The sequence below is a fragment of the Nocardioides sp. genome (assembly GCF_036503465.1).
Taxonomy (GTDB): domain Bacteria; phylum Actinomycetota; class Actinomycetes; order Propionibacteriales; family Nocardioidaceae; genus Nocardioides.
Genome location: NZ_DASXWU010000078.1, coordinates 1 through 55,588, shown reverse-complemented (window position 1 = coordinate 55,588; position 55,588 = coordinate 1). Strand labels below are relative to the sequence as shown.

62 protein-coding genes and 1 pseudogene (1 of these 63 cut by a window edge) are annotated in these 55,588 nt (G+C 70.9%); 37 read left to right on the top strand and 26 right to left on the bottom strand.

The annotated features are described in order from the left end of the window. The 3 genes from pspAB to VGK78_RS14455 form a co-directional block, all read left to right on the top strand. Positions 1-2: a 2-nt sliver of a PspA-associated protein PspAB gene (gene pspAB, locus VGK78_RS14465; RefSeq protein WP_331528372.1), read on the top strand. The gene continues 574 nt to the left of window position 1, outside the view; only 2 of the gene's 576 nt are visible here; its start codon lies off the left edge, out of view; only part of the stop codon is in view: it crosses the left edge, with 2 bases visible at positions 1-2. A 62-nt stretch (positions 3-64) separates the two neighbouring features. Continuing rightward, entirely contained in the window at positions 65-580 is a 516-nt protein-coding gene (locus VGK78_RS14460) for an RNA polymerase sigma factor (RefSeq protein ID WP_331528371.1), read from the top strand. Next, positions 577-1,527, top strand: a complete 951-nt coding sequence (locus VGK78_RS14455; RefSeq protein WP_331528370.1) for a hypothetical protein — start codon at positions 577-579, stop codon at positions 1,525-1,527. The genes VGK78_RS14460 and VGK78_RS14455 overlap by 4 nt, the downstream gene beginning before the upstream one ends. Here the strand turns inward: VGK78_RS14455 and nadA are convergent, their stop codons facing one another. Together nadA and VGK78_RS14445 are read right to left on the bottom strand one after the other, a co-directional pair. Beyond that, a complete protein-coding gene (nadA, locus tag VGK78_RS14450) occupies positions 1,528-2,700 on the bottom strand; it encodes a quinolinate synthase NadA (RefSeq protein WP_331528369.1) in 1,173 nt (390 codons plus the stop codon). 18 nt (positions 2,701-2,718) lie between these two features. Continuing rightward, entirely contained in the window at positions 2,719-3,591 is an 873-nt protein-coding gene (locus tag VGK78_RS14445; RefSeq protein WP_331528368.1) for a GNAT family N-acetyltransferase, read from the bottom strand. A gap of 19 nt (positions 3,592-3,610) precedes the next feature. Here VGK78_RS14445 and VGK78_RS14440 point away from each other — a divergent pair, with 19 nt between their 5' ends. The 3 genes from VGK78_RS14440 (at position 3,611) to erpA (ending at position 6,274) form a co-directional block, all read left to right on the top strand. Beyond that, positions 3,611-4,732, top strand: coding sequence for a carboxylate-amine ligase (locus VGK78_RS14440; protein ID WP_331528367.1), 1,122 nt, complete (start codon positions 3,611-3,613; stop codon positions 4,730-4,732). Positions 4,733-4,736: 4 nt separating this feature from the next. Continuing rightward, the gene (locus VGK78_RS14435) at positions 4,737-5,822 is read left to right on the top strand and encodes a glycerate kinase (RefSeq protein WP_331528366.1); all 1,086 of its coding nucleotides are present in this window, start codon (positions 4,737-4,739) and stop codon (positions 5,820-5,822) included. 98 nt (positions 5,823-5,920) lie between these two features. After that, positions 5,921-6,274 carry an iron-sulfur cluster insertion protein ErpA gene (gene erpA, locus VGK78_RS14430; RefSeq protein WP_331528365.1) on the top strand — a complete coding sequence of 118 codons (354 nt, stop codon included), beginning with the start codon at positions 5,921-5,923 and terminating at the stop codon, positions 6,272-6,274. Positions 6,275-6,338: 64 nt separating this feature from the next. Here the strand turns inward: erpA and VGK78_RS14425 are convergent, their stop codons facing one another. After that, complete coding sequence (locus VGK78_RS14425) at positions 6,339-6,569, bottom strand: hypothetical protein (RefSeq protein WP_331528364.1); 231 nt, start codon at positions 6,567-6,569, stop codon at positions 6,339-6,341. 63 nt (positions 6,570-6,632) lie between these two features. Between VGK78_RS14425 and VGK78_RS14420 the strand changes: the two genes are divergently transcribed. Beyond that, positions 6,633-7,616, top strand: a complete 984-nt coding sequence (locus VGK78_RS14420; RefSeq protein ID WP_331528363.1) for a carbohydrate kinase family protein — start codon at positions 6,633-6,635, stop codon at positions 7,614-7,616. Here VGK78_RS14420 and VGK78_RS14415 read toward each other — a convergent pair. Both VGK78_RS14415 and VGK78_RS14410 read right to left on the bottom strand, forming a co-directional pair. After that, positions 7,609-7,830, bottom strand: a complete 222-nt coding sequence (locus tag VGK78_RS14415) for a sulfurtransferase TusA family protein (protein ID WP_331528387.1) — start codon at positions 7,828-7,830, stop codon at positions 7,609-7,611. The genes VGK78_RS14420 and VGK78_RS14415 overlap by 8 nt on opposite strands. Then, the gene (locus VGK78_RS14410) at positions 7,830-8,927 is read right to left on the bottom strand and encodes a cysteine desulfurase family protein (protein WP_331528362.1); all 1,098 of its coding nucleotides are present in this window, start codon (positions 8,925-8,927) and stop codon (positions 7,830-7,832) included. Before VGK78_RS14410 ends, VGK78_RS14415 begins: the two co-directional genes overlap by 1 nt. Before the next feature lie 130 nt (positions 8,928-9,057). Between VGK78_RS14410 and coxB the strand changes: the two genes are divergently transcribed. The 5 genes from coxB to VGK78_RS14385 all read left to right on the top strand — a co-directional run bounded on the left by coxB (position 9,058) and on the right by VGK78_RS14385 (position 14,627). After that, positions 9,058-9,987, top strand: a complete 930-nt coding sequence (gene coxB, locus VGK78_RS14405) for a cytochrome c oxidase subunit II (protein ID WP_331528361.1) — start codon at positions 9,058-9,060, stop codon at positions 9,985-9,987. Continuing rightward, a complete protein-coding gene (gene ctaD, locus VGK78_RS14400; RefSeq protein ID WP_331528360.1) occupies positions 9,984-11,732 on the top strand; it encodes a cytochrome c oxidase subunit I in 1,749 nt (582 codons plus the stop codon). The genes coxB and ctaD overlap by 4 nt, the downstream gene beginning before the upstream one ends. Beyond that, positions 11,729-12,127 (top strand): cytochrome c oxidase subunit 4, encoded by a 399-nt coding sequence (locus VGK78_RS14395; RefSeq protein WP_331528359.1) that lies wholly within the window; start codon positions 11,729-11,731, stop codon positions 12,125-12,127. The genes ctaD and VGK78_RS14395 overlap by 4 nt, the downstream gene beginning before the upstream one ends. Positions 12,128-12,263: 136 nt before the next feature. Continuing rightward, positions 12,264-13,475, top strand: a complete 1,212-nt coding sequence (locus VGK78_RS14390) for a L,D-transpeptidase (protein ID WP_331528357.1) — start codon at positions 12,264-12,266, stop codon at positions 13,473-13,475. Positions 13,476-13,931: 456 nt separating this feature from the next. Further along, positions 13,932-14,627, top strand: a complete 696-nt coding sequence (locus tag VGK78_RS14385; protein ID WP_331528356.1) for a hypothetical protein — start codon at positions 13,932-13,934, stop codon at positions 14,625-14,627. A 75-nt stretch (positions 14,628-14,702) separates the two neighbouring features. On the opposite strand, the gene VGK78_RS14380 is transcribed toward VGK78_RS14385, so the two are convergent. From VGK78_RS14380 to VGK78_RS14365, 4 genes are read right to left on the bottom strand one after another with little or no spacing between them, the layout of a single operon-like run. Then, positions 14,703-16,454: a cytochrome b gene (locus tag VGK78_RS14380; protein WP_331528355.1), complete on the bottom strand. Its 1,752-nt coding sequence runs from the start codon at positions 16,452-16,454 to the stop codon at positions 14,703-14,705. A gap of 2 nt (positions 16,455-16,456) precedes the next feature. Then, positions 16,457-17,575: a ubiquinol-cytochrome c reductase iron-sulfur subunit gene (locus tag VGK78_RS14375; protein WP_331528354.1), complete on the bottom strand. Its 1,119-nt coding sequence runs from the start codon at positions 17,573-17,575 to the stop codon at positions 16,457-16,459. Continuing rightward, positions 17,572-18,441, bottom strand: coding sequence for a c-type cytochrome (locus VGK78_RS14370; protein WP_414690687.1), 870 nt, complete (start codon positions 18,439-18,441; stop codon positions 17,572-17,574). Before VGK78_RS14370 ends, VGK78_RS14375 begins: the two co-directional genes overlap by 4 nt. A gap of 39 nt (positions 18,442-18,480) precedes the next feature. Next, on the bottom strand, positions 18,481-19,131 hold the full coding sequence (locus VGK78_RS14365; protein WP_331528353.1) for a cytochrome c oxidase subunit 3: 651 nt from the start codon (positions 19,129-19,131) through the stop codon (positions 18,481-18,483). An 89-nt stretch (positions 19,132-19,220) separates the two neighbouring features. Here VGK78_RS14365 and VGK78_RS14360 point away from each other — a divergent pair, with 89 nt between their 5' ends. From VGK78_RS14360 to trpD, 3 genes are read left to right on the top strand one after another with little or no spacing between them, the layout of a single operon-like run. After that, a complete protein-coding gene (locus VGK78_RS14360; protein WP_331528352.1) occupies positions 19,221-20,201 on the top strand; it encodes a cytochrome c oxidase assembly protein in 981 nt (326 codons plus the stop codon). A gap of 10 nt (positions 20,202-20,211) precedes the next feature. Beyond that, the gene (locus tag VGK78_RS14355) at positions 20,212-20,643 is read left to right on the top strand and encodes a hypothetical protein (protein ID WP_331528351.1); all 432 of its coding nucleotides are present in this window, start codon (positions 20,212-20,214) and stop codon (positions 20,641-20,643) included. A 4-nt stretch (positions 20,644-20,647) separates the two neighbouring features. Beyond that, positions 20,648-21,694: an anthranilate phosphoribosyltransferase gene (gene trpD / locus VGK78_RS14350; protein ID WP_331528350.1), complete on the top strand. Its 1,047-nt coding sequence runs from the start codon at positions 20,648-20,650 to the stop codon at positions 21,692-21,694. On the opposite strand, the gene VGK78_RS14345 is transcribed toward trpD, so the two are convergent. From VGK78_RS14345 to VGK78_RS14325, 5 genes are all read right to left on the bottom strand, one after another. Further along, positions 21,686-23,146 (bottom strand): hypothetical protein, encoded by a 1,461-nt coding sequence (locus tag VGK78_RS14345; RefSeq protein WP_331528349.1) that lies wholly within the window; start codon positions 23,144-23,146, stop codon positions 21,686-21,688. The genes trpD and VGK78_RS14345 overlap by 9 nt on opposite strands. A gap of 10 nt (positions 23,147-23,156) precedes the next feature. Then, on the bottom strand, positions 23,157-23,861 hold the full coding sequence (locus VGK78_RS14340) for a glycosyltransferase family 2 protein (protein WP_331528348.1): 705 nt from the start codon (positions 23,859-23,861) through the stop codon (positions 23,157-23,159). A gap of 63 nt (positions 23,862-23,924) precedes the next feature. Next, positions 23,925-24,773 carry a DUF3097 domain-containing protein gene (locus tag VGK78_RS14335; protein WP_331528347.1) on the bottom strand — a complete coding sequence of 283 codons (849 nt, stop codon included), beginning with the start codon at positions 24,771-24,773 and terminating at the stop codon, positions 23,925-23,927. Between the two features lie 49 nt (positions 24,774-24,822). Next, on the bottom strand, positions 24,823-25,029 hold the full coding sequence (locus VGK78_RS14330; RefSeq protein WP_331528346.1) for a hypothetical protein: 207 nt from the start codon (positions 25,027-25,029) through the stop codon (positions 24,823-24,825). A gap of 12 nt (positions 25,030-25,041) precedes the next feature. Continuing rightward, positions 25,042-25,893, bottom strand: a complete 852-nt coding sequence (locus VGK78_RS14325) for an MBL fold metallo-hydrolase (protein WP_331528345.1) — start codon at positions 25,891-25,893, stop codon at positions 25,042-25,044. Positions 25,894-25,961: 68 nt separating this feature from the next. Between VGK78_RS14325 and hrcA the strand changes: the two genes are divergently transcribed. The 3 genes from hrcA to VGK78_RS14310 are packed head-to-tail and all read left to right on the top strand — an operon-like array spanning position 25,962 to position 28,915. After that, positions 25,962-26,978 carry a heat-inducible transcriptional repressor HrcA gene (hrcA, locus tag VGK78_RS14320; protein ID WP_331528384.1) on the top strand — a complete coding sequence of 339 codons (1,017 nt, stop codon included), beginning with the start codon at positions 25,962-25,964 and terminating at the stop codon, positions 26,976-26,978. Positions 26,979-26,993: 15 nt separating this feature from the next. After that, entirely contained in the window at positions 26,994-28,178 is a 1,185-nt protein-coding gene (gene dnaJ / locus VGK78_RS14315; protein WP_331528344.1) for a molecular chaperone DnaJ, read from the top strand. Continuing rightward, a complete protein-coding gene (locus VGK78_RS14310; protein WP_331528342.1) occupies positions 28,175-28,915 on the top strand; it encodes a 16S rRNA (uracil(1498)-N(3))-methyltransferase in 741 nt (246 codons plus the stop codon). Before dnaJ ends, VGK78_RS14310 begins: the two co-directional genes overlap by 4 nt. Before the next feature lie 6 nt (positions 28,916-28,921). Here the strand turns inward: VGK78_RS14310 and VGK78_RS14305 are convergent, their stop codons facing one another. Both VGK78_RS14305 and VGK78_RS14300 read right to left on the bottom strand, forming a co-directional pair. Further along, complete coding sequence (locus VGK78_RS14305; protein ID WP_331528340.1) at positions 28,922-29,980, bottom strand: Gmad2 immunoglobulin-like domain-containing protein; 1,059 nt, start codon at positions 29,978-29,980, stop codon at positions 28,922-28,924. Further along, positions 29,977-30,516 carry a SigE family RNA polymerase sigma factor gene (locus VGK78_RS14300; RefSeq protein ID WP_331528339.1) on the bottom strand — a complete coding sequence of 180 codons (540 nt, stop codon included), beginning with the start codon at positions 30,514-30,516 and terminating at the stop codon, positions 29,977-29,979. Before VGK78_RS14300 ends, VGK78_RS14305 begins: the two co-directional genes overlap by 4 nt. Before the next feature lie 91 nt (positions 30,517-30,607). Between VGK78_RS14300 and VGK78_RS14295 the strand changes: the two genes are divergently transcribed. The 4 genes from VGK78_RS14295 (at position 30,608) to VGK78_RS14280 (ending at position 33,785) form a co-directional block, all read left to right on the top strand. Further along, positions 30,608-30,955 carry a histidine triad nucleotide-binding protein gene (locus VGK78_RS14295; protein WP_414690686.1) on the top strand — a complete coding sequence of 116 codons (348 nt, stop codon included), beginning with the start codon at positions 30,608-30,610 and terminating at the stop codon, positions 30,953-30,955. A 76-nt stretch (positions 30,956-31,031) separates the two neighbouring features. Next, positions 31,032-32,042, top strand: a complete 1,011-nt coding sequence (locus VGK78_RS14290; RefSeq protein WP_331528337.1) for a PhoH family protein — start codon at positions 31,032-31,034, stop codon at positions 32,040-32,042. Next, entirely contained in the window at positions 32,042-32,494 is a 453-nt protein-coding gene (gene ybeY / locus VGK78_RS14285) for an rRNA maturation RNase YbeY (protein ID WP_331528336.1), read from the top strand. The genes VGK78_RS14290 and ybeY overlap by 1 nt, the downstream gene beginning before the upstream one ends. Before the next feature lie 7 nt (positions 32,495-32,501). Continuing rightward, entirely contained in the window at positions 32,502-33,785 is a 1,284-nt protein-coding gene (locus tag VGK78_RS14280; protein ID WP_331528335.1) for a hemolysin family protein, read from the top strand. A gap of 7 nt (positions 33,786-33,792) precedes the next feature. Here VGK78_RS14280 and VGK78_RS14275 read toward each other — a convergent pair whose 3' ends face one another. Then, positions 33,793-34,434, bottom strand: coding sequence for a chemotaxis protein CheB (locus tag VGK78_RS14275; protein WP_331528334.1), 642 nt, complete (start codon positions 34,432-34,434; stop codon positions 33,793-33,795). Between the two features lie 85 nt (positions 34,435-34,519). On the opposite strand from VGK78_RS14275, the gene VGK78_RS14270 reads away from it, so the two are divergent. After that, the gene (locus tag VGK78_RS14270; RefSeq protein WP_331528333.1) at positions 34,520-35,224 is read left to right on the top strand and encodes a Crp/Fnr family transcriptional regulator; all 705 of its coding nucleotides are present in this window, start codon (positions 34,520-34,522) and stop codon (positions 35,222-35,224) included. Between the two features lie 13 nt (positions 35,225-35,237). Here VGK78_RS14270 and VGK78_RS14265 read toward each other — a convergent pair whose 3' ends face one another. Next, positions 35,238-35,678, bottom strand: a complete 441-nt coding sequence (locus VGK78_RS14265) for an aminoglycoside adenylyltransferase domain-containing protein (protein WP_331528332.1) — start codon at positions 35,676-35,678, stop codon at positions 35,238-35,240. After that, a complete protein-coding gene (locus VGK78_RS20385; protein WP_414690685.1) occupies positions 35,572-35,985 on the bottom strand; it encodes a nucleotidyltransferase domain-containing protein in 414 nt (137 codons plus the stop codon). Before VGK78_RS20385 ends, VGK78_RS14265 begins: the two co-directional genes overlap by 107 nt. A 55-nt stretch (positions 35,986-36,040) precedes the next feature. On the opposite strand from VGK78_RS20385, the gene VGK78_RS14260 reads away from it, so the two are divergent. Next, positions 36,041-36,781 carry a class I SAM-dependent methyltransferase gene (locus tag VGK78_RS14260; protein WP_331528331.1) on the top strand — a complete coding sequence of 247 codons (741 nt, stop codon included), beginning with the start codon at positions 36,041-36,043 and terminating at the stop codon, positions 36,779-36,781. A gap of 3 nt (positions 36,782-36,784) precedes the next feature. On the opposite strand, the gene VGK78_RS14255 is transcribed toward VGK78_RS14260, so the two are convergent. Continuing rightward, positions 36,785-37,579 carry a class I SAM-dependent methyltransferase gene (locus tag VGK78_RS14255; protein WP_331528330.1) on the bottom strand — a complete coding sequence of 265 codons (795 nt, stop codon included), beginning with the start codon at positions 37,577-37,579 and terminating at the stop codon, positions 36,785-36,787. Between the two features lie 180 nt (positions 37,580-37,759). Between VGK78_RS14255 and VGK78_RS14250 the strand changes: the two genes are divergently transcribed. From VGK78_RS14250 to VGK78_RS14225, 6 genes are all read left to right on the top strand, one after another. After that, positions 37,760-38,299 (top strand): hypothetical protein, encoded by a 540-nt coding sequence (locus tag VGK78_RS14250; RefSeq protein ID WP_331528329.1) that lies wholly within the window; start codon positions 37,760-37,762, stop codon positions 38,297-38,299. 197 nt (positions 38,300-38,496) lie between these two features. Then, the gene (locus tag VGK78_RS14245) at positions 38,497-38,721 is read left to right on the top strand and encodes a hypothetical protein (RefSeq protein WP_331528328.1); all 225 of its coding nucleotides are present in this window, start codon (positions 38,497-38,499) and stop codon (positions 38,719-38,721) included. 26 nt (positions 38,722-38,747) lie between these two features. Then, on the top strand, positions 38,748-39,044 hold the full coding sequence (locus tag VGK78_RS14240; protein WP_331528327.1) for a cytidine deaminase: 297 nt from the start codon (positions 38,748-38,750) through the stop codon (positions 39,042-39,044). A 21-nt stretch (positions 39,045-39,065) separates the two neighbouring features. Next, positions 39,066-39,965: an aldo/keto reductase gene (locus VGK78_RS14235; RefSeq protein ID WP_331528326.1), complete on the top strand. Its 900-nt coding sequence runs from the start codon at positions 39,066-39,068 to the stop codon at positions 39,963-39,965. A gap of 10 nt (positions 39,966-39,975) precedes the next feature. Next, a complete protein-coding gene (locus tag VGK78_RS14230) occupies positions 39,976-41,331 on the top strand; it encodes an FAD-binding oxidoreductase (RefSeq protein WP_331528325.1) in 1,356 nt (451 codons plus the stop codon). Then, complete coding sequence (locus tag VGK78_RS14225; RefSeq protein ID WP_331528324.1) at positions 41,328-42,620, top strand: cyclopropane-fatty-acyl-phospholipid synthase family protein; 1,293 nt, start codon at positions 41,328-41,330, stop codon at positions 42,618-42,620. Before VGK78_RS14230 ends, VGK78_RS14225 begins: the two co-directional genes overlap by 4 nt. On the opposite strand, the gene VGK78_RS14220 is transcribed toward VGK78_RS14225, so the two are convergent. Then, complete coding sequence (locus VGK78_RS14220; protein WP_331528323.1) at positions 42,605-43,648, bottom strand: phosphatase PAP2 family protein; 1,044 nt, start codon at positions 43,646-43,648, stop codon at positions 42,605-42,607. The genes VGK78_RS14225 and VGK78_RS14220 overlap by 16 nt on opposite strands. 46 nt (positions 43,649-43,694) lie before the next feature. On the opposite strand from VGK78_RS14220, the gene VGK78_RS14215 reads away from it, so the two are divergent. Both VGK78_RS14215 and era read left to right on the top strand, forming a co-directional pair. Then, complete coding sequence (locus VGK78_RS14215; protein ID WP_331528322.1) at positions 43,695-44,456, top strand: siderophore-interacting protein; 762 nt, start codon at positions 43,695-43,697, stop codon at positions 44,454-44,456. Then, a complete protein-coding gene (gene era, locus VGK78_RS14210) occupies positions 44,449-45,369 on the top strand; it encodes a GTPase Era (protein WP_331528321.1) in 921 nt (306 codons plus the stop codon). The genes VGK78_RS14215 and era overlap by 8 nt, the downstream gene beginning before the upstream one ends. On the opposite strand, the gene VGK78_RS14205 is transcribed toward era, so the two are convergent. Both VGK78_RS14205 and VGK78_RS14200 read right to left on the bottom strand, forming a co-directional pair. Further along, positions 45,366-46,190, bottom strand: a complete 825-nt coding sequence (locus tag VGK78_RS14205; RefSeq protein ID WP_331528320.1) for a septum formation family protein — start codon at positions 46,188-46,190, stop codon at positions 45,366-45,368. The genes era and VGK78_RS14205 overlap by 4 nt on opposite strands. After that, positions 46,187-46,978 (bottom strand): septum formation family protein, encoded by a 792-nt coding sequence (locus tag VGK78_RS14200; protein WP_331528319.1) that lies wholly within the window; start codon positions 46,976-46,978, stop codon positions 46,187-46,189. Before VGK78_RS14200 ends, VGK78_RS14205 begins: the two co-directional genes overlap by 4 nt. A gap of 86 nt (positions 46,979-47,064) precedes the next feature. Between VGK78_RS14200 and VGK78_RS14195 the strand changes: the two genes are divergently transcribed. Next, on the top strand, positions 47,065-48,498 hold the full coding sequence (locus tag VGK78_RS14195; RefSeq protein ID WP_331528318.1) for a chlorohydrolase family protein: 1,434 nt from the start codon (positions 47,065-47,067) through the stop codon (positions 48,496-48,498). 1 nt (position 48,499) lies between these two features. Next, on the top strand, positions 48,500-49,066 hold the full coding sequence (locus VGK78_RS14190) for a GNAT family N-acetyltransferase (RefSeq protein WP_331528317.1): 567 nt from the start codon (positions 48,500-48,502) through the stop codon (positions 49,064-49,066). Between the two features lie 9 nt (positions 49,067-49,075). On the opposite strand, the gene VGK78_RS14185 is transcribed toward VGK78_RS14190, so the two are convergent. Beyond that, positions 49,076-50,065 (bottom strand): GlxA family transcriptional regulator, encoded by a 990-nt coding sequence (locus tag VGK78_RS14185; protein WP_331528316.1) that lies wholly within the window; start codon positions 50,063-50,065, stop codon positions 49,076-49,078. A gap of 70 nt (positions 50,066-50,135) precedes the next feature. Here VGK78_RS14185 and VGK78_RS14180 point away from each other — a divergent pair, with 70 nt between their 5' ends. Next, on the top strand, positions 50,136-51,428 hold the full coding sequence (locus VGK78_RS14180) for an MFS transporter (protein ID WP_331528315.1): 1,293 nt from the start codon (positions 50,136-50,138) through the stop codon (positions 51,426-51,428). Here the strand turns inward: VGK78_RS14180 and VGK78_RS14175 are convergent. Beyond that, positions 51,409-52,380: a GNAT family N-acetyltransferase gene (locus tag VGK78_RS14175; RefSeq protein ID WP_331528314.1), complete on the bottom strand. Its 972-nt coding sequence runs from the start codon at positions 52,378-52,380 to the stop codon at positions 51,409-51,411. The genes VGK78_RS14180 and VGK78_RS14175 overlap by 20 nt on opposite strands. Next, positions 52,377-53,135, bottom strand: a complete 759-nt coding sequence (locus tag VGK78_RS14170; protein WP_331528313.1) for an SAM-dependent methyltransferase — start codon at positions 53,133-53,135, stop codon at positions 52,377-52,379. The genes VGK78_RS14175 and VGK78_RS14170 overlap by 4 nt, the downstream gene beginning before the upstream one ends. Positions 53,136-54,026: 891 nt before the next feature. Between VGK78_RS14170 and VGK78_RS14165 the strand changes: the two genes are divergently transcribed. Together VGK78_RS14165 and VGK78_RS14160 are read left to right on the top strand one after the other, a co-directional pair. Continuing rightward, positions 54,027-54,962, top strand: a complete 936-nt coding sequence (locus tag VGK78_RS14165; RefSeq protein WP_331528312.1) for an HNH endonuclease signature motif containing protein — start codon at positions 54,027-54,029, stop codon at positions 54,960-54,962. Between the two features lie 231 nt (positions 54,963-55,193). Then, a pseudogene (locus VGK78_RS14160) lies at positions 55,194-55,588 on the top strand (2-isopropylmalate synthase); the annotation flags it as partial.

The following is a 55,588-nucleotide window of genomic DNA, read 5'->3' as shown; positions in this document are numbered from 1 at the left end:
AGCCGACTGAGGCAACCTGGGACTCCCATCGTTCCGTTCAGGTGGTGACGGAAGGGAGCCCGAGGTGCGGGACGTCGACGACACGGAGTTCGTGCAGTTCGTCGACGGTCACGCCCGCGAGCTGCGGCGCACGGCGTACCTCATGTGCGGGGACTGGCAGCGCGCCGAGGACGCCACCCAGGACGCACTGGTCAAGCTGTACGTCGCGTGGTCCAGGATCGAGCGCCGAGGCGGGTTGCGCGCCTACGCCCACCGGGCCGTGACCACGGCCGTGATCGACCAGGGCCGCAGGCCCTGGCGCCGCGAGGTCGGTGGTGAGGACCTGCCCGACCCGGGCGCCGACCCGATCGAGCACGTCGACCGCAGGCTGGCGGTGGTCCGCGCGCTGCAGTCGTTGCCGCACCGGCGCCGGCAGTGCGTGGTCCTCCGGTACTTCGTCGACCTCTCGGTCGAGGAGACCGCGCAGCACCTCGGGATCACCACCGGGACGGTCAAGAGCCAGACCGCGCGTGGCCTGGAGCAGGTGCGTGACGCCCTCCGGGGACAGGGCCTCGACGTCGAGCTGGAGGAGCAGCTGTGAACGAGCGCATGAGTGACCTGCTCGACCTCGCGTCGGACGACGCCGGGGCACCCCTCGGGTTCGGCGGGGACACGATCGTCCGTCGGGCCCGCGTCCGACGTCGTCGCCGGCACGGCGGGATCGCGGCCGGCCTGGCCGCGGCCGGTGTCGCCGGTGTGCTCGCGCTGAGCCAGGTCGTCGGGTCGGCTCGCACCGGGAGCGGTCCCTCCGTGGGTCCCAGCACCAGCGCGCCGCCGTCGACCGCGTCGTCGTCGGCACCGGTGCTCGACCCGCAGGAGCGCGCCATCGTCGACCGGTGTGCACGGGCCCGTGCCCCGGGTGGGATCTCCGGCGACACCTCGATCAGCCGGATCGGCCCGAACGACCACTCCGGACGGCCACCACGCGCGCCGCGCGCCGGGTTCCTGCACCGGTGGATGCTCGACGCCCACGTGCAGGACGCCCGGGGCGCCACCGCGACGTTCGTCAACCCCGAGCACACGCGCTGGGTGAGCTGTCAGCTCGTGGCGGGCGGCACCGACAACGCCGACGAGGTCACCGGCCGTGGGCCGCTGCCGAGCGGGCCGGTGCCCCGGAGCTGGTACGGACCCGACGGGTTCCGGCACCAGGCGACGAGCCCCGACTGGTCGCAGGTCTGCGCACCGGGTGACGGGAAGGTCTGCCCCCGCGAGCTGTTCGCCGGCGCCTTCGCCCGGTACGCCGGTGTCGCCGCGGTGCGCGTGGACGCTCCCGACGGAACGGTCCTGCACCCGGTCCTCGGCACCTACACCTACGTCTTCCGACACGTCGAGGAGCGGGTGGATGCGCATCGGGCGAGCAACGACATGCAGGCGCTGCCCTCGATGCCGGTCACCCTGCTGGACGCCGCCGGCAGGACGATCATCCGCTACGACTACTTCCCGTCGTACCTCGTCCCGAGCACCTGCCCTGCGACCGGAGGTTGCTGATCAGCCCCGGTGAGACCGTCCCGGGAGGTCGAGCATCCGCTGGAGCGCGATCTTCGCGTGGTGCTCGGTGTCGGGGTCGACGGAGACCCGGTTGACGACGACGCCGTCGACGAGGGACTCGAGGGCCCACACCAGGTGGGGGAGGTCGATCCGGTTCATCGTCGAGCAGTAGCAGACGTTCCGGTCGAGGAACACGATCTCCTGCTCCGGGTGCTCGCGGGCGAGGCGCTGCACGAGGTTGAGCTCGGTGCCGACGGCCCACTTCGATCCGGCTGGGGCCGCCTCGATGGTCTTGATGATGAACTCGGTCGAGCCGACCAGGTCGGCGCGGGTCACGACGTCGTGGGTGCACTCGGGGTGGACCAGGATGCGGATGCCCGGCTTCGTCGCCCGCAGCTCGTCCACGACCTCGGCCGAGAACCGGCCGTGCACCGAGCAGTGGCCCTTCCACAGGATCATCCGGGCCGCCGCGAGTGCCTCGGCGGAGACGCCGCCGTCCGGCCGGCGCGGATCCCAGACGACACAGTCGTCGAGCCCGAGCCCGAGCTTCAGGACGGCGGTGTTGCGACCGAGGTGCTGGTCGGGGAGGAACAGCACGGTGGCCTCGGGCCTCTGCGAGAACGCCCACTCCAGGGCCACGTCGGCGTTGCTCGACGTACAGACCGCGCCGCCGTGGCGTCCGCAGAAGGCCTTGATGTCGGCCGACGAGTTCATGTACGTGATCGGGACGACGCTCTCGGCGATGCCTGCGCCGGCCAACGCGTCCCAGCAGTCCTCGACCTGTGCGAGCCTGGCCATGTCGGCCATGGAGCAGCCCGCGGCGAGGTCCGGGAGCACCACCATCTGCTGCGGCGCGGTCAGGATGTCGGCCGACTCGGCCATGAAGTGGACGCCGCAGAACACGATGTACTCCGCCTCCGGCCGCGCGGCGGCGTCGCGGGCGAGCTTGAACGAGTCGCCCGTGACGTCGGCGAACCGGATGACCTCGTCGCGCTGGTAGTGGTGACCGAGCACGAAGACCCGGTCACCCAGCGCCTCCTTCGCAGCGCGGACACGCTCGACGAGGTCGGGATCGGACGGCGCCGGGAGGTCGCCCGGGCACTCGACCCCCCGCTCGGTGGCCAGGTCGGTGCCGCGTCCGAGCGGCAGCAGCGGGAGGTCCACCGTGGTCATGACGTCATGCTAGGGAGGTCACATCAGGGCGCCGTGGGGGAGGTACGGCCTGGGCGGTCGCATGTTGCGGAGCGCCTGGTAGCCCTCCTGGAAGACGTCGAGCCGCGCCGCGATCCCGACGTCGAGGGCCCAGCCGTTCTCCGGGGTGATGTGGCCGACCAGCACGTCGTCGCTGGACGCGATCGCCTCCCACATCAGCCGCGAGGCCGTACGCCGGTCGGTCGCCGCCAGCAGGGCGACGCCGTCGTCGAGGTAGGCGTACCCCTGGGCCGAGGAGGTCTCGCTGACCACCAGCCGGAACTGCCTCATCAGCAGCTGGTGGTCGACGCCGTGGGCGGCGCCGCGGGTCCGGCGGTCCACCGAGTCCATCAGGTCGACGTCGCTCTCGGTGCCTTCGCGGACCTTCTCGACGACCGGGATCTGCGAGCGGTCCGGCGTCCCGCGGACGAACATCTGCGGGTGCAGGGTGAACCCGGCGGCGTGGTACCGGCGGACCGCCTTCGGGTCGCTGGAGGCGTTGAGCATGCCCCGCAGGCAGCCGCGCCCGTGGTCGAGTGCCGGTGCCAGGAGGGCCTTGCCGAGACCGAGACCCTGGGCCTCGGGCACCACGGCGTACGACGCCAGCAGCCACAGCTTCTCCCGCACGAACGAGATCACCACGCCGAGCAGCGCGTCGTCGCGCTCGGCGACCCAGCAGCCGCCCGGATCTGTCCTGATCAGGTGCCGAGCCCGGTCGACCCAGTGGGCACCGCGCTCCGGTGGCCGCAGCTGCGGATCGGGCCACGACCGGCGGAACATCCGGGTGTCGAGCTCGTGGTAGCCGACCGCGGTCAGCCGCTCCGCCGCCCCTGCGTCGTCGACGGTCATCGGCCGGATCCGCGTGTCGCTCACCCGCCCTAGCATTGCGGGCGTGCGCAAGGTCGGGGTGGAGGAGGAGCTCTTGCTCGTCGACCCGGACACCGGGGAGCTGGCCAACGCCGCGGGCCACGTGCTGCACGAGCACAGGAGCGAGCGCAGCGACGTCCCGCCGCCCACGGCGTCGCACGACCTGGAGGGCGAGCTGCTCCGCCACATGCTGGAGACCCATACCGACCCGGTCGCGGACCTGGGCGAGATCGCCCGGCAGCTGCGGGAGGCGCGGCGTACGGCGCTGGTCGCGGCCGAGGAGTCCGGACTGGCCCTGGCCGCCGTCGGGACGGCGCCGCTCGGCTCGGCCGAGCCGGCCGTCAGCGCCAACCCGAGGTACGAACGGATCGTCAACGAGTTCGGGGACACCGGACGCGGCGCGGGCACCCTCGGCATGCACGTCCACGTCGACATCGCCGACGACGACGAGGGCGTCCGGGTCATCGACTCCCTGCGGCCCTGGCTACCGCTGCTGACCGCCATCTCCGCGAACTCGCCGTACGCCTCCGGGAAGGACACGGGGTACGCCTCGTGGCGCCAGCAGGTGTGGACGAGGTGGCCCACGGCTGGTCCGGCCGAGCCGTACGGCTCGCTCGCGGAGTACCGCCGGGTGAGCCGCACCCTGATGGACATCGGCGCCGCGCTCGACGACGGGATGCTCTACTTCGACGCCAGGCTCTCCGCGCGCTACCCGACGGTCGAGATCCGGGTCGCCGACACCTGCACCGAGGTGGACGACGCGCTGGTGGTGGTGGCGCTCGCGCGGGCTCTGGTCGAGACCTGCGCCACGGCCGAGCCACTCACCGAGCCGTGGCGCACCGACCTGCTCCGCGGCGCCTGGTGGCGGGCCGCGAGGTACGGGCTGTCCGGCCACCTGGTGCACCCGGTCACCGCCGAGCGGGTCGAGGCCCGCGCGGCGATCGGGGCTCTCCGGGAGCTGGTGGACCCTGCGCTGTGCAGTGCCGGCGACGACGCGCTCGTCGACGACCGTCTCGCCCGGCTGTCGTCCACGGGCACGGGTGCGCGGCGCCAGCGGTCGGCGTACGAGCGGACCGGCGAGCTCCGGGGGGTCGTGGCGGACCTGGTGGCCCGTACGGCGGACTCCGTGACAGGACCGGCAGGATGACGCCGTGCGCGTGCTGATCGCCCCGGACAAGTTCGCCGGCACGCTGACGGCGGTCGAGGCGGCCCGGGCGATCGCCGACGGCTGGTCGCGCAGGGCGCCGGGGGACCTGCTCGACCTGGCGCCGATGGCGGACGGAGGCCCCGGGTTCGTCGACGTGCTCCACGAGGCACTCGGCGGCGAGCTGGCGGTGGTCACGGTGACCGGCCCCCACCACGAGCGAGTGCCGGGCGCCGTGCTGAGGCTCGACCACCGGGCCTGGGTCGAGAGCGCCCAGGCCTGCGGGCTCGCCCTCACCGCGGGTGAGCGCGCCGAGAGCGCCACCACGTGGGGCGTCGGCGAGCTGGTCCGGCACGCGATCGAAGCAGGTGCCACCGACATCGTGGTCGGTCTCGGCGGCTCGGGAACGAACGACGGCGGCGCCGGCCTGCTCGGAGCCCTCGGTGCCACCGCCGACCGGCCGCTCGACGAGGGCGCGGCGGGCCTGAACGGTGTCGCCACCGTCGACCTCGCGCCCGCCCGTGCGAGGCTCGAGGGCGTCACGCTCACCTGCGCCAGCGATGTCGACAACCCGCTCACCGGGCTGTTCGGGGCCACCAGGTCCTTCGGTCCGCAGAAGGGCATCCCCGAGGACCGGCTGCCGGCCGTCGACCGCATCCTCGAGCAGCTCGCGGCGGCGACCGACCGGCGTACCTCGCTGGAGAAGGGGGCGGGCGCCGCCGGGGGCCTCGGGTTTGCCCTGCTCCTCCTGGGCGCCGGACGGACTCCGGGCTTCGACGTCGTCGCCGACGCGGTGGACCTGGCGGGCCGCGCCCGGACCGCCGACCTCGTCCTGACCGGCGAGGGCGCCTTCGACTTCTCCAGCCGCTCCGGCAAGGTCCCGTACGGCGTCGCCACGGTCGCCGCGGAAGCGCTCCGGCCGTGCGTGGCCCTCGCGGGGCGGGTGCTGGTCGGGTCGCGCGAGATGCGGGCGCTGGGCATCGAGTCGGCGTACTCGCTGGTCGACCTGGTGGGGGAGGAGCGCGCCCTGGGCGACCCCGCCGGGAGTCTGGCGTGTCTCGCGGAGCGGGTCGCCCGCACCTGGTCGCGCTGACCGGGATCCCTCGGAATAACCACCGCTGTGCGAGAATTGGGACTGTCAGACGCGCCCTCGTGACGCGCTTCTCAGACACCGATGAAGGAGCTGTGAGCATGACCGACCAGGTCACCGAGCGTCGTACCGACCAGATCAACCTGAGCCCGGTCGCGGCCACGAAGGTGAAGAGCCTGCTCGACCAGGAGGGTCGTGACGACCTCCAGCTGCGCATCTCGGTGCAGCCCGGGGGCTGCAGTGGTCTGCGCTACCAGCTGTTCTTCGACGAGCGGACGCTCGACGGCGACGTCGTGAGCGACTTCGACGGTGTGGCCGTCGTGGTCGATCGGATGAGCGTCCCCTACCTGAACGGCGCCATGATCGACTTCGTCGACACGATCGAGAAGCAGGGCTTCACGATCGACAACCCGAACGCGACGGGATCCTGCGCCTGCGGCGACTCGTTCCACTGATCGGACTCCACGAAGCCCCCGCGTCTGTGTAGACGACTCCGCGGGGGCTTCGTGCTGTGTGCACCTAGTCCAGGTGCAGGTGCAGCGCGTCCGCGATGCGGGCGGCTGCCTCGTCCACGGCGATCTCGCGCTTGGCGACCTCGCGCGGGTAGTCGGCGTACTCCAGGCTCGGCGGGCCGGCGACGGCCGCCCGCGTGACCCGGTCACGGCGGAGCACCCGACCCACGGCGGCGGCGTCCTCACGCATCGCCGTCGGCGAGTCGATCTCGTCGTACGACGTGCGGGCACGGCTCATGATCACGACGCTAACGGCTACCAATGAGTACTCCCAGCCCGACATCACCTAGTCTTGCCGAACGTGTCCCTGCTGATCTGCGGATCCATCGCGACCGACCACCTGATGACCTTCCAGGGGCGCTTCAGGGACTCCCTCGTGGTCGAGCAGCTCGACAAGCTGGCGGTGTCGTTCCTCGTCGACGACCTCGAGATCCGGCGCGGCGGTGTGGCCCCGAACATGTGCTTCGGGCTCGGCCGGCTCGGCCTGCGGCCGGTGCTGGTCGGCGCCGCCGGCGAGGACTTCGTCGACTACCGCAGCTGGCTCGAGCGGCACGGCGTCGACTGCTCGTTCGTGCACATCTCGGACACCAAGCACACGGCGCGCTTCGTGTGCACCACCGACTCGTCGATGGCGCAGTTCGCCTCGTTCTACCCCGGTGCGATGAGCGAGGCGCGACAGATCGAGCTGCGGCCGATCGTCGGGCAGGTCGGTGCCCCCGACTTCGTGCTGATCGGCGCGGACGACCCCGAGGGCATGCTGCGCCACACGCGTGAGTGCCGGCAGCGGGGTTTCCCCTTCATCGCCGACCCGAGCCAGCAGCTGGCGTTCAGCGACGGCGGCCTGATCCGCGACCTCATCGACGGTGCGACGTACCTGTTCTCCAACGAGTACGAGTCGCACATGATCGAGTCCAAGACCGGCTGGTCGGCCGACGAGGTGCTCCGGCACGTCGGCACCCAGGTGACCACGCTCGGCCCCGACGGGGTCAGGATCCTGACCGGTGACGCAGAGCCGATCGAGGTCAAGGCGGCGCCGGGCGTCAGCGCCGTGGAGCCGACCGGCGTGGGCGACGCGTTCCGAGCCGGGTTCCTGGCCGGGCTCGAGTGGGGGTTCGGCCACGAGCGGGCGGCCCAGGTCGGGTGCGTGCTGGCGGCGTACGTCGTGGAGACCGTGGGGACGCAGGAGTACGCCTTCACCCACCAGCAGTTCGTCGACCGCGTCCGGACGGCGTACGGCGAACAGGCGGCTGCGGACGTCGCCGCCCACCTGTCGACGGTCAGCTGAGCCGGCGTACGACGTATCGCGGACACCCGTCGTCTGCGGACTCCTCGCCGACGTACTCCTGACCGGTCATCCGGCACCACGCAGGTACGTCGACCCGCGCGGCCGCGTCGGAGGCCACGACGCAGACCAGCTCACCGATGCCGACATCCGTGATGTGGCGGGCGAGCTCGATGATCGGGGCCGGGCAGACCAGGCCGCGGCAGTCCAGCTCCATCACAGGCGGGCCCGGAGACGTTCGATCGCGCCCGGCAGCACCTCGAGGAACCGCCCGACGTCCTCCTCGTCGGTGTCGCGTCCCAGGGACAGGCGGACGTTGCCGTGGGTGAGTGCGCCCATCGCGGCGAGGACGTGGCTGGGCTCCAGCGTCGACGCGGTGCAGGCCGATCCGCTCGCGACCTCGAAGCCGAGCCGGTCGAGCTCGGTCACCAGCGCCTCGCCGTCGACGTACAGGCAGGAGAAGGTGACCAGGTGCGGCAGGCGGTCGCTGGGATCGCCGACGACCTCGACGCCCTCGAGCTCGCCGACCACGCCACGGATCCACCCGATCAGGGAGTGGTGTCGCAGGTTCTCGGTCTCTCGCTCGGCGACCACCGCCTGGAGCGCCGCGGCCGACGCGAGGATCGCCGGCACGTTTCGCTCGTCGTCGGGGAACGGGTCGCGCCACCGCGCTCCGCGCCGTACCACCAGGACGCCGACGCCTGGAGGACCGCCCCACTTGTGGGCCGACGCCGCCAGGGCCGACCAGCCCTCGGGCAGGGCGAGCCGCCCCGCGGAGGCACAGGCGTCCACGAAGAGAGGTACGCCACCGAGGAGTCCGGCCACCTCGGCGATCGGCTGGAGGGTGCCGACCTCGTGATTGGCCGACTGACAGGCGACCACGGAGGTGTCGGTGAGATCCACGGCGCCGAGGTCGTCGAGCCGGACCCGGCCGGTGGGTTCGACGGCGATCGACCGGGTCGGCGCGCCCGACCATTCCGCCGCGTGCAGGACGGCTGAGTGCTCCACCGCGGTGTGCACGATCTGCGCGCCCCGGCGTGCGGCGCCGCGGTGCAGCCCCAGGAGCCCCCGGTGCACGGCCTCGGTGCCGGACGCGGTGAACGTGACCTCCTCGGGCCGCACGCCCAGCGCCTCGGCGGTCGCGGCCCGGGCGTTATCCAGGACGAGTCGCGCCGCGCGGCCGGCGTGATGGAGCCGCCGCGGGTCGGCGTACGCCGCGTCGAGGGCGGCCGCGAAGGCCTCCCGCGCGGCGGGATGCAGCGGCACACCGGAGGCGGAGTCCAGGTAGACGCGGCGGCCGGGCTCGCTCGACACGCCGCCAACCTAGCCCCGGCTCTGCGGCCCGGACCGGGCACCCGACTTACCGCGACCCACCCCCTCGAGCGGGCACGGGTTCGGATAGTGTGCGGACTGTTGGTGATCGCCTGAGCAGAAAGGCTCGTTCGTGGGTCGGCAAGTCCCCGCTGCCTCGGCCGCGACGCCTCGTCGCACCCAGCGTCGTACGCCTGTTCTCGCCCGCCGGGCAGGAGTCGCCCTCGTCGGAGCGATCCTCCTGGTCAGCCTGACCGGCTGCAGCAGCAAGGACCGCCACGAGTGGGCCAACCTGGCGATGCCCGACCCCGCCACGGCTCAGGGCGAGCACATCTTCCTGTTGTGGCGCTGGGCCTGGATCGCCGCGCTGGCCACGGGTGCGGTCGTCTGGGGCCTGATCTTCTACGCCGCGTGGCGGTTCCGTCGTCGCAGCGACGACGAGGTCCCGATCCAGACCCGCTACAACCTGCCGCTCGAGATCTTCTACACGATCGCCCCGATCATCATGGTCGTGGTGTTCTTCGTGCACACCGAGCGCACCCAGAACCTCGTCCGCGAGGAGGTCCCCAACCCGGATGTGACCATCTACGTCGTGGGCCAGCAGTGGACCTGGACGTTCAACTACCTGCCCGGCGGCGAGATCAACACGCCCGACCAGCAGGTCCTCTACAGCGTCGGCCAGGCCGGCAACCCGCCGACCCTGGTGATCCCGGTCGACAAGACCGTGGAGTTCAAGCTGCACTCGCCCGACGTCGTACACGACTTCGGCGTCCCGGGGTTCCTCGAGAAGGAGGACGTGATCCCGGGACCCCAGTCGCAGGACAACCACTTCCAGGTCGAGCCCACTGTGATCGGCGACTACCGTGGCAAGTGCTACGAGCTGTGCGGGGTCTACCACTCGCGCATGCTCTTCAACGTCAAGATCGTCAGCGATGCGGACTTCCAGTCCTACCTCCAGCAGCTACAGGCCCAGGGGAACGTCGCCAAGCAGCCTCTGCTCGGCGGCATCACCAGCCAGACGCAAGCTGGGCTCCAGAGCGGTTCTGAGGGAGGCTCCGAATGACCGCCACCACGCCGTCCACCGCCACCACGGTCTCGCAGCCCCGCCGTGATCTGGGCCAACGGATCATCAAGGTCATCACGTCGACCGACCACAAGGTGATCGGCAACCTCTACATCGGCACCGCGTTCGGCTGGTTCCTGGTCGCAGGCGTGATGGCACTGCTGATGCGCTCCGAGCTGGCCAACCCGGGCATGCAGTTCGTGAACGACGAGGTCTACAACCAGCTGTTCACGATGCACGGCACGATCATGCTGCTGCTGTTCGCGACGCCGCTGTTCTTCGGGTTCGGCAACGCGATCATGCCGCTGCAGATCGGCTCGCCCGACGTTGCGTTCCCGCGCCTGAACATGTTCAGCTACTGGCTGTTCCTGTTCGGCGGCCTGATCGCGGGCTCCGGCTTCATCACCCCGTCGGGTGCCGCCGACTTCGGCTGGTTCGCCTACACGCCGCTCTCGGACGCCGTACGGTCGCCCAACGTCGGCGGTGACCTGTGGGTGATGGGCCTGTGGATGGCCGGTCTCGGCACGATCCTGGGCGCGGTCAACTTCATCACCACGATCATCTGCATGCGCGCACCCGGCATGACGATGTTCCGGATGCCGATCTTCGTGTGGAACACGATGGTCACCAGCCTGCTGGTGCTCGTGGCGTTCCCCGTGCTCGCCGGCGCGCTGCTGTCGCTCGAGGCCGACCGAAGACTGGGGGCACACGTCTTCGACGCCAGCCATGGTGGCGCCATCCTGTGGCAGCACCTGTTCTGGTTCTTCGGCCATCCCGAGGTCTACATAATCGCGCTGCCGTTCTTCGGCATCATCACCGAGATCCTGCCGGTCTTCAGCCGCAAGCCCTGCTTCGGATACATCGGACTGGTGGGTGCGACCCTCGGCATCGCGGTGCTCTCGGTCGCGGTGTGGGCCCACCACATGTTCGTCACCGGCAAGGTCGACCTGCCGTTCTTCTCCGGGATGACGTTCCTGATCGCCGTACCGACGGGCGTGAAGTTCTTCAACTGGATAGGCACGATGTGGGGCGGATCGGTGTCGTTCGACACACCCATGCTCTGGTCCATCGGCTTCCTGACCACGTTCCTCTTCGGCGGCCTGACCGGCGTCATCCTGGCGAGCCCACCGCTCGACTTCCACGTCTCCGACTCCTACTTCGTGGTGGCTCACTTCCACTACGTCGTCTTCGGCACGGTGGTCTTCGCGATGTTCGCCGGGTTCTATTTCTGGTGGCCCAAGGTCACCGGCCGGATGCTCGACGAACGTCTCGGCAAGGTGCACTTCTGGATGCTGTTCATCGGCTTCCACACGACGTTCCTGGTCCAGCACTGGCTGGGCGTCGAGGGCATGCCTCGCCGGTACGCCGACTACCTGCCCCAGGACGGCTTCACCACTCTCAACCAGGTGTCGACCGTCGGCGCGTTCCTCCTGGGCGCCTCGACGCTCCCGTTCCTCTACAACGTGTGGATCTCCCGGCGTGGCCCGCTGGTCGAGGTCGACGACCCGTGGGGATGGGGCCGCTCCCTGGAGTGGGCGACCAGCTGTCCGCCGCCGCGCCACAACTTCGACCGCATCCCGCGCATCCGTTCGGAGTCGCCGGCGTTCGACCTGCACCATCCCGAGATCGCAGCGCTGGAGATGGAGGACAACTACGCGATGGCGAACGCCGGGTTCGCCGACGCGCCGGACGTCGAAGGCCGTGAGGAGCACCTGCGCGACCGGATGGACGGTGATGACTCGTGAAGATGGAGGCCTGGATCTTCGCGCTCGCGACGGCCTTCTTCCTGATCGTCAGCCCCGGGTACTGGTTCCTCTCCGGCGACTGGACCGGCACCTCGGCCCTCGTCATGACGACGCTGCTGATGGCGATGGTGACGCTCTACCTCGGGTTCCATGCGACGAAGATGGAGCCACGGCCGGAGGACCGTAAGGACGCCGAGATCGCCGACGGAGCCGGCGAGCTGGGGTTCTTCCCGCCGTACTCCTGGTGGCCGCTGTGGTGCGGCGCCTCCCTCGCCGTGATCGTGTACGGCGTGGCGATCGGCGCCTGGTGGCTGTTCATCATCGGGATCGGCCTGGGCGCCCTGGCCCTGTCGGGCTGGGTCTTCGAGTACTACCGCGGCGAGCACGCCCACTGACCCGGGCCGGCAACCTCCGAGCCGCCGGCCGCGTCCTAGGGGCATGGGATTCCGCGCGCCACGACGATTCCGGGTGCGCGGGGGGTCTCGGGTTACATTGAGGTCACTTGTCACCACACCTGTCACGGGGAGTCTGATGTCCGTCCTGCGCGCTCGCGTGCCGCTGCTGTGCGGCGCCCTGCTGGCCGTGTCCCTGACCGCGGGCTGCGGCTCGGGGGACTCGACCCACGACGGCGGCTCGAAGGGCCTCCAGGACGTCGTGCACAGCAAGTCCGCCCACCCGAAGCCGAAGGCCTCGGTGAGCTCGAACGTCGCGCGGGGCGCCAGCCACGTCCCGGTCGACCGCCTGGTCTCGGTGCAGGCCGACTCCGGAACCCTGACCGCGGTGACGGTGAGCTCCAAGTCCGGGACGGTCCCGGGGAAGATGTCGGCGGACCGCAAGAGCTGGACGGCCGGTGCGCTCCTCGAGCCGGGCACGACGTACACCGTGCACAGCGAGGCCACCATCGAGGGTGGCAAGCCGATCACCCGCACCACCCGCTTCCGCACCGCGGCGCTGACCCTGGACCAGCAGACCTACCCGTCCATCGCGCCGCTGAACGGCGAGACCGTCGGGGTCGGGATGCCGGTGATCGTGACCTTCGACGTGCCGGTCACCGACCGCGCCTCCATCGAGAAGCACCTGCACGTGACCGCCCAGCCGGCCCAGAAGGGCTCGTGGCACTGGATCAGCGACACCGAGGTGCACTGGCGCCCGGCGACGTACTGGAAGGCCGGGAGCAGCGTCACCGTGAACGCCGACATCAACAGCGTGCCGGCCGGCAACGGGATCTTCGGACAGCTCGACCGGACGGTCTCGTTCAACGTCGGGGACGCCCACATCTACAAGGTCGACGCGAAGACCGACCTGATGAAGGTCTTCAGCAACGGCACCCTGCTGCGCACCGTGCCGATCACGACCGGGAAGCCGGGCTTCACCACGCGTTCGGGCGTGAAGGTGATCGTCGAGAAGTACCCGCACAAGCGGATGAACTCCGAGACCATCGGCATCGACCCGAACGGCCCCGAGGGCTACAACATCGGCAACGTCCAGTGGGCGATGCGGGTGACCTACTCCGGTGAGTTCCTCCACGCCGCGCCGTGGTCGGTCGCCAGCCAGGGCCACGAGAATGTCTCCCACGGCTGCACCGGAATGAGCACCGAGAACGCCGACTGGCTCTACCACATGAGCCGCCGCGGTGACGTCGTCGTCACCACCGGCACCGACAAGCAGATGACGCTCACCAACGGCTACGGCGACTGGAACGAGTCCTTTGCCCAGTACCGCCTCGGCTCCGCCCTCCACTAGCCCTGACCCGGCTCTTGCCGACGCTGAGGAACGCTGACCCGGCTCTGGCCGACGCTGACCATCGAGATCGCGCAAGCACCTTCGACGGCGTTCTCCACAGCCTGCCCTCGGCGCTGGTTGAGGGTTACGGCAGTGGGCAGTCCTACGGTCATGACAACACTGAAGTGCATGACCTTCCTGGGTCCGGATGCCCCGGTTCCGATCGATCGCGCGTTCACGAGGCGCCAAGCCTTGGCAGAGGGTGTGCCCGAGCGACAGCTCGCCGCCTGGGTGTCAGCGGGCCTGCTCCTCAACCCGCTGCGGGGAGTGTTCCACGCAGCGCAGCTGCCAGATGGACTCGAACTGCGAGTGGAATGCTTGCGACTCGTCGCTCCGGGGAACGCCGTCATCACCGGTCGGACAGCCGGCTGGTACCACCGTGCGCCGATGGTCCTCGCCGCGGGCGATCATCTCCGCGTGCCGCGCGTCGAGATGCACCTGGCGCCGGGGAACCGACTCCGCAACTCGCTCGCGACCGGCGGGGAACGCACCTTTCTCGCGCACGAAGTCATCGACCTCGACGGACTATGGGTGACGACCAAGCTCCGGACAACGGTCGATCTCGGCATCGGCCTGCCGCGTGTTCAGGCGTTCGCGGCGATGTGCGCCATGGCCAAGGTCGCCGACTACGACAAGGCCGACCTCCTCTTCGAGCTCCGTGAGCGGGGACGGTTCGCGGGCTATCGCGGCGTACGCCAGGGCCGAGGCCTTGCGCCCCACGTGGATCCCGCCTTCGGCTCAGGCCCCGAGTGCGCGCTCGGACTCTCATGGCTGGACCAACCCGGCATGCCTCCGCTGACTCTTCAGCATCGGGTCGCCCATCCCGGCGGGAACTACTACCTCGATCTCGCGTGCCCGGAGTTGAAGTACGGCGCGGAGTACAACGGTCCCCGATGGCACGCCGAGGACCGAGCGGCGTACGACGAGGACCGCATCGCCTGGCTCGTCGAGCACGACGACTGGATCATCGACGTCTTCGAGGCGGATGACGTCTACGGGCCCGGTCGGGATCCTGGCATGAAGCTACGCCAAGGCGTGGAGCGTGCGCGACGACGCTACGGCGCGTTGTCCTGGTCGGGTCAGACGCGCGACGGAGATGCCTGGCTCGGCTGACGTGGAACCGGCGACGTCGGCAAGGGCCGGGTCAGCGCTCTCCAGCGTCGGCAAGAGCCGGGTCAGCGTTGGGCCTCAGTGACCGCGGAGGGGGACGTCCTCGGCGTCGCGGAGGGCGTGGTCGTCGAACTCGTGCCCCGATGCGGGGTGGGCGAGCTCGGACTCGATCTCGTGGATGTGCTCCGCGTGGTGGCGGGCCTCCTCGAGCTCCTCGGCGGTCGGCTTCTGCACGTTGTCGGCGAACATCGCCTTGGACAGCGTGGACCGGACGCGGTCGATGCGGGTGCCACGAGCGGCCACGCCGTTCTCGTCGACGTCCGGCTCGAGCTCGTGGATCCGGTCGCGCTGCCGAGCGGTGAGCGTGTAGGCCTCGGCCTCGCTGATCGGCAGATGACGCTCGCTGTACCCGCCCTCGGCCGACCGCATGATGATGCCGGTCTCGTAGCCGTGCAACAGCCGGTCGTTGTCCTGGCGCTGCAGCCCGATGCACCAACGCCGGGTCACGTAGAAGACGATCACCGGGAGGATGAAGATCGCGGCCCGCATGAAGTAGGTGATGGAGTTCAGGCTCCAGTGGAAGTGCGTGGCCAGGATGTCGTTGCCGCCCGCGGCCCACAACAGTCCGTACTCCGTCACCATCGCGGCCAGGAACGCCGTGCGCGTCGGCGCGTTGCGCGGTCGCTGGAGCAGGTGGTGCTCACGCCTGTCGCCGGTCACCCACTGCTCGAGGAACGGCCAGCAGATGATCATCCCGAAGAGGACGAACGGTGCGATCTGACCGGGGATCATGACGTTCCAGGAGATCGTGATCCCCCAGATATGGGTCTCCCAGTTGGGCATGATGCGCAGCAACCCTTCGGCGATGCCCATGTACCAGTCGGGCTGGGAGCCGGCGGTCACCTTGGACGGGTCGTAGGGCCCGTACTTCCAGATCGGGTTGATGGAGAGCAGCGCCCCCATCAGCGCGGTCACGCCGAAGACCATGAAGAAGAAGCCGCCGGCCTTGGCCATGTAGACGGGCAGCATCGGGTAGCCGACGACGTTCTGCTCGGTGCGGCCGGGACCCGCCCACTGGGTGTGCTTGTGGAACACCAGCAGCAGCATGTGGGCGCCGATCAGCGCGAGCAGCAGACCCGGGATGAGCAGCACGTGCACGATGTAGAGGCGCGGGATGATCACGTCGCCCGGGAACTCCCCGCCGAACAGGAAGAACGACATGTAGGACCCGACCACCGGTGTCGCCTTGATCAGTCCGTCGGCGATGCGCAGACCGGTGCCGGAGAGCAGGTCGTCGGGCAGCGAGTAGCCGGCGAAGCCCTCGAGGATGCCGAGCAGCAGGAGGATCCCGCCGATCACCCAGTTCAGCTCGCGCGGCTTGCGGAACGCACCGGTGAGGAACGTCCGCATCATGTGCACGAACATCGCGGCGATGAACAACATCGCCGACCAGTGGTGCATCTGCCGCATCAGCAGCCCGCCGCGCACGTCGAAGGAGATGTGCAGGGTCGAGGCGTAGGCGTCGGACATCGGGACGCCGCGCAGCTGTGTGTAGGAGCCCTGGTACGTCGACTCCGACATCGAGGGCGTGAACCACAGCGTCAGGAACGTGCCGGTCAGCAGCAGCACCACGAAGGACCAGAGCGCGATCTCGCCGAGCATGAACGACCAGTGGTCGGGGAACACCTTGCGCGCGAAGACCCGGGTCAGCGTGCCCAGCTTCAGCCGGTCGTCGGCCCAGCCGGCGACCGCACCCGCCCGGTTCGGCTTCTTGGCAGTCGCCGCGGTGCCGCGGTTCGTGTCGGCGATCTTGCTGGTGTCCAAGGACATGGTCAGCCTCGCTCCCAGAAACTCGGCCCAACGGGTTCGGTGAAGTCACGCTTCGCCGCCAAGTATCCCTCGTCGTCCACGGTCAGTTCGAGCTGCGGCAGCGGACGGGCGGCGGGCCCGAACAGCACCTTGCCGCTGTCGGCCAGGTCGAACGTCGACTGGTGGCAGGGGCACAGCAGATGGTGCGTCGTGCGCTCGTTGAGGGAGATCGGGCAGCCCACGTGGGTGCAGATCTTCGAGTAGCAGACGATGCCGTCGACCGACCAGTTCAGGGTCTGTGAGGACACGATGTCGCTGGGCAGCATCCGGTGCAGGATCACCGCGGCCTTCGACTTGTCCACCAGCAGGTCGGTGCCCTCGACGAGCGGCTGCTTGGTCTGGGGGTCCAGCGCGAACAGCACCTCGGGCTCGGCGTTGACCAGGTCTCCGATCTCCAGGTCGGTGACCTTGATCGGCGTCCCGACGACGTCGCGGACGACGCGCTGGAGCGTGCGGTTCTGGGTCTGCCACCACGCCTGCATCTCGGGCGTCCAGGTGTTGATGTCCCAGATCGTGTGGTAGAGCTTGTCGCCCGGCAGCGGGCCGAGGTCGCGGAGCATGATGATCGGCAGGAGGCCGAGGATGCCGCCGGCGGCGAGCAGGGTGTTGCGGATCAGCGGCCGGCGCCCGAGGCCGGACTCCTCGAGGCCGACCTGGAGGATGCCCACCGCTGCTTCGCGGTCCTCCTCGGAGGAACCCGCTGAGTGACGCATCTCCACGATCTCGTGGTCGCCCATCAGCTTGCGGGCCCATTGGATCATCCCGGCGCCCATGCCGAGCAGGGTCACTGCGAGGCAGAGGCCGAGCGCGACGTTGGAGGCACCGAGGTTGAAGAAGGTGTCGGGGTTGTCGCCGACCTGGAAGACGATGTAGCTGACGATGAACCCGACGGCGCCCAGGATCGCGAGCAGGAACAGCCCGGCGACCTGACGCTCGGCGCGCTTCTCGGCCCGCGGGTCGACGTCGGTCGGACGCCACTGGTGCGGCTCGAGGCCGGGGTCGGGGATGGGCTCGTCCACGTGGACACGTCCCGGGACGTCCTCATGGGCCTGCTGCTCGCCCACCGGGAGGTTGTCGTTCACGATTGCGACTTCTCCTTGCTCGAACGGGCCGTGTGAGCCGCGATCCAGGTGGCGACGCCGACCAGCGAGCCGATGCCCACGATCCACGCGAACATGCCCTCACTGACCGGGCCGATGCCACCCATCCCGAAGCCGCCGTAGTCGGGGTTGTCCTCCAGCGACTGGAGGTAGGCGATGATGTCGCGCTTCTCGTCGACCGACAGGTTGCCGTTGGAGAAGTTGTCCATCGCCTGAGGGCCGGTCAGCATCGCCTCGAAGATGTACTTCGGCTCCACGCCGCGGATCTTGGGCGCGTAGCCGCCCCTCGGCATGGCACCGCCCGACCCCTCGAAGTTGTGGCACGCGGTGCAGTTGGTCAGGAAGATCTCGCCACCTTGGGTGATCATCTCCTGGCGCTTCTCGTCGCTGATGCCGCTCAGGTCGTAGTCCGACGGGTTGGGGATGGCCGGGCCGGGACCGAGCGAGGCGACGTACGCCGCGAGGTCGGCGATCTCGTCGGGCGTGTAGCTGACCTTCTCCTTCTGCGGGATCTGCGGTCCCGGCTGGGTGGCCGGCATCCGGCCGGTGCCGACCTGGAAGTCGACGGCCGCGGCGCCGACGCCGACCAGCGACGGGCCGAGCTGGTTGCCGTCCAGGGTCTTCACGCCCTCACCGTTGGTGCCGTGGCAGAACGAGCAGCCGACCAGGAACAGCTGGTGGCCGCGCTTGATCTGCGCCGCGGAGTTGTCCTCCTGCGCCGAGGCGGGTGAGAACGCGGCGTACAGCCCACCGGTCAGGAGCAGACCCAGCAGGACCACGAGCAGCCCGGCGACGGGCCCGCGACGGTGCCTGGAGAGACGTCCGAGAGGTCGGTTCAGGAGGCGCACAGTCGGGTCCTTGCGGTCAGGAGATCGGACACGGGTCGGTCATTGGATGAGGTAGATGGTCGCGAACAGGCCGATCCAGACGACGTCGACGAAGTGCCAGTAGTACGACACGACGATCGCGCTGACGGCCTGCTCGTGGGTGAACCGCTTGGCCATGAACGTGCGGCCGAGGACGAACAGGAAGGCGACCAGTCCGCCGGTCACGTGCAGGGCGTGGAACCCGGTGGTGAGGTAGAACATCGAGCCGTAGCCCGAGGCCGGGATCGTGATGCCCTCCTTGATCAGCGAGGTGTACTCCGTGGCCTGGCCCGCGACGAACACCGAGCCCATGAAGTAGGTGAGGATGAACCACTCCCGCAGGCCCCACTTCGGCACCTGGAACAGCGAGCCGGCGCGGCCGACCTGACCGCGCTCCGCGGCGAAGACACCCATCTGGCAGGTCAGCGAGGACAGCACCAGGATCGTGGTGTTGACCGCCGCGAAGGGCACGTCGAGCTTCGCCGTGCTCTGTGCCCAGAGGGCGGGGCTCACCGCGCGGATCGTGAAGTACGACGCGAACAGTGCGGCGAAGAACATCAGCTCGCTCGACAGCCAGATGATGGTCCCGACGCTCACCATGCTCGGGCGGTCGTGATGTCCGTGGAGCCGGGAGGCCGGGATCGTCGTCGAAGCTGTCGCCACGGGCGCCATTATGTCCCGAGCCCTCCGGAGCGGGCACCCCGACCCCCTGGGCTTCGCGAGTTGTTTCCGGCGGTCGAGCCCGGCCTATTCTCGCAAGCGTGATCCCACCTGTCGTGCAGGCCGTGTTGCACGGCGCAGCGGCGGGCGAGGAGGCCCTCCCGAGGTTCACGCTCGGCGCCGTCGTCACCCAGTGGGAGCTGGTCTCGTGGGCGACCCTGGCGATCCTCCTGACCACGGCGCTCTACCTCTGGGGTGTGCAGTGGATGCACCGCCGCGGCGACCGGTGGCCGCTCGGCCGCACCGCGGCGTTCCTGGCTGCGATGGTGGCGGCGGCGATGGCGACCGTCTCGGGCTTGGGCACCTACGACGACACGCTGCTCAGCGTGCACATGGCCCAGCACATGATCCTCTCGATGCTGGTCCCGCTGGCGATGGCGCTGGGTGCCCCGATCACCCTCGCACTGCGCACCCTGCCCCGTCGTCCGCGCGGCTGGCTGCTGGTCGCGCTGCACTCGCGGGTGGCGAAGACCCTCTCGTTCCCACCGCTGGCCTTCACGCTCTTCGTGATCACTCCGTGGGCGCTCTACTTCAGCGGCTGGTACGGGGCGACGCTCCGCTCCGACTACCTGCACGAGATGACCCATCTCCACATGGTGCTGGTCGGCTGCATCTTCTTCTGGCCGCTGATGGGCATCGACCCGCTGCCCGGCCGCATCGGCTACCCGTTCCGGCTGCTGCTCACCGTGCTCACGCTGCCGTTCCACGCGTTCATGGGAGTCACGATCATGGCCCAGGACACGTTGATCGGCGGTACCTGGTACCCCGCGCTCCACGAGGGCCCGATGGGGGCCTGGCTGCCGAGTCCCGCCGCGGACCAGCACCTGGCCGGCGGCATCCTCTGGAGCTCCGGCGACGCGATCGGGCTGCTCTTCTTCGCCACCCTGTTCGTGCAGTGGGTGCGCTCCTCGCTGGCCGAGGCGAAGCGCGAGGACCGGCGGCTCGACCTGCTCGAGGCGCGGGAGGCCCGGGCCGCACGAGCAACCGCGGGCGCGGCGCCGACCGACGAGACCGGACGGTAGCCTTCACCCCGTGAGCGACTCGAAGGCCGGCTCGAAGGCCAGGCTGCGCGTGCTGGTCTACAGCGACGACGTACACGTCCGCGAACAGGTGATCCTCGCGCTCGGGCGCCGGCCCCACCCCGACTTCCCGGAGCTGGAGTACGTCGAGGTCGCGACCGAGCCGGTCGTCCTGCAGAACATGGACGCCGGCAGCATCGACCTGGCCATCCTCGACGGCGAGGCGGTGCCGGCCGGTGGCATGGGCATCGCCAAGCAGCTGAAGGACGAGATCTACCGGTGCCCTCCGATCCTGGTCCTGATCGGTCGTCCGCAGGACGCCTGGCTGGCCACCTGGTCGCGAGCGGAGGCGGCGGTGCCGCACCCGATCGACCCGGTGCGCCTGGCCGAGGCCGTCACCGACCTGCTGCGCCCCCGCCTGCCCGCCACCACCTCGACCGCCTGACGCCGTGTCCGACACCGTGGACGCCACGGCGTACTCCTGGGGCGAGGTGCTGGGCGCCCTCGTCCAACGCCGCGACCTGACCGGTGAGCAGGCTGCCTGGGCGATGGGCGAGATCCTGTCCGGTGCCGCGACCCCTGCCCAGATCGCCGGGCTCGCGGTCGCGCTGCGGAGCAAGGGCGAGACCATCGACGAGGTCACCGGTCTGCTCGACGCGATGTACGAGGTGGCGACGCCGCTGACCATCCCCGGCCGCGCGCTCGACGTGGTCGGCACCGGGGGAGACCGCTCGATGAGCGTGAACATCTCGACGATGGCCGCGATCGTGGCCGCCGGGGCCGGGGCGCGCGTCGTCAAGCACGGCAACCGCTCGGCCTCGAGCCAGGCCGGCTCGGCCGACGTGCTGGAGGCCCTCGGCATCCGCCTCGACCTCGCTCCCGACCAGGTCGCCCGGCTGGCGGAGCAGGTGGGCATCACGTTCTGCTTCGCGGCAGCCTTCCACCCGGCGCTCCGGCACGCGGCGGTCCCGCGTCGCGAGCTCGCCATCGGGACCACCTTCAACCTGCTCGGTCCGCTGGCCAACCCGGTGAAGCCGGCCGCCCAGGCGATCGGCTGCGCCGACCCGCGCCTCGCGCCGCTGATGGCGGGGGTGCTGGCCAGGCGCGGCGTGGATGCGTGGGTCTTCCGCGGCGACGACGGGCTGGACGAGCTCACCACCACGACGACCTCGCAGGTGTGGCTGGTCCACGACGGGGTCGTGACCCCGTCGTCGGTCGACCCGTCCGCCCTGGACCTTCCCCCGGCGAAGCCGGAGGACCTGCGGGGCGGCGACGTCGCGCACAACGCGGACGTCGTACGCCGGATCCTCGCCGGTGAGTCCGGTCCGATCCGTGACGCCGTGCTCCTCAACGCCGCGGCGGCACTGGCGGTCTACGACAGCCCCGCGGAGGCGGTCGCGGACGCCCTGCCCGCGGCGTACGTCCGGGCGAGCGAGGCGGTCGACTCCGGGGCGGCCGCGGGTGTCCTCAGCCGCTGGGTCGCGGCCTCAGCCTGACCCGGACGGCGCGACCGGAGCTGCCGGTGACCGCCAGTCGCGAGGTGCCCGCAGCATCTCGAGGTCGTCGGAGCGGTGCACGACCGACCAGCCCTCCTCGGCGACCAGTGCGTACGCCATCCGCGTGTTCGGTCGCAGCACCGCGACCCGGATGCCGGTCTCGTGCAGGTCGTCGGTCCAGCCCGGGGAGAGGTTCAGGAGGCCGGTGTTGCGGTCGAGCTCGGCGGCGGTGAACGTGTCGCCGTACCCGTGCATGAGCAGGTCGAGGCGCGGGTAGCGCCACATCAGGTAGCCGCCGAAGTCCCAGTCGTCGAGCACCTTCGTCCCGGGAGCGAGTCCGCGGATCGCCGGATCGGCCCACCGCGGCAGCGCGACCGGGTCGTCGGAGGTGTGGGGCACTGCGAGCGCGAGCGCGACCAGGGTGAGGGCCGACCCGGCCAGGACCGCCCGGCGCTCGCCGCGCCGGACCGGGTCGGGACGAGCAGCGGTGCGCCGTACCAGCGACTGCACCGGCCCGGCCGCGAGCGGGGCCAGCATGGCGGCCGCCAGCGCCACCGTCCGGTCGGCGTAGGCCGCGAACACGCCGGCCAGCGCGATCAGCAGCGTCTCGGTCCACGGGTTCTCCCGGCGCCGCCAGAGCCCGACCAGCGTGGCCGCGAGCAGCACCGCGAACCCGGCCGAGGACCACGAGATCCAGTCGGGCGGCAGCCACTCGGAGAAGTAGCCGCGACGCGACCCGACCGCGGCGACGGCCCCGTAGAGCGCCGGACCGACCGGGGTGACAGCAGCCGCGGCTGCGCACGCCGCGGTGACGACCGCGGACCGGATCACGACGGTCCGAGGGGCGCGATCGAGCGCGAGCCCGACCGTGGCCACGGCCCCCACCAGCAGCGCGACCGGCCACATCCCGTGCAGCATCGCCCACAGCCACACCAGCGGCACCAGCCACCACCGTGCGCGGTGGTCGTCCAGGGTGCGGAGCCAGGCGGCGACCACCGCGGCCGCGCAAAGGTAGCTGAACACCTGCGGACGCATCGACAGCCCGGTCTGCATCCCGAACAGGGCCACGGCGGTCACCGGCATCGCAACCAGAGGCTCGGCGCGTACCCGGGCGGCGGCGTACACGCCCAGGAAGAGGAGCACCTCGAGCAGCCCCGACAGCCACGCGACGCCGGCCAGGCCGAACCAGTCCTCGGTCTTGGCCATGACGACCTCGGACAGCCACTGGGTCGGCACCCAGTCCGCCGTGGCGAAGGTGCTCACACTGCCCGGGTGGCGCAGCGACCAGCCCTGCAGGAACTCGTGGCCGAAGCGGAGGTGGAAGTAGGTGTCGGTGTTGGTCAGCGGCCGCGCCGTGTTGACCAGCAGCGAGACCAGGATGCCGGCCAGCACCAGCCAGGGGAACGCGGTGCGGAGGCGCGGCCAGAAGGGGTGGCGCCGGACGGGAGCCACCCGAGGTGGCTCACCCCGCAGAGCGGAGTCGCTCGAGGGCGAGGTCGAAGACGATGTTGAGCGCGTTGACGTTGGACTGCCCCCGTCGTCGCGACTCATCTGCGTAGTCGATCACGACCGGCGCCTCCGTCCAACTGAGACCGCGCCGACCGATCAGACCGAGCAGCTGGCTGGCGTGGGCCATGTCGGTGAGGGTGAGGTCGATCTCCTGCGCCGCGCGACGGTTCAGCACCCGCAGCCCGTTGTGGGTGTCGGTGACCTTGAGCCTGGTGGTGGCCCGGGTGAACGCGATGCCGGCGCGCAGCACGACGCGGCGTCCCGCGGGCACCTCGGTGCCGGGCGACAGGAAGCGGGACCCCAGCACCACGTCGACGCCGGACTCGTGCGCGGTCGCGAGCAGGGAAAGGGCGTCCTCGACCCGGTGCTGACCGTCGGAGTCGAAGGTGATCACGTAGCGCATGCCCGGGTCGGTCAGTGCATAGGCGAAGCCGGTCTGCAGCGCCGCGCCCTGGCCGAGGTTGCTCGGGTGCCGCACGACGTGCGCGCCGGCGGCCCGCGCGAGCTCCGCCGTGCGGTCCGTGCTGCCGTCGTCGACGACCACGACCCGGCGGAACTCGGAGCGGAGTCCCGAGACCACGGCAGCCACGCGCGCCTCCTCGTTGAAGGCAGGCACGACCACCCTCACGTCGGCGTGTGGCGCGTGCTGAGCGGGCATGCGCGCAGCGTAGGTCCCGGCGGGGCCGGCCCGCGGCGATTCGGGAGAAGTCTGACCGATCGGTCATCCGCCGGTGACGAAGTCGATCAGCTCCTCGACGCGGCCGAGCAGGGCAGGTTCGCAGTCGGCGTACGACGTGACGCGCGACAGGATCTGCCGCCAGGCGCGGGCGATGTCGGCCTGGTCGGCGTGCGGCCAGCCGAGGGCGGCGCACACGCCGTGCTTCCACTCCACGTCGCGCGGCACGACCGGCCACGCGGAGAGACCGAGCCGCTCGGGCTTCACACCGGCCCAGACGTCGACGAACGGGTGGCCGACGACGAGCACGTGCGGCCCCATCTCCGAGCGGCGTACGTCCTCGGCGGTGCGGCTCTCCTTCGAGCCCGGGACCAGGTGGTCGACCAGTACCCCGACCCGTCGCCCGGGACCGGGTCCGAAGTCGCGGAGAGCGGCCACCAGGTCGTCGACGCCCCCGAGGTGCTCGACGACGACGCCCTCGACCCGCAGGTCGTCGCCCCATACCTTCTCGACCAGCTCGGCATCGTGCCGACCCTCGACGAAGATCCGGCTCGCGCGCGCCACCCGGGCCCGGGCGTCGGGCACGGCCAGCGATCCCGATGCGGTACGCCGTGGCGCGGCCGGCGCCGTGCCGGTGACCGGCGCCGTCAGCACGACCGGCCGGCCCTCGAGCAGGAAGCCCGGACCCAACGGGAAACCGCGCCGGCGACCGCGGCGGTCCTCCAGGGTGAGCGTCCCGAGGTCGCGGTCGACGGCGACGATCTCGCCGCAGAAGTCCGTCGTGACCTCCTCGAGCACCAGGCCGAGGGTCGCTTCGGCCGGAGTGGCGCGACCGCGGACGGGAGCGGTCCAGTCGGAGGCGAGCACGTCTGGTCCGTAGCGGTCCGGGGGCACCGGCCCACGCTAGGAGCCGCGCCGCACCCGGGCGTCGAGGCGCGCCGGGTCAGCCCTCGGAGTCGGAGTCGGAGTCGGAGTCGTCGGACTCCGAGCCCGAGGTCTCCTCGTGCGTCTCCTTCAGGAGGTCGTCGGGGACGTCCTCCGCGGCGGGCTCGGCGAGCGGGTTGTCCTCGCTCGGCCGCACGTCGTCGGGGAGCTCCTCGTCGGTCACGTCGCGCGGATGCTCGGATGACTCGGACGTCTGCTCGCTCATCCGACCGTTCTATCAGGCCAGCGGCAGGGCGCGCCCGCCCGGCGGCAGCTGGGCGTACCCGCGGTCCACGGCGTGCGCAAGTCCCTCCCGCGGGAAGGGCCACTCGCCCTCGTCCAGCGCGCGTTCGACGGGGATGCCGGATGCGGCCAGGTCGCGGATGGTCTGCGCGGTGATCGCGACGTCCTGACGTTGCTGCTCGACGAAGTCGCGGTCGACGAGCGCCCCGTGCCCCGGGACGACGACCGTGTCGCGGCCGACGAGGTTGAGCACCACGTCGAGGGTGCCGGGCCAGTCCAGCGGATGGCAGTCGACGCCGTACGCCGGTGGGGCGCTCTCCTCGACCAGGTCCCCGGCCAGCAGGACGTCCGCATCCGGCACCCGGATCACCGCGTCACCCGCGGTGTGGCCGCGGCCGGGGTGGGCCAGCTCGACCTGCCGGTCGCCGAGGTCGAGGACCTTGACCGAGGAGAACGTCCGGTCGGCGACCACGATCTCGGTCTCGAGCACCTCGTCGCGGTGCGGGTCGTCGGTGTCCTCGGCGAAGAGCTTCCGGACCCGCTCGCCGGCCTCCACGGTCCGCTCGGCGGCGATCTCGTGGGCGTGGATCGGGATCTCGCCGTACGCCGCCCGGAAGGCGCCGTTGCCGAAGGTGTGGTCGAAGTGCTCATGGGTGTTGACGACGGCCGTGACGTCGCCGATCCCGAGCGCCCGCACGTCCCCGACGATCGTCCGCGCCGCCCGCGCCGACGCCTGGGTGTCCACGACGACCAGTCCGGTCGCTCCCCGGACCAGGATCACGTTGAGGTCGTACCACTCCTGCCGGGCCACCCAGACCCGGTCGGCCACCTCGCGGAATCGCGCCACGCCGTCAGCCTAGTAACATTGGCACTCCGGGACGGTGAGTGCCAACGACGAGGCCGCAGGAGGTGGCGATGCAGGACGAACGCCGCCTCGCCGTACTCCGGGCGATCGTCGAGGACTACGTCTCGACGCAGGAGCCGGTGGGCTCCAAGGCCCTGGTGGAGCGGCACGGGCTGGGCGTCTCGCCGGCGACGGTCCGCAACGACATGGCCGCGCTGGAGGAGGAGGGGCTGATCACCCAGCCCCACACCAGCGCCGGCCGCATCCCGACCGACAAGGGCTACCGGCTCTTCGTCGACCGGTTGACCACGATCAAGCCGATGAGCAACGCCGAGAAGCGGGCCATCGCCACGATCCTCGACGGTGCCGTCGACCTCGACGACGTGGTCCAGCGGTCGGTGCGGCTGCTGGCCCAGCTGACCCACCAGGTCGCGATCGTGCAGTACCCCACGCTCTCCCGCTCCACCGTCCGCCACGTCGAGCTGGTGTCGCTGACCCCGGTCCGGCTGATGGTGATCCTGATCCTCAGCTCCGGTCGCGTGGAGCAGCGGCTTCTCGACCTCGACGTACCCGTGGAGGACGACGACGTCGCCGGGCTCCGCGGCCGGCTGGCGGCTGCCGTCAACGGCCGCACCATCGCCGAGGCGATCACCGAGCTCAGCTCCCTGGAGGTGGCGCCGGGCCACGACGGTGTCCAGGCGGCGGTCGTCGACGTCCTCGTCGAGGCCATGTCCGACCAGCGGGGCTCCGAGCGCGTGGCCGTCGGAGGTGCGGCGAACCTGGCCAGGTTCGGCGACAGCTTCGAGCTCTCGGTCCGGCCGCTCCTCGAGGCCCTCGAGGAGCACGTGGTGCTGCTCAAGCTGCTCGGCGAGGCCCAGACCGGCGGCATGGTGACGGTCCGGATCGGCCACGAGGGCCCCTACCAGCAGTTCGCGAGCACCAGCGTCGTCTCGACCGGGTACGGCCCGGGCGACGAGGCGGTCGGCAACCTCGGGGTCGTCGGCCCCACCCGCATGGACTACCCGGGCACGATGGCCGCGGTGCGAGCGGTCGCCCGCTACGTCTCCCGCATCCTCGACGAGGCCTAGGAGCTTTCCCGACCGATGACTCCCGAACACGATCTGTACGAGCTGCTCGGCGTCTCGCGAGACGCCGACGCCGACACGATCAAGAAGGCGTACCGACGCCTCGCACGCCAGCTCCACCCCGACGTCAACCCCGACCCCGAGACACAGGAGCGGTTCAAGGAGGTGTCGCGCGCCTACGAGGTGCTCAGCGACCCGCAGAAGCGCGCGGCGTACGACCGGGGTGGCGACGTCTTCGGCGCCGCCGGCGGGTTCGGTGCGGGCTTCTCCTTCACCGACATCATGGACGCCTTCTTCGGCGGCCAGGCCGGCGCGCAGGGACGCGGTCCGCGGCCGCGCGTCCACCGCGGGCAGGACGCGCTGATCCGGATGGAGGTCTCGCTGTCCGAGGCGGCGTTCGGCGTCTCCCGCGAGCTCAAGGTCGACACCGCAGTCGTGTGTACGACGTGCAACGGCGAGGGCACCGCGCCCGGCACCCATCCGGTGCCGTGCGAGACCTGCCGAGGCAGCGGCGAGGTCGCGCACGTGCAGCGGTCGTTCCTCGGCGAGATCCGCACCCTCCGCCCGTGCTCGGCGTGCCGGGGCTATGGCACGCTGATCCCGGACCCGTGCCGTGAGTGCTCCGGCGACGGCCGCGTCCGAGCCCGGCGTTCGATCACGGTCAAGATCCCGGCCGGCGTCGACACCGGCACCCGCGTGCAGCTGGCCGGTCAGGGTGAGGTCGGCGCAGGGGGAGGCCCGGCTGGCGACCTGTACGTCGAGGTGCACGTCGCGCCGCACGACGTGTTCACCCGCGAGGGCACGACACTCCACTGCACGGTGACCGTGCCGATGACGGCGGCCGCGCTCGGCACCACGCTGACCCTGCCCACGCTCGAGGCCGACACCGAGTCGGGCGCCGGCACCGGCGTGGAGACGTCGTTCGAGCTGGACGTCCGGCCGGGCACCCAGTCGGGCAGCGAGCACACGTTCCGGGGCCGTGGGGTGCCGGGGCTCCGCGGCGGCCGCGGTGACCTGGTCGTCACCGTGGTGGTCGAGACGCCCACGCGCCTCGACCCGCGGCAGGAGGAGCTGTTGCGCGAGCTGGCGGCGATCCGGGGAGAGGAGAAGCCCGACGGGCGGCTCGGGCCCGGCAGGTCGTCCGGGTCCGTCTTCGGCCGCATCCGCGACGCCTTCAACGGACCGCCCAACAGGCACGGATGACACTTCCGGTCCACTGGGTGGAGTCGCTCGCGGGCACTCGCCGTGGCGACCGGGTCGAGGTCGACGGCGACGAGGCGCACCACGCCGTGGCAGTACGCCGTGTCCGTGCGGACGAGCGGGTGGTCCTGACCGACGGCCGGGGCACGACCGTCACCGGCACCGTGTCCGAGACCGGCAAGCGCCGGATGGTGGTGGTTGCGGAGGAGGTCGACAGCCACGAGCCTCCGACGCCGTCGTTCACCGTCGTCCAGGCACTGCCCAAGGGCGACCGGGGAGAGCTCGCCGTCGAGGTGCTCACCGAGATCGGTGTGGAGACGATCGTGCCGTGGGCGGCGAGCCGATCGGTCGCCGTCTGGCGTGGAGAGCGGGCCGCGAAGGGCGTCGCGCGGTGGCGCTCGACCGCGCGAGAGGCGGCCAAGCAGTCACGCCGGGCGTGGTTCCCGGAGGTCGCCGACCTCGCGTCCACCGACGAGGTGATGAGTCTGCTCGCCACCGCCGACCTGGCGCTCGTCCTGCACGAGGACGGCGACCAGCCGCTGCCGGGTGCCGAGCTGCCGGGCACCGGAACGATCGTGGTCGTGGTCGGCCCCGAGGGCGGGCTCACCGACGAGGAGCTCGCGACGTTCCGCGCGGCCGGCGCGCACGTCGTACGCCTCGGTGCGGAGGTGCTCCGCACGTCCACCGCCGGCGTCGCGGCGGTGTCCGCACTGCTGGCGCGGACGCCACGATGGGGATGACGGTGGCTACTTCACGGTGATGACCCGGGTGTCCGTCTCGAACCGGCCCCTCCCGGACGGGTCGTCGTTGCGGGCGACCAGGGTGTAGCTGCCGGGCGACACCTTCGACGTGTCCAACGTGACCGTCCACGGCCACAGGCGGTTGCCGCCCATCCCGCCGATCGTCGGCTGGAGCAGGTACTTCTTCCCGTTCCGTTCCAGGTAGACCACGACGGTCCCCTCGAAGGCGTTGTTCACCCCCCGGACGACCAGCTTGCCGGAGACCGCGTCACCCTCGTTCGGGTCAGAGATGTTGACGCGGGAGCAGGTCTCGAGCACCTTGCCCTGCTCGACCGGTTCCGACGTCGAGACGCCGAGCACGCGGGGCACCGGGGTGCCGTGCCGGACGAACAGCACCGGCATCCGGGTCGCGAAGGCGCCTTGCAGCGTGTACACGACCTGCTGGATCGCGATCCTGGCCTGGTCCGCCGTCATCCCAGCGGGACGGCGGGCAGGGACGGCGCGCGACGGGGTCACGAAGATCACGCCGGCGTTCGGGTTGGCCTTCGCGTCCTTCAGCCAGCCGGCCTGCCAGGCCGTCGTGTAGTCGGGGTCCAGCGGGGTGGCCTGGAGGTCGTCGAGGGGAAGTACGCCGGCCGGCGTCGAGGCCGGTCCCCGGTGGAACTCCCGGTAGAGCACCGGCTCGCCGCGCGGGTCCGTGCCGGCGTAGTAGACGGCGTACGCCTTGGTCGCGGAGACGCTCGGTGACGGCGACCTCGAGGCCGCCGTGTCGGTGGCCGTCGCGACCGATGAGTGGAGGGTGGCGTGGGGGTCGGTCGCAGGGCCGACGCTCGTGTTCTTGTCGATGGCCATCGAGGCGACGTAGGCGACCACACCGATCACGGCGGCGGTGGCGACGATGCCGGTGGCGGCGTACCAGGAGCGGGATCGAGCCATGGGGACCACCTTCGGATTGGGGTGGACCGACGCGCGCAGCTCGTCGAGCCGGTTGTCGGGCTCGATGTCGGAGACCGCGTCGGACAGCAGCCGTCGCAGCCGGGCGTCGTCGTCGAGAGGGTCGGTCATCGGGTCTCCTCCAGCTCCGCGCCGAGCTCGGCGCGAAGGGCGGCGGCGCCACGCGAGGCGTGGCTCTTCACGGCGCCGCGGCTGATCCCGAGCGTCTCCGCGATGTCGGCCTCGGAGAGGTCGAGGTAGTAGCGCAGGGCGAGCACCTCCCGCTGCCGGCGGGGCAGGCGGCGGAGTGCGTCGAGGACGGCGGCACGACGCGCATGGTCGTCCGCTCCGCGGTCGGCGCCGGTGAGAGGCTCCGGTCGGCGCTCCTGATCCGCGTGTCGCCGGACCACGGCGAGGTGCCGGAGGTGCGAGCGCGAGCGGTTGACGACGCTCTGCCGGAGGTAGGCCAGTGCCTTGTCCGGGTCGTGCAGGCGGTTCCACTTGGCGTGCACGGCGATGAAGCAGTCCTGCACGATCTCCTCGGCGGTGCCGACGTCGCGGACCAGGAGCACGGCGAGGCGGACCAGCTGGCGCCAATGGGCGGCGTACAGCAGCTCGAGCGCGTCGTCGGCGCTCCAACCGGTCGGGCGGCTCCGGGTGGGAGCCATCAGCCGGACCTCCGCATGTCCGATCACGGTAGTAGCACGCGGGCCCGCTGCCGCGGGTTTACCGGGCTTCTGCGCAAGATTCCGTGCGAGCATGTGGCGCGTGGCCGACTGCATCTTCTGCAAGATCGTGGCGGGCGAGATCCCCGCCGACGTCGTCGCCGAGACCGAGACCGCGCTGGCGTTCCGCGACCTCAACCCGCAGGCCCCACTGCACGTGCTCGTCGTCCCGCGCGCGCACGTCGCCGACGTCGGAGAGCTCGCCGACGTCGAGCCGGCGACGGTGGCGGAGCTGGTGCGCGTGGCGCGCGGGGTCGCGACCGACGCGGGACACGACAGCTACCGGCTCGTATTCAACACCGGCGAGGAGGCGGGGCAGTCGGTCTTCCACGCCCACCTGCACGTACTGGCGGGACGGCCGCAGGCGTGGCCACCCGGCTGACGACGAGTCTCACGCGCGGCTGTCCGGGCCAAAGCGTTGGGTGCGTGGGGGTGGCCGCCCGTAGCATGGAACCCTCATGACAGAGAGCCAACAGACCGAGGAACAGCAGGGCACCCGACACACCGTCGTGGTGCCCGGCAGCATCGACATGGTCCGCCTGCTCGGACCGGGTGACGATCACCTCACCCTCATCGAGCGCTCCTTCGACCTCCAGGTGCACGTACGCGGCAACCGGATCACGCTCGAGGGCGAGCAGGGCGAGGTCGCGCTGGCCGAGCGGCTGCTCGACGAGCTGGTGACGCTGATCCGCTCCGGACAGGGGATCACCACCGAGACCGTCGAGCGGGTGCTGTCGATGCTCCGCGCCGAGACCACCGAGCGGCCGGCCGACGTGCTGTCGCTGAACATCCTGAGCAACCGGGGCCGCTCGATCCGGCCCAAGACGCTCAACCAGAAGCGCTACGTCGACTCCATCGACAAGCACACGATCACCTTCGGCATCGGCCCGGCCGGCACCGGCAAGACCTACCTGGCGATGGCCAAGGCCGTGCAGGCGCTGCAGGCCAAGCGGGTCAACCGGATCATCCTGACCCGCCCGGCCGTGGAGGCGGGGGAGCGGCTCGGCTTCCTGCCCGGCACCCTCAGCGAGAAGATCGACCCCTACCTGCGGCCGCTCTACGACGCGCTGCACGACATGGTCGACCCCGACTCGATCCCGAAGCTGCTGGCTGCCGGGACGATCGAGGTGGCGCCGTTGGCGTTCATGCGCGGCCGGTCGCTCAACGACTCGTTCATCATCCTCGACGAGGCGCAGAACACCTCGCCCGAGCAGATGAAGATGTTCCTCACCCGGCTCGGCTTCGGCTCCAAGATCGTCGTGACCGGCGACGTGACGCAGGTCGACCTTCCGAACGGCGTGAGGTCCGGGCTGCGCGTGGTCGAGGGCATCCTGAACGAGCTGGACGACGTGTCCTTCCAGCGGCTCACCGCCCACGACGTGGTGCGGCACAAGCTCGTGGGCAAGATCGTGGCGGCGTACGACGAGTACGACGCTCGGCAGCCGCGGGTCACCGGCCGTTCCGACTGATGAGCATCGAGGTGCTCAACGAGTCGGGCGTCGACGTCGACGTCAACCGGCTCGCGGCGCTGAGTCGGTTCGTGATGGACCGGATGCGCGTCCACCCGCTCGCCGAGCTCTGCATCAAGGCTGTCGACGAGCCGACGATCTCGGCGCTCAACGAGCAGTGGATGGAGAAGGAGGGGCCGACCGACGTGCTCGCCTTCCCGATGGACGAGCTGCGGCCGGGCCTGGTCAACGAGGAGCCCGAGGAGGGCGTGCTGGGCGACCTGGTGCTCTGTCCGGCGGTCGCCGAGAAGCAGGGCGCCACCGCCGGCCACGGCACCGAGGCCGAGATCGAGCTGCTGACGGTGCACGGCATCCTGCACCTGCTCGGCTACGACCATGCCGAGCCGGAGGAGCACCGGGAGATGTTCGGGCTCCAGGACCAGCTGCTCGCCGCCTGGCGCTCGAAGCCGTGAGTCGCTGGTGAGCGACGCGGCCGAGCTCGTCGGGGCCGGTGCGCTCGTCGTGCTGGCCGGCGTGTTCTCCGCGGCCGACGCCTCGCTCACGTCGTACTCCCGCGCACGTGCGGAGGAGCTGGTCGGTGAGGGCCGGGCCGGTGCCCGGCGCCTGGTCACGCTGCTGGACGACCGACCGCGCTACCTCAACACCGCGATCCTGCTCCGGCTGTTGTGCGAGACCGGCGCCGCCGTGCTGCTCACGCTCGTCGTCCTGACCTGGTACGGCGGGTCGCGCTGGCCGACCGTGCTGACGACGGTCGGCGTGATGCTGGTGGCGTCGTTCGTCGTGGTCGGCGTCGCGCCGCGCACCCTGGGCCGGCAGCACTCCGACCGGGTCGCCCCCGTGGCCGCGACCATCCTCACCTTCGCGACCCGGGTGCTCGGGCCGATCCCGCAGCTGCTGATCCTGGTCGGAAACGCGATCACCCCGGGCCGCGGCTTCCGCAGCGGACCGTTCTCGACCGAGACCGAGCTGCGTGAGCTGGTCGACTATGCCGAGGCGTCGGCGGTGATCGAGTCGGGCGAGCGGGCGATGATCCACTCGGTCTTCGAGTTCGGCGACACCATCGCCCGCGAGGTGATGGTGCCGCGCGGCGACGTGGTCTACATCGAGCGGCACAAGAACCTCCGCCAGGCGTTGTCGCTGTTCCTGCGCTCGGGCTTCTCACGGGTGCCGGTGATCGAGGAGAACCTCGACGACATCGTCGGCTTCGCCTACCTCAAGGACGTCGTCCGGCGTGACTTCGAGGACCCGGACGTGGAGTTCACCCAGCGCGTCGACGAGGTGATGCGGCCGGCCCTCTACGTGCCGGAGTCCAAGCCGGTCGACGCGCTGCTCTCGGAGATGCAGGCCTCGCGGCAGCACATCGCGGTCGTCGTCGACGAGTACGGCGGCACGGCCGGGTTGGTCACCATCGAGGACCTGCTGGAGGAGATCGTCGGCGAGATCACCGACGAGTACGACGCCGAGCAGGTGGAGACCGCGGCCCTGGGCGATGGGACGGTCCGCGTCTCCTCGCGGTTCCCGATCGACGATCTCGACGAGCTCTTCGGCTTCGAGGTCGAGGAGGAGGACGTCGACTCCGTGCTCGGGCTGATGGCCAAGCACCTCGGCCGCGTCCCGATCCCGGGATCTCACGTCGAGGCCCACGGCCTCCGCTTCTTCGCCGAGGCCGCCGCGGGACGGCGTAACAAGATCGAGAGCGTGCTCGTCAGCCGCCTCCGGGACGAGCCCGACGACGCCGACTGACGGCGTATCAGGCGCCGAGGGAGGCCCAGGCGGGTGTGGGCACCGTGAACAGCTCGGCGCCCCCGGGCGCCAGGGCAAGGGCGATCAGCGCCGACGCGAGACGGGTGTTGGGCAGCGCGAAGTCGACGCATCCGGTGGCGAGCGCACTGCTGGGCATGGCTCCGGCGCGGGCCGTGACCGGGTCCTCGACCAGCACCCGGCCGCCGTGACGCTTGACCGCGCGGACACCCTCGCTGCCGTCGCGGAGCAGACCGGTGAGGATGACGCCGATCAGTCGCGGGCCGGCGGCCTTCGCGGCGCTGGAGAGCAGGAGGTCACCGCCCGCGCCCCGCTCGGCCGGCGTGAGCTCGAGGCGGTACGCCGAGTCGAGCTGGGCAGTCCAGCCGTGGGGGATGACGGTGACACCCGGTCGCGACGCCACGTCGTGGTGGTCCGCCGTTCGCACCGGAAGGTCCGTGTGCTGCTGCAAGAGAGCCGCCAGCTGTCCGGGGCGGTCCGACCGGCGACCGTGCTGCAACAGGATCACCGGCAGCGGGAAGTTGCCCGGAAGACCGTTCAGCACCGACGCCGCGGATCGGAACCCGCCGAGCGAGGTGACCATGACGACGAGGTCGAAGCGACTCGCCGGACGGCCTTGTCGGATACCCACGTCTCCAACGTACCCGCTGTGTCACGTGGGTGACATAGGGATCGCCGGCAGCGGGTACCAGCAACCTTCCGGCATGGGAGGAACCATGGGAACCGCGGAACTGCTGCGCCGCAACGCGATCATCCGACAGCTGCCCGACGAGGAATTCGAGCGCTTGCGCGAGCGGGCGGACATCGTGGACGCCGAGATCCGTCAGCAGGTGTTCGAGCCCGGAGAGCCCATCACGCACGTCTACTTCCCGTTGGGGTGCGTGTACTCGATGGTCGCGGTGGCCGACGACCGCGTCGTGATCGAGGTGGCCACCACCGGGCCCGAGGGCATGGCCGGCCTTCCCCTCTTCCTGGGTGCGGCGACGAGTCCGCACTCCGCCTTCTGCCAGATCCCGGGTCAGGCGGCACGACTGGATGCCGACTCGCTCCGCGCCCTGCTCAGCGACGACGGCACCCTGCATGCCCTGCTCAACCGGCTGACGCAGGCGACCATGGTCCAGGTGGCCCAGAACGTGGTCTGCAACGGCACGCACGACGTCGAGCAGCGAAGCGCACGATGGCTGCTCACCACCCACGACCGCGTGGACAACGACACTTTCCCGATCACCCAGCAGTTCCTGGCCCAGATGCTCGGATCCCGACGGCAGACGGTTTCCCAGATCGCCCGCCGACTCCAGGACCGGGGTCTGGTCACCTACGCGCGCGGGGTCATGCACGTCGAGGACCGCCTCGGCCTCGAGGCGCTGGCGTGCCAGTGCTACTGGATCGTCCGGCGCGAGTTCGACGCCCTCATCGGGTGAGTGCGCGGCTGACTCAGACCTTCTCGAGAACGGTCACCAGTACTCTCCGGATCTCGTCGCGGTCGAAGGGCGTGTGCGGAGCCCCGAGTCGTTCCGACAGGGCCTGTTCGACGGCGACCAGCGATGGGTCGCGCTCCAGGGCCCAGCGTCCCGCGGCTGACTTGCCGCAGTGCACACCTTCGGTCGCGAACCGCCAGATCCGGCAGGCGGTCAGGACCATGAGGACGGCGTTCGCGTCGTCATCGGTGAGACGGAGCCACACGGTGAGCCAGTGGCGGCCGCGGTCTCGCACCAAGCCCTTCGGCACCTCGCCGATGACCTCGCGTGGTTCTTTGCCTCGGAGGGCCCTACCGTCCGCCCTGGCCATGGACAGCTCGGGCCACAGGTCGGGCACGTGGTCTTCGCGTTCGTCGATCTCCAGGTCCGGTGACAGTCCGGGGTAGCGGCCCGACATGCAGCTCCAAGCAGGGGCGATCTGCGACTGCCGCAGCAGCCTCTCGGGTGACCACGGTCAGGTCGATCCCGCCCGCCGGGCCGGGGTCGGCGTCGCGCACCACGCTCACCAGGGATTCGGTCTCCGGGGTGGACAGGGCGTCGTCCACGACGAGCAGCAGGTCGAGGTCGCTCCGGCCCGGCTGGAAGTCGTCCAGCGTCAGAGATCCGTGAACGATCACGGAGACCACGGATGCGTCCAGCACCGCCTCACAGGAGCGGGTGAGCCGCTCCACCGCGGCGAGGGCATCGCGTTTGTCGGGCGGCATGGGAGCCACAAGATATCCGAGACTGGAACAACCCCGAGACCAGCACGGAGGATCGATGACCGCCGGCGACGTACGAATCGTTGATGCGCGCACGCCTGAGGAGCGGGACCGGCCGTTCCTGCCGGGCATGCGCACGACCTGGCTGATGCCGTTCTACGACGGATTGAGTCGGCTCTCGGGGGTCGGAGAGCTGCACGACCGCACGGTGGAGCTCGCCGATCTCGGGCCGGGGCAGGTCGTCCTCGACGTCGGCTGCGGCACCGGCAACCTGACCCTCTCGCTGGTGGCTGCCCAGCCCGACGCCCGGGTCACCGGCCTCGACCCCGATGGCGCCGCCCTCCGGTGTGCAGCGCGCAAGGCGCGCCGTCGTGGGGCCTCCCTCACGCTCGTCCAGGGGTACGCCGACCGGCTTCCGGCCGAGGACGCCTCCCTCGACCACGTGGTGTCCTCGCTCGCTCTGCACCACCTCGACGACGAAGCCCGCCTCGCGTTCGCCCGCGAGGCGTTCCGCAGCCTTCGGTCCGGGGGTCGGATCACCATCGCCGACTTCGGTGGCCCGGCGCAGGCAACCGATGCCGCCGGGCATGCGAGTCACCATCACCGCCCCGGGCACGCGCTGCTGCACCTGCCCCGGCTGCTGCGCTCGCGCGTCCAGCGCGGGCCGGAACGGGCGCATGCCTTGGGCGACGGCGTACCTCTGCTTCTCGCGGGAGCGGGGTTCGTCGAGGCTCGTGAGGTCGGGCACGTCGACCATCGGTACGGGCGCGCCGGATTCGTCCAGGCGATCCGCCCGTGAGAGTCAACCCGAGGTCGTGCGTCCCACGAGGTGGAAGACGCGGCTCAGCCGGCGGTACGGGTCCCGCCGACTGGCTTCGAGCTCGACCGCGGCCGTCGCCGCTACCTGTTCCGAGTCGCTCGGGTCCAGCTCGGCACCGCTGAACTCGAGCCAGTCGACGAACAGCCACACGCCGTACCACCGAATCGGCTCCACGCCGCCCTTGCGGAGGAGCCCGCTGAGCTCCTCCACGGTGTCGGCCCGGCCCGGCACGCCGAGCACGCCGACCTCGTGCCGGGAGTCGAACGCCGCCAGCGCGTCGTCCCATCGCCGTTCCAAAGCAGGGCGTACCGCTCCCGCCCGCGCGTTGCCCGTCATGATCGAGACGACGCCGCCGTCGGCCACGCACCGGCAGAGCTGCTCGACCATGGGCTCGGGATCGTCGAGATATCCGAGTACGCCGTGGCACAGCACCGCGTCGAAGCGCCGGCCCTGCACCGCCTCGTCGGCGTTCTCGCCGTCGGCCTGCACCAGCGTCACCCGCTCCTGCACCTCCTGCGGCAATCGCTGGAGTCGCTGACGGGCCTTGTCGAGCATCGCCGACGACGGGTCGAGCACCGTCACGGCGTACCCGGCCTGCGCCAGCGGGAACGACTGGTTGCCCGCCCCGCCGCCGACGTCGAGCACGGTCGCCGGCGGCGCCGGCAGGTGCTCCATCAGCTGTTGGTGCATGACGTAGGTGCGGACCTGCCCCTTCACCGTGGCGTACGCCTCGTCGACGAACTGGTCGGCCAAGGCGGCCCAGGTGTCATCGCCCATCACGCCACGATAGGTCCGAGCTCCATGGGGACAGAGCACCGAGGTCCCAAGGCCTGCGGCAGACGCGGGTGGCTGGGGAGGACCACCACGTGACCGAAGCGGGTGATGGGCGACGCCCTTCTTCGCGCGTACGGTCGAACCGCCCATTTCGCGTGTCAAGACCCAGATTGGGGGGAACTCATGGGCTTGCGGTTCGTACGGCGGTCGCTGGTGGTGGCGATCGCGATCCTGTCTGCATCAGCGGCCAGCACGATGGCCGCACCGGGCGCGTTCGGGTACGGTGCGGCCGATCATCCGGTGGCTCAGGTCGAGATCTCGGGCAACTGTGACAACCCGGGCTTCCCGCTCTGTGCGCCGGCACCCGATGGCGTCGGGTTGGGCGGGGTCTGGGTGTGGTCCGAGCTCGATGCCGATGGCTCCATGGATGCCACGGTGACCTTCTGCGGCCACACGGTGGGCGGTGGTGGACCGGGTAGCGCCGGAGCAGGTGGCGGTCCGGTCCGGACCGGGCAATGGTGGACCATCTCTTCGCTCGCTGACGCGCCTGCCGGGGCGGCACCGTTCTTCGACCCGTCGACGTACCACGGCGCCCTCTACGTGCTGGACTTCTTCCCCGGATCGGGCGCGGACGACTTCATCGCGGTCGTTCCCACCATGCAGGGGCACTACTCGCTGCACCCGGCACCCGCGGTGAGCATCCAGACGCAGATCGCTCCGTAGCTGATCGGCACTGGTCCGGGTCCTCGCGCGGGAGTCTCTGCTTCGGGGGCCCGGACCGGTGACGCCGGCCCTGTCATCGGCAGTCCGCACATGCACGCCCATCGGCGGGTGCGAGCGCTCCCCGACTTGTGTGGAAGATCCCAGTCACTCCGTGCCTGCAATCCTCCACCAAGGCCTCGACCCCTCAGACGAAGCGCGTGTTCGGTCGCCGTAGGCATCACCGGTACAAGACCCACGCCGGATACGCCGCCCGCCAGTGCGGCACCAGCCGCTGGGTCTGGCGCACGCCCCACGGCCGCTACTACCTGGTCGACCCCACCGGCACGCACCGGCTCGACCCCACCCACGGTGCCATGCAGTTCGAGGCCCCCGACGGCCTCGAGCTCTACTTCGCCGAACTCCGATACGAGCCGGCCGCCTGACCGCCCGACGTCGCTAGCATCGGCGCGTGCCCGACCTGTCGCCCGAGGACCAGAAACTGGTGACGCTCGCACGGGCCGCCATGGCCCGCACCCGGGCGCCGGAGGGAGCTGCGGTGCGCGACCTGGACGGCCGGACGTACGCCGCGGCCGCGGTGTCTTTGGAGCACCTCAGGCTGGCGGCTCTCGAGGTCTGCGTCGCGATGGCGATCTCCTCCGGCTCGACCGGCCTGGAGGCCGCCGTGCGCCTCGGTGGGGAGGGGGACCCCGACCTGGGGGCGGTCCGCGAGTTCGGCGGCGACGGAGTGACCATCCACGTGTTGTGAGCGCCGGACTACGGTGACCCGGTGATCTCGGGAACGACGACGGCAGCCGCGGCCGGCACGTGGACTCTGGGCGACCGCATCGTCAACCGCCTCGGCTTCGGCGCCATGCGGCTCACCGGCACCGGTGGAATGGGGAGGGGCGTCGACCGTGACCCCGATCGGTCCGCCGTCGTCGTACGACGTGCGGTCGACCTCGGCGTGAACCACATCGACACCGCCGGCTTCTACTTCTCGGCCAGCGGCCGCGCGAACGCGATCATCCGCGACGCCCTCGCGCCGTACCCCGACGACTTGACCATCGTCACCAAGGTCGGCCCGGGCCGCGACCTCGTGACCGGTGAGTGGGGCGACTGGGCGCGACCCGACCAGCTGCAGGCACACGTGGAGCACAACCTGGAGACCCTCGGTCTCGAGCGCCTGCACGTCGTGAACTACCGGAGCAGCGGCCGCGACGACGTCCCCGCCGCGGTCTCCGCGCTGGCGGCCCTCCGGGACGAGGGGTTGCTCGACCACATCGGGCTGTCGAACGTCGGCACGGAGGCCCTCGCCGGCGCTCGCTCGATGGCCGACATCGTGTGTGTGCAGAACCGGCACGCGGCGGGCTACGAGCGCTCCGACACAGGCGACGTGCTCGCGGCCTGCCGGGAGCACGGCATCGCCTTCGTCCCGTTCTTCACGATCGCGGCACAGGCCCGCGAGGGCACGTCCGAGGAGCGGTACGACGTCGTCGAGGCGATCGCGCGCGCCCACGACGCGACGCCGGCACAGGTGCGCATCGCGTGGAACGTGGCTCTCGGCGACCACGTGCTCGCCATTCCCGGCACCGGCGACGTCGCGCACCTGGAGCAGAACGTCGCCGCGGCCTCGCTCCGGCTCAGCGAGGCCGACCTGGCCGCGCTGGGGAGGCTGGGCTCGGGGTAAGTTTCCGTCCGTGCTCACCGGACAGGCAGCCCACGAGGCCGCGGTCGCGCGGCTGAAGGCGTCGTACGACGCGATCCCGGCCGGCCAGACCGTGCGCCTGGCGAAGAAGACCTCGAACCTGTTCCGTCCGCGCCCCGCGACCGACACACCGGGCCTCGACGTCTCCGGGCTCGGCGGCGTGATCTCGATCGACACCGAGGCACAGACCGCGGACGTGCAGGGCATGTGCACCTACGAGCGCCTTGTCGACGCGACCCTGCCCCGTGGGTTCATCCCGTACGTCGTGCCGCAGCTGCGCACGATCACCCTCGGCGGTGCGGTCAGCGGTCTGGGCATCGAGTCCACCAGCTTCCGCAGCGGTCTGCCGCACGAGTCCGTGACCGAGATGGACATCTTCACCGGCGCCGGCGAGGTGATCACCACCAAGCCAGGAGACGAGCTGTTCGACACCTTCCCCAACTCCTACGGCTCGCTCGGCTATGCCACCCGGTTGCGGATCAAGCTGGAGAAGGTGCCGTCGTACGTCTCGCTCCGGCACGTGCGCTTCGACGACGCGGGCCTGCTGTCCAAGACCATCTCGCAGATCATGGAGAGCAAGGAGTACGACGGCGTGCGGGTCGACGGCGTCGACGGCACGGCGTTCCGGCCGGGGGAGTACTACCTGACGCTGGCGACGTGGACCGACCAGGTGTCGGATGCCCCGAGCGACTACGTCGGGCGGCAGATCTACTACCGGTCGATCCAGCAGCGCGACACGGACACGCTCACGATGTACGACTACCTGTGGCGCTGGGACACCGACTGGTTCTGGTGCTCGCGGGCGTTCGGCACCCAGCACCCGGTGGTCCGCCGGATCTGGCCGCGGAGGTACAAGCGCAGCGACGTCTACTACCGGATCGTGAAGCTCGACCAGCGTCTCCGCGTCGGCGCCTGGCTCGACCGCCGCCATGGCAACCCGCTGGCCGAGCGCGTCGTGCAGGACGTCGAGATCCCGGTCGAGCGGCTCGGCGAGTTCCTCGACTGGTTCGACGCGGAGGTCGGCATGCGTCCGGTCTGGCTGTGCCCGCTGTACGCCGGCAAGAAGTGGCCGACGTACCCGCTCAAGCCGCACGAGGTGTACGTCAACGTCGGGTTCTGGGGCAACGTCGGGGTCGGCCCGGACGCGCCCGACGCCCCGCGCAACCGGGCGATCGAGGCGAAGGTGCACGAGCTCGACGGCCACAAGTCGCTGTACTCCGAGGCGTTCTACGACCGCGAGACGTTCGACCAGCTGTACGACGGCGCCAACCTGGCGCGGGTCAAGGACAGCTACGACCCCGACCACCGCCTGACCAGCCTGTACGACAAGGCCGTGAGGAGACGATGACCATGAGGATCGCCGACGCCTTCACCCAGCTCCTCACCGGGCCGCTGCCGTTGCGCGTGACGGCGTACGACGGATCCGCGGCTGGTCCCGAGGACGCGCCGTTCGGCTTGGAGGTGAAGAACGAGCGCGGCCTGGCCTACCTGATGACCGCCCCGGGCGACCTCGGGCTCGGCCGCGCCTACGTCGCCGGCGACCTCGCCGTGACCGGCGTGCACCCGGGCGACCCCTACGAGGGTCTCAAGGCGCTGCAGAAGGGCCTGAAGTTCCGGATGCCGAAGCCGGCCGAGGCGGTGAAGCTGGCCACCGGTCTGGGGCTCTCGCACCTCAAGCCGCCGCCGCCCCCGCCGCAGGAGCACCTCCCGCGCTGGCGCAGGTACGCCGAGGGCCTGCGTCACTCGCGCACGCGCGACTCCGAGGCGATCCACCACCACTACGACGTCTCGAACACGTTCTACGAGCACGTGCTCGGCCCGTCGATGACGTACACGTGCGCCGTCTTCCCGACCGAGGACGCGAGCCTGGAGCAGGCGCAGTACTACAAGTACGACCTGATCGCGCAGAAGCTCGACCTGAAGCCCGGCATGCGGCTGCTCGACGTCGGCTGCGGCTGGGGAGGCATGGTCCGGCACGCGGCCGAGCACTACGGCGTGAAGGCGCTGGGTGTGACGCTCTCGCGTGCGCAGGCGACCTGGGCCCAGGAGAAGATCAAGGAGCAGGGGCTCGACGACCTGGCCGAGGTGCGGCACAGCGACTACCGCGAGGTCACCGAGACCGGCTTCGACGCGGTCAGCTCGATCGGGCTCACCGAGCACATCGGCGTGAAGAACTACAGGTCCTACTTCTCGTTCCTGCGCGACCGGCTGCGCCCGCAGGGCCGGCTGCTCAACCACTGCATCACGCGCCCGCACAACCGCCACCAGGAGACCGGGGCGTTCATCGACCGGTACGTCTTCCCGGACGGAGAGCTGACCGGCTCGGGCCGGATCATCACCGAGGTGCAGAACACCGGCCTCGAGGTGATGCACGAGGAGAACTTCCGCGTCCACTACGCCCGCACGCTGGCCGGCTGGTGCCACAACCTCGAGCAGAACTGGGACGCCTGTGTCGCCGAGGTCGGCGAGGGCACGGCCCGGGTCTGGGGGCTCTACATGGCCGGGTCGCGGCTCGGCTTCGAGCGCAACGAGATCCAGCTCCACCACGTGCTCGCGACCAGGACCGACCGAGACGGCGAGGCGGCGTACCCGCTGCGCCCGTCGTTCGCGACCGACGCGAGCTACCCCGGGGCCTGAGCCAGCCGCCGGGCACGCAGGTAGCGCCATCCGGCCAGGATCACGAGGGCGTACGCCGCGCCGGCCAGCTCGTCGACCAGGTAGTGCTCCCCGCCGTACAGCAGCGCGAAGCCCATCGCCAACGGGTAGCAGGCCAGCAGGACCTTCTGCCACCACCGCTTGCCGAACCAGAAGAACCCCGCCGCCAGGGTCGCGTACGCCGTGTGCAGCGACGGCATCGCGGCGACCGGGTTGACGAGGTACTGCCCCTGGCTGACCAGTCCGCCGACCATGTGCAGCCCGATCAGGTCGAAGCCCTCGGACGTGAAGCGGCCGACGTAGGGGCCGGGGAAGACGCCGCCGTCGTCGGCCAGCCAGGGCGGCGCCATCGGGTAGACGAAGTACGTCGTCACGCCGGCCACGGCGAGCACGATCACCATGTTCATCCAGACGCGGAAGCGCGCACGGTTCCGGATCCACAGCACGATCGCGACGATCGGCATCACCAGGAAGTGGCTGCAGTAGACAAGGCTGACCAGCACGCCGTACCACGGGATCGAGGCGCCGGCGTGGAAGTGCTCCTGGACCCACGTCGTCGGCATCTCCGCGCCCATGCCCAGATGCCGGCCGAGCCAGTGGTCGGCCTCGATCGGGAACGAGACGTGCAACGGCAGGCCGAGGTCGTTGTGGACATCGACGATCGGGAAGATCTTCGCCTTCACCTGGAGGGCGGAGTACGGCGACGCGAAGCCGCGGCTGTAGTCGTAGGCCAGCAGCACCGCCTCGAAGGGCAGCCAGTCGACCATCATCCGCCACCACGCGCGCCAGCCCCGGCCGAGCACGACGATCGTCAGCAGGCCGAGGATCGCGCCGTAGATGCCGAGGCGGTCCGTCGGAATGCCCATCGTCGTCACGAACAACACAGACCCGGCGACGTAGATCGCGAGCGCGGACCAGCGGACATAGCTCCAGCGCCACCCGGTGAACGCCATCCGCTCGGGGTCGAGCACCTTCCCCTGTGTCTCGGCGGCGAGGTCGGTGGCGGTCACCCGGCGATGCTAGCCGGGCCGGTCGGCGGCACTAGCCTGGGTCACGATGACAGCCAGGGGCCAGCGGTACGACGCAGTCGTGACCGGACGTGAGCAGCTCTCGCCGCGCCTCGTCCGGCTGACCCTGTCCGTGCCGGGCTTCGCGTCGACCGGGATCCTCGACGAATGGGTCGGGCTGGTCGTCCCGGGACAGTTCCAGGTGCGCTACTACACGGTCCGCTCGGTCGACGGCGATCGGCTGGTGATCGACGTCGTCATCCACGAGGTCGGCCTGGTCACCGAGTGGGTCAGCAGCGACTGTGTCGGCGACACCGCGGTGGTGACCGCGGCCCAGGGCTCGTTCGCGCCACCGGCCGACGCGGCGTGGCTGCTGCTCGTCGGCGACCTGACAGCGATGCCGGCGATGGCGCGCATCTGCGAGACGTCGGGCCTTCCGACCCGGGTGTGGGCCGAGGTGCCCGACGACCTCTCGGGCTACCTCCCCGAGGGCACCGACGTCACCTGGCTGGAACCACCCGCCGAGGCGCAGTCGCGGCTCGCCGAGATCGTGGAGGGCATCGACTGGCCCGAGGGTGACGGCTACTTCTGGATGGCCGGTGAGTCCGCGCAGATGCGGGCGATCCGCAAGCACCTGATGCGCGAGCGGCGGCTGCCGAACGCGGCGTACGACGTGATGGGCTACTGGCGCGCGGTCACCTCGCGCCAGCCGCGGGCAGTGGATCCCGGCCCGATCTGGCGGGCCGGCAAGGCGGCCGGGAAGACCGACGAGCAGATCTGGGCGGACTACGACGAGGCGCGCAGTGGCTGAGGGCTACCGGAGCGGCTTCGCGTCGTTCGTCGGCCGGCCGAACGCCGGGAAGTCGACGCTCACCAATGCGCTGGTCGGCCGGAAGATCGTGATCACCTCCGACAAGCCGCAGACCACGCGCACGGTCGTGCGCGGCATCGTGCACCGCGCCGACGCCCAGCTGATCCTCGTCGACACACCGGGGCTCCACCGACCGAGGACGCTGCTCGGCGAGCGGCTCAACGACCTGGTGCGCACGACGTGGGCCGAGGTCGACGTGGTCGCCGTGTGCTTCCCGGCGAACGAGAAGGTCGGACCCGGTGACCGGTTCCTCGTCACGGAGCTGGCGAAGGTGCGACGTACGCCGAAGGTTGCGGTCGCGACCAAGACCGACCTGGCCTCGCCGGGTCGGATCGGCGAGCACCTGCAGGACATCGCGGCACTGGGCGCCGAGACCGGGACCGAGTGGCAGGAGATCGTGCCGGTCTCGGCGGTCTCCGGCGACCAGGTCGACCTGCTCGCCGACCTCCTGGTCGGACTGATGCCGGAGGGTCCGCCGCTCTATCCCGACGGCGATCTGACCGACGCCCCGGAGGAGGTCCTGGCCGCCGAGCTGATCCGCGAGGCGGCGCTCGACGGCGTCCGCGACGAGCTGCCGCACTCGATCGCGGTGGTCGTGGAGGAGATGGGGCTGCGCGAGGGCCGACCGACCGACAAGCCGCTGCTGGACATCAGCGCGAACCTCTACGTCGAGCGGTCGTCGCAGAAGGGGATCGTGATCGGCCACCAGGGAGCGCGGCTGCGCAAGGTCGGCACGGAGGCCCGCCACCAGATCGAGGCGCTGCTGGGCACGCCGGTCTTCCTCGACCTGCACGTGAAGATCGCCAAGGACTGGCAGCGCGACCCGAAGCAGCTGCGCAAGCTCGGCTTCTAGCTCGGCGCCCAGCAGACGCCGTACGTCTGCCCGGCCCGCCACTGCTTCAGCGTCGGCCAGGCGTAGGACCACCGGTAGTTGAGCGGGTCGCCGGAGGCGGCGCGACCGGCGTCCTGGCAGGGTTGCTGGCCCGCGGAGCGCACGGCGTTCTCGCCCGGGTACCTGCCGGGGCGGAAGACGACCGTCCGCAGCGCCTTCCAGCTGTGCGGGGCGGCGCAGATGCGCTGCTCGAAGCCCTGGGATCCCGGCTCGGCGGTGCCGCAGAGGGCATAGTGCTGACGGGTCGCGGGACGCCCGAGGGCTCCCTGGAGCGAGCCGCGGAGGAGTGCGAGGTTCTGGTCACCCCGCAGGGCGATGGCGACGCACTCGAACCAGTGCGCCCCGCGCGCGGCCTGGCGGACGGTCGGTGTGAACCACACGGCGCGGAGCATGCTCAGCCGGCGGTCGTCCGGGGTGCCGCCGACGTACGACGTGAACCGTCGCGGGCACACGGTGGACTCGAGCCGGTGCACCGCCTTCCCGTCGACGGCCAGCTTCTTCGGGTAGCTGCCGACGAAGAACGTGACGGCCGTGTGGATGCCGGAGCACGGTGCCGGCTTCTTGTCACTGGTCGGCGCCAGCACCTCGGCGTACCCGAGGCGGTAGCAGGTGTGGGTGTGCGGCGGCGGAGGGGGCTCGGGTGGGATGGTCTCGGTCGGCGTGGGGGTGGGGGAGTGCACCACCGGAGTCTTCGCCGCGTCGGGCGCGGAGCTGTCGGTGCCGGAGCAGGCCGGGAGCAAACCGAGCACCAGGACCGAGCCGAGTGCGAGCGCCCTCCTCACTTGTCGGTCCTCGCCCAGCACACCGAACGCCGGTTGCCGGCGTCCCACTCCACCTCGTGGAACCACGAGTACCCGAAGTCGTAGTCGACCGGGTAGTCGAGCCAGGCACCCACGGACTTGGAGCAGAAGTCGCGCGTGCGCGCCTTGACGACCTCGTCGCCCGGGTACGGGTCGCCCGCCGCTCCGAGCACGATCGTGGTGACGGCGCGCCAGTTGTGCTTCTGCGAGCAGGGGATCTTCACCGCACTGCTGACGGTGGTCCCTTGGGCGCACACCATCCAGTCGTCGTCGGGTCGGCCGAGCAGCAGCCCCTTGGTCCGGCTGGGCAGGTCCACGAGCGTGCGGCTCTGCTGGCCACCGCCGACGACGTCGCAGCGGTACCACCGGGCGCCCTGGTCCCACGCCGCCTGGCTCGGCCGGAACCACGCCCAGCTCAGGATGGAGCGCATCGCCAGGCTCGCGTCGGCACCGGTGAAGTGGATGAACTTCGCCGAGCAGGTCTTGTAGGCGAACGCCGCCACCTTGCCGTCGTCGTACGACGCGTGCACGAACTCGCCGGGCAACGGCCCGACGGCGTACGTCTGCGCGGTGTGGGGCTGGTCGCAGGACACCGGCTCGGTGGAGTTGCTCGGCTGGGACACGTCGTCGGGGCTGAGCAGCCGGCACGCGCCGAGGTCGGGGACCTCCTCGTCGACGGGCGACGGGGTGCCACCGGCACGGCCGAGGCAGCCGCTGAGCGAGATCGCGAGCAGGACGAGGGGGACGACGACACGCCAGGCGTGCGGCATCGCAAGGAACCCCCACCGGCTCGGGATCAGAACTCCGCGAGCCTACCGAAGCGAGAACACGCGCTGAGCCTGGGATCATCGGCCGCGTGACGACGACTCTGTACCGGGCGGGCTGGATCGTGGCGTTCCAGGAGGGCGAGCATCGGGTCCTCCGGGACGGGTGCGTGGTCGTGGAGGACGACCGCGTCACGCACGTGGGGCCGACGTACGACGGGCCGGTCGACCGCTACGTCGACACTCCCGACCGGATCATCACCCCGGGCTTCATCAACACCCACGCCCACCTCGACGAGTCGCCGATCGACAAGTCCGTGCAGGAGGACGTGGGCAACCGGCAGTTCTGGCTGACCGGCCTGATCGAGATCCTGCCCACCGAGATGGCCGGGCTCGACGAGGAGGGCGCCCGCGCCTGCCTCGACTACTCGATGATCGAGCTGGCGCGCACCGGCACGACGACCGTGCTGCAGATGGGCGGGATCGAGGAGTACGCCGCGTACGCGATCGAGGCGAGCGGGCTGCGGGGGTACGTCGCGCCCATGTACCGGTCGGGCCGCTGGTTCACACCGGATGGCAGGCGGGTGGACTACGCGTGGGACGCCGACGACGGGCGGCCGGGCTTCGAGGCGGCGACGGCGTACGTCGAGCGGTTGCGCGGGCGCGGGGACGGGCGGGTCCAGGGCTTCCTGGCGCCCGCTCAGGTCGACACCTGCAGCGAGGCGCTGTTGCGCGACTCGCGGGCCGCCGCCGACGACCTCGGCGTGCCGATCTCGCTGCACGCGTCCCAAGGGGTCTGGGAGTTCCAGGAGATGACGCGGCGGCACGGCCGCACCCCGGTCGAGTGGCTCTCCGACATCGGCTTCCTCGGGCCGCGCACGGTGCTCGGCCACGCGATCTTCATCAGCGGCAACTCCTGGGTGAACTTCGCCGGCGACGACCTCGGGCTTCTCGCGGCGTCGGGGACGTCGGTGTCCTACAACGCCTGGTGCTTCATCCGGCGCGGCCTGGTGATGGAGTCGTTCCCGGAGTACGTCGAGGCCGGGGTGAACATGTGCCTGGGCACCGACACCGCTCCGCAGTCGATGATCGAGTCGCTGCGCTGGACCGCGATCGCCGGCAAGGTCGCCGCCCGGCGTACCGACGTCTCGACCGCGCGGCAGGTCTTCGACGCGGCGACCGTGAACGCCGCCGACATGCTGGGCCGGCCCGACCTCGGGCGCATCGCACCGGGCGCCAAGGCGGACCTGCTCTTCTGGCGGGCCGACGGGTTCACGATGACCCCGATGCGCGACCCGATCCGCAACCTCGTCTACTACGCGCAGGCCTCCGACCTCTCCGACGTGCTGGTCGACGGGCGGACCGTGGTCGAGGACGGTCAGGTGCTCGGCGCGGACGTCGAGACCGCGACGCGACGCGTTCAGGAGGCGGGGAAGCGGATCTGGTCGCGCTGGCCCGACGGCGACTGGGCGGGTCGCACGCTGGACGAGGTCTCGCCGCAGACCTACGCGGCGTACGAGGACTGACGTGCTCGAGGTCCGCACCGCCACGGCGGCCGACCGCCGCGACGTCGTCCGCGTGATGCAGGCGGCCTTCGATGACGACCCGGTCATGCGCTGGCTGGTGCCCGAGACGCGCTCGCTGGGCCCGCTCTTCGCGGTCCATGCACGGTGGGTGCACGAGGCACCCGGCTCGACCGACATCGCCCTGCTCGACGGCGAGCCCGTGGGCGCGGCGTTCTGGGATCCGCCCGGCTACCGACCTCCGGCTCGCCGGCAGGTCGCCTCGATCCTCTTCTATGCGCGGGCGTTGCGACGCAACCTCGGCCGCGGGGTCACGCTGGAGAACCTGATGCACCAGGCACGCCCGGACGAGGAGTTCTGGTACCTCGCCGGGATCGGCGCGGTCCGGCGCGGCGAGGGGATCGGCACGGCGCTGCTCCGGCACCGGCTCGACCTGGTGACCGGGCCGGCGTACCTCGAGAGCAGCAAGCGGGCCAACATCCCGCTCTACGAGCGGTTCGGGTTCGAGCTGCGCACCTCGCTGCGAGTGCCCGACGGGCCGGAGCTCTGGCCGATGTGGCGCGAGGTCTGATCTCCTGTGTCAGGCCGCGCCGACCGGGGCGCGGAAGGTCCGGCGGTACGCCGCCGGCGTGACGCCGACATGTGTGCGCAGGTGCGTGCGCAGGGACGCGGCGGTGCCCATCCCCGCCCGTTCGGCGACCTCGTCGACGCCGAGGTCGGTCGCCTCGAGCAGGTGCTGCGCATGACGGACCCGCTGCTGGATCAGCCAGGCACCCGGGGACTGGCCGGTCTCCTCACGGAACCGGCGGGCGAACGTCCGCAGGCTCATCCCGGCCCGTCTCGCCAGCGTCGGCACGTCCGCCTCCAGGTGCTCCAGTGCCCAGGTGCGGGCAACTGCGGTCGACTCGTCGGGACGGGCCGGGACGAACCGCTCGATGTACTGCGCCTGGCCTCCGTCGCGCCACGGCGGTACGACGCAGTAGCGGGCCACCCGGTTGGCGACCTCGGCGCCGTGGTCGTGCCGGATCAGGTGCAGCGAGAGGTCGACCCCGGCGCTCAGACCCGCGCTGGTGAGGACGTCGCCGTCATCGGTGAACAGCACGTCCGGGTCGAGGAGCACGTCGGGGTAGAGCGCGGCCAGGTGGCCGGCGTGCTTCCAGTGCGTCGTGGCGGGTCGGCCGTCGAGCAGGCCGGCCGCGGCGAGCACGAAGGCGCCGGTGCAGATCGAGACCAGGCGGGTGCCACGGCGTACCGAGGCGAGCGCGGCGGCGACCTCGGCCGGGAGCGTGCCGTCCTCGCGAGGGCCGTGGACCTGGGTGCCGGGGACGATCACCGTGTCGGCGCGGGCCAGCGCGGAGGCGTCGCCGTGGGGCACGATCGAGTAGCCCGACGACGTGCGCAACGGGGCGCCGTCCAGGCTCGCCATCGTGACGTCGTAGAGGTGGTGGCCGGCGTCGTCGACGGCCTCACCGAGGAGCTGGACCGGGATCACCGCGTCGTAGCCGATCGCGGGCTCGAGCAGGAGGACGACGACGCGGTGGGGACGCGGCTGCCTCGGAGAACGGGTCATGGCAGGATTCTTGCACAAAGTGGCAATTCTGCCACTGGTGGACCGCCATCCGGATCGCGACGATGGGCGCATGAGACAGCCTTCCGAGCTCCACTGGGCCTGGGTGGTCGCGCCGATCACCTTCGTGACGCTCGTCGCCTCGGCAGCGTTCCGGAGCGTGCCCGGCGTCCTGATGGATCCGTTGCACATGGAGTTCGGCTGGTCGCACGCGACGATCGGCTTCGCCGTCTCGGTGAACATGGTGCTGTTCGGCCTGATCTCGCCGTTCGCGGCGGCGCTGATGGACCGCTTCGGCATCCGGGTGGTCGTCACCTGCGCGCTGGTGGCGATCAGCGTCGGCAGCGGCCTGACCGTGTTCATGACCGCCTCCTGGCAGCTGGTGCTGTGCTGGGGCGTCCTGGTCGGCGCCGGCTCGGGGTCGATGTCGATGGCGTTCGTGGCGACCGTCGTGAACCGCTGGTTCGTCGCCCGGCGCGGTCTGGTCAGCGGGATCCTGACCGCAGGCAGCGCCACCGGGCAGCTGGTGTTCCTCCCGGTCGTCGCCTGGATCACCACCCATCACGGCTGGCGCACCGCGGCCCTCACCACGGCTGCCGCGGCCCTGGTCGTCGTGCCGCTGGTCGCCGTACTCATGCGCAACCACCCGGCGGACCTCGGCCTCCGGGCGTACGGCGCCACACCCGAGGACCCAGGTCCCGCCCCGCACGAGTCGGCCGGATCGTCGGCAGGACGCGCGCTGCGCGTGCTCGGTGACGCCGCGCGTACGCCGGTGTTCTGGGTGCTGGCGGGCGGGTTCGCCATCTGCGGAGCGACTACGAACGGCCTGATCGCCACCCACTTCATCCCGGCCGCGATGGACCACGGGATGCCACCCACCACGGCGGCGAGCCTGCTGGCGCTGGTCGGTTTGTTCGACGTGGGCGGCACGATCGCGTCCGGATGGTTCACCGACCGGGTCGACCCGCGCTACCTGTTGCTCACCTACTACACGCTGCGTGGCGTCGGCCTGGCGGTGCTGCCGTCCCTGCTCGCGCCCCACACCACGCCCGGGACGTGGGTGTTCGTGGTCTTCTACGGCCTGGACTGGGTGGCCACCGTGCCGCCGACCGTGATGCTGTGCCGCGAGCGGTTCGGCCCGGGGGTCGGGGCGATCGTGTTCGGCTGGGTCTTCGCCGCTCACCAGCTCGGTGCCTCGGCGATGGCCTCCGGCGCGGGCGTCATCCGCGACCGCACCGGCAGCTACGACCCGGCGTTCTACCTCGCTGCGGGCCTCTGCGTGATCGCAGCCGTGCTGTCGCTGAGCATCCGCCGATCGCGGAAGGCGGCACCCGCGCCGGTCCCCGTCACGGCCGGGACTTGGTGAACCGCACCGTCTCGGCGACCAGCCGACAGCCGAGGGCCTCGTTGATCGCGATCATCGGTGCGTTGCCGGGCATGTTCCAGGTGTCGACCGACTCGACGTCCCGGCGCTCCGTGCGCAGCCAGTCGAGCATCGCCAGCTTCATTCGGAGGCCCAGCCGCCGGCCACGATGTGCCGCGAGCACCGACGTGTCCTCCTGGGCCGCGATCTCGGGTCGGAGGTCGTGGACGCAGAGCATCGTGATGCCGGCCGCTTCCCCGGTGGCGCGGTGTCTCGCGACGATCGTGTACGGCGTCTGACGGCGACGGGCGAGCGACTCCTCGTACCGTCGGATCCGCTCGGGCGGGTAGGCCTCGTACTCACCCTCGTCCGGCGCGTCGTTGATCGCCTCCCGCAGCGGCACCAGGTCGGCCCGCAGCTGGTCCGGCGCCGGCCCGGCGAAGAGCTCCAGATCGTAGTCGCGGCTCGCCTCCTCGGCCGCGGCCACGAGCTCGGCCGGCTGCGGCGCGCGCAGGGAGAGCCGGCGTACCTCGTGGGAAGAGCCGCGGGTGTAGCCGAGCCGCGGCAGCGCGTCGACGCCGGCCGTCCCGACCCAGGTGGGCGCCCGGAGCCTCGGCCGGTCGGTGGCGGCCTCGGCGGCCTCCATCAGGAGACGCCCCGTGCCGCGCCGGCGGTGGTCGGGATGGACGGCGCCTAGGATCTTGGCGCCGTCGAGGTTCTCGAACAGGTTGAGCGTGAGGGCGGCGTATCCGACCAGCTCCTCGCCCTCATGGGCCAGCCACAGGCCCGCGTCCGGGCCTTCGCCGTCGCGGTCACGGCAGTCGAGCAGGAAGGTCTCGGCGGTGTGGTGTCGAAGGGGTACTCCGTCGAGCGCGGCGTTGTCGACGGCCGCCAGCTGCTGCGCCGTCGCGAGGTCGAGGTCGGCGACGTCGATCCGCTCGATCGTCGCGGTCACACGGCCACCAGCTGGAGGTACGCCAACCCGAGAATTCCGCGGTAGCCGTCGAAGTACGACGTGTGCTGCCGCGCCGTGAGCGCGCGCACCTCGTCGGCGTCCGGGTGGTCGGGCTCGTGCTCGGCCAGCCAGCGCGCGTGACCGGCAGTGAACCCCGACTCGAAGGCGTCCCACTCGTCGAGGTCCGCCTCCTGAGCCGCCACGACAGCGAGCCCGTTCGCCTCGGCCATCTGCACGAGGTTCCCCATCGCCACGAACTCGTCGTCGCGGCCGGCGAGCGGGGCCGTCGCGGCCGGCGTCGGGGGCGCGGACCAGATGCCCTCGCCGTACACCAGGCGGCCGCCGCGAGGGAGGAGACCGCGCAGCGCCGTGAGGGCCGCGATGTAGTCCATCGGCCGGTCGTCGTCCTGCGTCGTGGCCCAGATCTGGGAGGCGCCGATGCAGGTGACGGCTCCGAACGTGCCGGTGACCTCGCACGCGTCGCGCGCCTCGAACGTCGCGCGCTCCGACAGTCCACGGGCCGCGGCACGCTCCCGGGCGTAGGCGAGTGACTGCTCGTCCAGGTCGAGCCCGAGGCCGCGCGCTCCCGGTGCGGCCTCGAGCACCCGGAGAAGCAGCTCAGCCCAGCCGCAGCCGACGTCGAGCACGGTCGAGGGTTCGTCCTCGGCGAGGAACCTCACCAGCCGGGCTGCTCGGGTCTCCGAGAGCGGGGCGAGGAAGGTCAGGTCGCGGTGGAACGGGGTGAAGGTCGGCATCGCCGTCAGTCTGGCCGCCCGCCGCGGGCGACGCGAGTCGATTGCGGTCGCCCTTCGGCGGTCCTCGGTCGGCTGGCCTCGACCTTCCGGTGGTGGTGCGACGTGGTTGCCACCCGTGGTTGAGGGAGGCGCCCCGGCCGGCTTCGGTGGTTGAGGAAGTCGTCCTGGCGCCTGTCTCGAAACCACCGCTGAGGTCCTGGGGCTTGACGTCGAGATCGTGCGGTGGGTGGTGGGTTGCGGTCTTTTGGCTTCAGAGAGGGGCCGGTTTCTCCCGGCCGCCGTTGCCGGCTTCCGGTTTGCACGGGGCTCCCGGTCCGGCACGTTTGGGCTACTACCGAAAGCGGGAAGAAACCCGGCCGAGAAAAATTCTCAAACTTTTCAGAAATGTCGGTCGATAACCCTGTGGACAAGCGGGGTGAGTGTCGGTGGTGCCTGATGTGCTTGTCGGTATGTCGATCTCGGAACTCTCCCCCCGCCAGCCCGGTGCCACCGGTCCGGCTGCGGTGCTGGCCGAGGTCCTCACCGCGGTCCGCGGGCTCGATGCGATCTGGTGGACCAGCCAGTCCCACGACGACCTGGTCGCCACCGTGGAGCTGGCCGCCCAGCTGCGGGCGGCGACCGCGGCGGTCGAAGCCGGGGCGGTGGCGGAGGCCGACACCCGCGACCTCGCGAGGCAGAGGCCGCATCACGTCTCGACCCGGGCCTGGGTGACCCACCTCGGTGGGCTGCGCCAGGGCGAGGGCCGTCGGGTCGTGGCCCGCGCCCACGCCCTGACCGGACCCCTGGCCGCGACCCGGGAAGCCCTGGTCGCGGGGCGGGTGTCGCCGGAGCAGGCCGACGTGATCGTGCGATCCATCGAGACTCTGCCGGTCGGGGAGGCGGTCCGGGCGCGTGGCGAAGAGGCGTTGTTGGGGCAGGTGGGGTCTGGATGCCTGCGACCTGGCTCGGGTGGGTCGGCATCTGGTGCACGTGGTCGACCCCGACGGCGAGGACCTCAGGCTCGGGCGACAGCTGGCCCGGGAGGAACGCGCCGCCCACCTGGGCCGGTACCTGTCGATCGCTGCCGATGGTGCCGGCGGGGTCCGGGTCACGGGCCGCGGCTGCGCCGAGGACGGCGCCCTGCTCAAAGCCGCGTTGTTGCCACTGACGGCACCGGCTCCCGCGGTCGACGACCACGACGGGACCCTGGTGCACGACCCGCGCGACCATGGCACCCGACTCTGGGACGCCCTGGTCCGGACTGCTCAGCACGCCCTGGACACCGACCTCCCACCGGCCTCGCACGGCGCCCCGGCCCGGCTGATGGTCACCATCGGCCACGACGACCTCCAGGCGGGACTGGCTACGGGTCTCGCGGACACCGCGGTGGCCGGCCTCGTCGGAATCGGGATCGGGGTCGGCGTGTCCGGGGTGAGCGGGGACGGCACCGAGCTGTCGGGCTCGACCATCCGGCGGTTGGCCTGTGACGCCGAGATCATCCCCGCCGTCCTCGGCAGCCGCGGCGAACCCCTGGACGTCGGCCGAGCCCGGCGGCTGGTCACCGTCGCGATCTGGGCCGCCCCGGTGATCCGGGACCGGCACTGTGCATTCCCCGACTGTGACCGGCCGCCGCTGATGTGTCACGCCCACCACATCCGGCACTGGATCCTCGGCGGCGAGACCAACCTGGAAAACCTGGTCTTGTTGTGTGGTCACCATCACCGGGTCATCCACGACTCACCCTGGCAGGTCCGCCTCAACCCGCAGGATCACAAACCCGAATTCAAACCACCACCCAAACCCGGTGTCGAAAGCACCTGGATCCGATATCGACCGAGACGAGAATGAGCCCGGAGGTCATTCGCGACGCTCGAACCAACACCCACGCCCGGCCATGGCCCAGGTCTCCGTCTGTTGGACGCGCCCTGACATGCCGCACCCGGCGCTGTTACGGTGAACCCGTCATGACGCGCAGCCTCCTCCTTCGCTGCCGCAGCGAGGTCTAGCCAGGCCGGACCTCCTCGCTGCGGAGTGATCGCGTGCGCGCCGGCCACCCGCCTTACTCGCGAGCGAGACCGGATGATGACTCTGCAGCATTCTGGATTTCCCAACACCCAGCAGCCCAGCCCGATGCCGTTCGGGCGCTACCGCGCGTTCGAGCCGATCGACCTCCCCGACCGCACCTGGCCGACCCGGCAGATCACCGAGGCGCCGCGTTGGCTGTCGACGGACCTCCGTGACGGCAACCAGGCACTGATCGACCCGATGAGCCCGGCCCGCAAGCTGCGGATGTTCGACCTGCTCGTGCAGATGGGATACAAGGAGATCGAGGTCGGGTTCCCGAGCGCCAGCGAGACCGACTTCGCGTTCGTCCGTCAGCTGATCGAGCAGGACCGGGTGCCGGAGGACGTGACCATCTCGGTGCTCACCCAGGCCCGCGAGGACCTGATCGAGCGCACCGTCCACTCCTTGGT

Bases quoted from the DNA above. Each gene is read 5' to 3' on its own strand.
- VGK78_RS14390 (WP_331528357.1), top strand. From the start codon at position 12,264: ATGTCCGTCCTGCGCGCTCGCGTGCCGCTGCTGTGCGGCGCCCTGCTG.
- VGK78_RS14295 (WP_414690686.1), top strand. From the start codon at position 30,608: ATGTGGCGCGTGGCCGACTGCATCTTCTGCAAGATCGTGGCGGGCGAG.
- VGK78_RS14260 (WP_331528331.1), top strand. From the start codon at position 36,041: ATGACCGCCGGCGACGTACGAATCGTTGATGCGCGCACGCCTGAGGAG.
- VGK78_RS14215 (WP_331528322.1), top strand. From the start codon at position 43,695: ATGACAGCCAGGGGCCAGCGGTACGACGCAGTCGTGACCGGACGTGAG.
- VGK78_RS14310 (WP_331528342.1), top strand. From the start codon at position 28,175: ATGACACTTCCGGTCCACTGGGTGGAGTCGCTCGCGGGCACTCGCCGT.
- erpA (WP_331528365.1), top strand. From the start codon at position 5,921: ATGACCGACCAGGTCACCGAGCGTCGTACCGACCAGATCAACCTGAGC.
- VGK78_RS14305 (WP_331528340.1), bottom strand. From the start codon at position 29,980: ATGACCGACCCTCTCGACGACGACGCCCGGCTGCGACGGCTGCTGTCC.
- VGK78_RS14380 (WP_331528355.1), bottom strand. From the start codon at position 16,454: ATGTCCTTGGACACCAGCAAGATCGCCGACACGAACCGCGGCACCGCG.
- VGK78_RS14340 (WP_331528348.1), bottom strand. From the start codon at position 23,861: ATGCCCGCTCAGCACGCGCCACACGCCGACGTGAGGGTGGTCGTGCCT.
- VGK78_RS14255 (WP_331528330.1), bottom strand. From the start codon at position 37,579: ATGGGCGATGACACCTGGGCCGCCTTGGCCGACCAGTTCGTCGACGAG.
- VGK78_RS14200 (WP_331528319.1), bottom strand. From the start codon at position 46,978: ATGCCGCACGCCTGGCGTGTCGTCGTCCCCCTCGTCCTGCTCGCGATC.
- VGK78_RS14330 (WP_331528346.1), bottom strand. From the start codon at position 25,029: ATGAGCGAGCAGACGTCCGAGTCATCCGAGCATCCGCGCGACGTGACC.
- VGK78_RS14170 (WP_331528313.1), bottom strand. From the start codon at position 53,135: ATGCCGACCTTCACCCCGTTCCACCGCGACCTGACCTTCCTCGCCCCG.
- VGK78_RS14290 (WP_331528337.1), top strand. From the start codon at position 31,032: ATGACAGAGAGCCAACAGACCGAGGAACAGCAGGGCACCCGACACACC.
- ctaD (WP_331528360.1), top strand. From the start codon at position 9,984: ATGACCGCCACCACGCCGTCCACCGCCACCACGGTCTCGCAGCCCCGC.
- VGK78_RS14300 (WP_331528339.1), bottom strand. From the start codon at position 30,516: ATGGCTCCCACCCGGAGCCGCCCGACCGGTTGGAGCGCCGACGACGCG.
- VGK78_RS14250 (WP_331528329.1), top strand. From the start codon at position 37,760: ATGGGCTTGCGGTTCGTACGGCGGTCGCTGGTGGTGGCGATCGCGATC.
- VGK78_RS14225 (WP_331528324.1), top strand. From the start codon at position 41,328: ATGACCATGAGGATCGCCGACGCCTTCACCCAGCTCCTCACCGGGCCG.
- VGK78_RS14425 (WP_331528364.1), bottom strand. From the start codon at position 6,569: ATGAGCCGTGCCCGCACGTCGTACGACGAGATCGACTCGCCGACGGCG.
- hrcA (WP_331528384.1), top strand. From the start codon at position 25,962: ATGCAGGACGAACGCCGCCTCGCCGTACTCCGGGCGATCGTCGAGGAC.
- ybeY (WP_331528336.1), top strand. From the start codon at position 32,042: ATGAGCATCGAGGTGCTCAACGAGTCGGGCGTCGACGTCGACGTCAAC.
- VGK78_RS14365 (WP_331528353.1), bottom strand. From the start codon at position 19,131: ATGGCGCCCGTGGCGACAGCTTCGACGACGATCCCGGCCTCCCGGCTC.
- VGK78_RS14265 (WP_331528332.1), bottom strand. From the start codon at position 35,678: ATGTCGGGCCGCTACCCCGGACTGTCACCGGACCTGGAGATCGACGAA.
- VGK78_RS14180 (WP_331528315.1), top strand. From the start codon at position 50,136: ATGAGACAGCCTTCCGAGCTCCACTGGGCCTGGGTGGTCGCGCCGATC.
- VGK78_RS14270 (WP_331528333.1), top strand. From the start codon at position 34,520: ATGGGAACCGCGGAACTGCTGCGCCGCAACGCGATCATCCGACAGCTG.
- VGK78_RS20385 (WP_414690685.1), bottom strand. From the start codon at position 35,985: ATGCCGCCCGACAAACGCGATGCCCTCGCCGCGGTGGAGCGGCTCACC.
- VGK78_RS14185 (WP_331528316.1), bottom strand. From the start codon at position 50,065: ATGACCCGTTCTCCGAGGCAGCCGCGTCCCCACCGCGTCGTCGTCCTC.
- VGK78_RS14415 (WP_331528387.1), bottom strand. From the start codon at position 7,830: ATGGAGCTGGACTGCCGCGGCCTGGTCTGCCCGGCCCCGATCATCGAG.
- dnaJ (WP_331528344.1), top strand. From the start codon at position 26,994: ATGACTCCCGAACACGATCTGTACGAGCTGCTCGGCGTCTCGCGAGAC.
- nadA (WP_331528369.1), bottom strand. From the start codon at position 2,700: ATGACCACGGTGGACCTCCCGCTGCTGCCGCTCGGACGCGGCACCGAC.